Annotated in this window: 53 protein-coding genes and 1 other annotated feature (1 of these 54 cut by a window edge); of the genes, 9 read left to right on the forward strand and 44 right to left on the reverse strand. The window is 34.2% G+C overall.

Annotated features, from left to right (window positions below; all coding sequences use genetic code 11):
- Positions 1-133: 133 nt before the first annotated feature.
- The 4 genes from E0D87_RS01850 to E0D87_RS01865 are packed head-to-tail and all read right to left on the reverse strand — an operon-like array spanning position 134 to position 4245.
- Entirely contained in the window at positions 134-832 is a 699-nt protein-coding gene (locus E0D87_RS01850) for a pseudouridine synthase (RefSeq protein ID WP_130819141.1), read from the reverse strand.
- The gene (locus E0D87_RS01855) at positions 829-1155 is read right to left on the reverse strand and encodes a PadR family transcriptional regulator (protein ID WP_004835760.1); all 327 of its coding nucleotides are present in this window, start codon (positions 1153-1155) and stop codon (positions 829-831) included. Before E0D87_RS01855 ends, E0D87_RS01850 begins: the two co-directional genes overlap by 4 nt.
- Positions 1156-1195: 40 nt before the next feature.
- Positions 1196-3742, reverse strand: coding sequence for an ATP-dependent DNA helicase (locus tag E0D87_RS01860; protein WP_130819142.1), 2547 nt, complete (start codon positions 3740-3742; stop codon positions 1196-1198).
- Positions 3739-4245, reverse strand: coding sequence for an N-acetyltransferase (locus E0D87_RS01865; RefSeq protein WP_130819143.1), 507 nt, complete (start codon positions 4243-4245; stop codon positions 3739-3741). The genes E0D87_RS01860 and E0D87_RS01865 overlap by 4 nt, the downstream gene beginning before the upstream one ends.
- A gap of 129 nt (positions 4246-4374) precedes the next feature.
- Between E0D87_RS01865 and E0D87_RS01870 the strand changes: the two genes are divergently transcribed.
- On the forward strand, positions 4375-5556 hold the full coding sequence (locus E0D87_RS01870; RefSeq protein ID WP_130819144.1) for an NAD(P)/FAD-dependent oxidoreductase: 1182 nt from the start codon (positions 4375-4377) through the stop codon (positions 5554-5556).
- 107 nt (positions 5557-5663) lie between these two features.
- On the opposite strand, the gene E0D87_RS01875 is transcribed toward E0D87_RS01870, so the two are convergent.
- The 6 genes from E0D87_RS01875 to E0D87_RS01895 form a co-directional block, all read right to left on the reverse strand.
- Positions 5664-6692, reverse strand: coding sequence for a hypothetical protein (locus E0D87_RS01875; protein ID WP_130819145.1), 1029 nt, complete (start codon positions 6690-6692; stop codon positions 5664-5666).
- Positions 6692-7372 (reverse strand): DUF5633 domain-containing protein, encoded by a 681-nt coding sequence (locus E0D87_RS01880; RefSeq protein ID WP_130819146.1) that lies wholly within the window; start codon positions 7370-7372, stop codon positions 6692-6694. Before E0D87_RS01880 ends, E0D87_RS01875 begins: the two co-directional genes overlap by 1 nt.
- Positions 7373-7541: 169 nt before the next feature.
- A complete protein-coding gene (locus E0D87_RS09075; RefSeq protein WP_165442720.1) occupies positions 7542-7715 on the reverse strand; it encodes a hypothetical protein in 174 nt (57 codons plus the stop codon).
- A 44-nt stretch (positions 7716-7759) separates the two neighbouring features.
- Positions 7760-9385 (reverse strand): chaperonin GroEL, encoded by a 1626-nt coding sequence (groL, locus tag E0D87_RS01885; RefSeq protein WP_130819147.1) that lies wholly within the window; start codon positions 9383-9385, stop codon positions 7760-7762.
- Positions 9386-9405: 20 nt separating this feature from the next.
- Positions 9406-9687 (reverse strand): co-chaperone GroES, encoded by a 282-nt coding sequence (locus E0D87_RS01890; protein WP_130819148.1) that lies wholly within the window; start codon positions 9685-9687, stop codon positions 9406-9408.
- A gap of 90 nt (positions 9688-9777) precedes the next feature.
- A complete protein-coding gene (locus tag E0D87_RS01895; RefSeq protein ID WP_130819149.1) occupies positions 9778-11013 on the reverse strand; it encodes a pyridoxal phosphate-dependent aminotransferase in 1236 nt (411 codons plus the stop codon).
- Between the two features lie 87 nt (positions 11014-11100).
- Here E0D87_RS01895 and msrB point away from each other — a divergent pair, with 87 nt between their 5' ends.
- The gene (gene msrB / locus E0D87_RS01900) at positions 11101-11538 is read left to right on the forward strand and encodes a peptide-methionine (R)-S-oxide reductase MsrB (protein ID WP_130820170.1); all 438 of its coding nucleotides are present in this window, start codon (positions 11101-11103) and stop codon (positions 11536-11538) included.
- A gap of 194 nt (positions 11539-11732) precedes the next feature.
- On the opposite strand, the gene E0D87_RS01905 is transcribed toward msrB, so the two are convergent.
- The 10 genes from E0D87_RS01905 to uvrB form a co-directional block, all read right to left on the reverse strand.
- The gene (locus E0D87_RS01905) at positions 11733-12026 is read right to left on the reverse strand and encodes a hypothetical protein (RefSeq protein ID WP_004835707.1); all 294 of its coding nucleotides are present in this window, start codon (positions 12024-12026) and stop codon (positions 11733-11735) included.
- Between the two features lie 20 nt (positions 12027-12046).
- Entirely contained in the window at positions 12047-12292 is a 246-nt protein-coding gene (locus E0D87_RS01910; protein ID WP_130819150.1) for a hypothetical protein, read from the reverse strand.
- Complete coding sequence (locus E0D87_RS01915) at positions 12285-13325, reverse strand: sensor histidine kinase (protein ID WP_130819151.1); 1041 nt, start codon at positions 13323-13325, stop codon at positions 12285-12287. The genes E0D87_RS01910 and E0D87_RS01915 overlap by 8 nt, the downstream gene beginning before the upstream one ends.
- Positions 13310-13963 (reverse strand): response regulator transcription factor, encoded by a 654-nt coding sequence (locus tag E0D87_RS01920; protein WP_100190731.1) that lies wholly within the window; start codon positions 13961-13963, stop codon positions 13310-13312. Before E0D87_RS01920 ends, E0D87_RS01915 begins: the two co-directional genes overlap by 16 nt.
- Positions 13964-14192: 229 nt before the next feature.
- Positions 14193-15065, reverse strand: coding sequence for a class C sortase (locus E0D87_RS01925; RefSeq protein WP_130819152.1), 873 nt, complete (start codon positions 15063-15065; stop codon positions 14193-14195).
- Positions 15034-15909 (reverse strand): class C sortase, encoded by an 876-nt coding sequence (locus E0D87_RS01930; RefSeq protein WP_130819153.1) that lies wholly within the window; start codon positions 15907-15909, stop codon positions 15034-15036. The genes E0D87_RS01925 and E0D87_RS01930 overlap by 32 nt, the downstream gene beginning before the upstream one ends.
- Positions 15899-16846, reverse strand: a complete 948-nt coding sequence (locus tag E0D87_RS01935; protein WP_130819154.1) for a class C sortase — start codon at positions 16844-16846, stop codon at positions 15899-15901. The genes E0D87_RS01930 and E0D87_RS01935 overlap by 11 nt, the downstream gene beginning before the upstream one ends.
- Before the next feature lie 59 nt (positions 16847-16905).
- On the reverse strand, positions 16906-18837 hold the full coding sequence (locus E0D87_RS01940; RefSeq protein ID WP_130819155.1) for an MSCRAMM family protein: 1932 nt from the start codon (positions 18835-18837) through the stop codon (positions 16906-16908).
- 320 nt (positions 18838-19157) lie between these two features.
- Positions 19158-21977, reverse strand: coding sequence for an excinuclease ABC subunit UvrA (uvrA, locus tag E0D87_RS01945; protein ID WP_130819156.1), 2820 nt, complete (start codon positions 21975-21977; stop codon positions 19158-19160).
- The gene (gene uvrB / locus E0D87_RS01950; protein ID WP_130819157.1) at positions 21974-23944 is read right to left on the reverse strand and encodes an excinuclease ABC subunit UvrB; all 1971 of its coding nucleotides are present in this window, start codon (positions 23942-23944) and stop codon (positions 21974-21976) included. The genes uvrA and uvrB overlap by 4 nt, the downstream gene beginning before the upstream one ends.
- Positions 23945-24128: 184 nt before the next feature.
- Between uvrB and E0D87_RS01955 the strand changes: the two genes are divergently transcribed.
- From E0D87_RS01955 to E0D87_RS01970, 4 genes are all read left to right on the forward strand, one after another.
- Positions 24129-24431 carry an ArsR/SmtB family transcription factor gene (locus E0D87_RS01955; RefSeq protein ID WP_130819158.1) on the forward strand — a complete coding sequence of 101 codons (303 nt, stop codon included), beginning with the start codon at positions 24129-24131 and terminating at the stop codon, positions 24429-24431.
- Positions 24432-24440: 9 nt separating this feature from the next.
- Positions 24441-24665, forward strand: a complete 225-nt coding sequence (locus E0D87_RS01960; RefSeq protein WP_130819159.1) for a cation transporter — start codon at positions 24441-24443, stop codon at positions 24663-24665.
- A gap of 6 nt (positions 24666-24671) precedes the next feature.
- The gene (locus E0D87_RS01965; RefSeq protein WP_130819160.1) at positions 24672-26516 is read left to right on the forward strand and encodes a heavy metal translocating P-type ATPase; all 1845 of its coding nucleotides are present in this window, start codon (positions 24672-24674) and stop codon (positions 26514-26516) included.
- Positions 26517-26651: 135 nt separating this feature from the next.
- Positions 26652-27872: a diphosphate--fructose-6-phosphate 1-phosphotransferase gene (locus E0D87_RS01970; protein WP_130819161.1), complete on the forward strand. Its 1221-nt coding sequence runs from the start codon at positions 26652-26654 to the stop codon at positions 27870-27872.
- A gap of 49 nt (positions 27873-27921) precedes the next feature.
- Here the strand turns inward: E0D87_RS01970 and brnQ are convergent, their stop codons facing one another.
- From brnQ to E0D87_RS01995, 5 genes are all read right to left on the reverse strand, one after another.
- On the reverse strand, positions 27922-29265 hold the full coding sequence (brnQ, locus tag E0D87_RS01975) for a branched-chain amino acid transport system II carrier protein (RefSeq protein ID WP_130819162.1): 1344 nt from the start codon (positions 29263-29265) through the stop codon (positions 27922-27924).
- Between the two features lie 65 nt (positions 29266-29330).
- Positions 29331-29557: a binding site (T-box leader), on the reverse strand.
- A 136-nt stretch (positions 29558-29693) separates the two neighbouring features.
- Positions 29694-31118: a 6-phospho-beta-glucosidase gene (locus E0D87_RS01980; RefSeq protein ID WP_130819163.1), complete on the reverse strand. Its 1425-nt coding sequence runs from the start codon at positions 31116-31118 to the stop codon at positions 29694-29696.
- Positions 31119-31254: 136 nt separating this feature from the next.
- Positions 31255-31692: an SH3 domain-containing protein gene (locus E0D87_RS01985; protein WP_130819164.1), complete on the reverse strand. Its 438-nt coding sequence runs from the start codon at positions 31690-31692 to the stop codon at positions 31255-31257.
- Positions 31692-32351, reverse strand: a complete 660-nt coding sequence (locus E0D87_RS01990) for a CpsD/CapB family tyrosine-protein kinase (RefSeq protein WP_130819165.1) — start codon at positions 32349-32351, stop codon at positions 31692-31694. Before E0D87_RS01990 ends, E0D87_RS01985 begins: the two co-directional genes overlap by 1 nt.
- Positions 32344-33243, reverse strand: a complete 900-nt coding sequence (locus E0D87_RS01995) for a YveK family protein (RefSeq protein ID WP_130819166.1) — start codon at positions 33241-33243, stop codon at positions 32344-32346. The genes E0D87_RS01990 and E0D87_RS01995 overlap by 8 nt, the downstream gene beginning before the upstream one ends.
- 224 nt (positions 33244-33467) lie before the next feature.
- Here E0D87_RS01995 and gltS point away from each other — a divergent pair, with 224 nt between their 5' ends.
- Complete coding sequence (gene gltS / locus E0D87_RS02000; RefSeq protein WP_130819167.1) at positions 33468-34646, forward strand: sodium/glutamate symporter; 1179 nt, start codon at positions 33468-33470, stop codon at positions 34644-34646.
- 148 nt (positions 34647-34794) lie between these two features.
- Here the strand turns inward: gltS and E0D87_RS02005 are convergent, their stop codons facing one another.
- The 7 genes from E0D87_RS02005 to E0D87_RS02035 all read right to left on the reverse strand — a co-directional run bounded on the left by E0D87_RS02005 (position 34795) and on the right by E0D87_RS02035 (position 41675).
- Positions 34795-36183 (reverse strand): Na+/H+ antiporter NhaC family protein, encoded by a 1389-nt coding sequence (locus tag E0D87_RS02005; protein WP_130819168.1) that lies wholly within the window; start codon positions 36181-36183, stop codon positions 34795-34797.
- Between the two features lie 109 nt (positions 36184-36292).
- On the reverse strand, positions 36293-36847 hold the full coding sequence (locus tag E0D87_RS02010; RefSeq protein ID WP_130819169.1) for a DNA-3-methyladenine glycosylase I: 555 nt from the start codon (positions 36845-36847) through the stop codon (positions 36293-36295).
- Complete coding sequence (locus tag E0D87_RS02015; RefSeq protein ID WP_130819170.1) at positions 36847-37728, reverse strand: undecaprenyl-diphosphate phosphatase; 882 nt, start codon at positions 37726-37728, stop codon at positions 36847-36849. Before E0D87_RS02015 ends, E0D87_RS02010 begins: the two co-directional genes overlap by 1 nt.
- Positions 37725-38534, reverse strand: a complete 810-nt coding sequence (locus E0D87_RS02020) for a tRNA 2-thiocytidine biosynthesis TtcA family protein (protein WP_130819171.1) — start codon at positions 38532-38534, stop codon at positions 37725-37727. Before E0D87_RS02020 ends, E0D87_RS02015 begins: the two co-directional genes overlap by 4 nt.
- A complete protein-coding gene (locus E0D87_RS02025; RefSeq protein WP_130819172.1) occupies positions 38534-39325 on the reverse strand; it encodes an MBL fold metallo-hydrolase in 792 nt (263 codons plus the stop codon). Before E0D87_RS02025 ends, E0D87_RS02020 begins: the two co-directional genes overlap by 1 nt.
- Positions 39318-40139, reverse strand: coding sequence for a Cof-type HAD-IIB family hydrolase (locus tag E0D87_RS02030; protein WP_130819173.1), 822 nt, complete (start codon positions 40137-40139; stop codon positions 39318-39320). The genes E0D87_RS02025 and E0D87_RS02030 overlap by 8 nt, the downstream gene beginning before the upstream one ends.
- A 156-nt stretch (positions 40140-40295) precedes the next feature.
- Complete coding sequence (locus E0D87_RS02035) at positions 40296-41675, reverse strand: aminopeptidase (protein WP_130819174.1); 1380 nt, start codon at positions 41673-41675, stop codon at positions 40296-40298.
- A 268-nt stretch (positions 41676-41943) separates the two neighbouring features.
- Between E0D87_RS02035 and yjeM the strand changes: the two genes are divergently transcribed.
- Positions 41944-43431, forward strand: a complete 1488-nt coding sequence (gene yjeM / locus E0D87_RS02040; RefSeq protein WP_130819175.1) for a glutamate/gamma-aminobutyrate family transporter YjeM — start codon at positions 41944-41946, stop codon at positions 43429-43431.
- 63 nt (positions 43432-43494) lie between these two features.
- On the opposite strand, the gene E0D87_RS02045 is transcribed toward yjeM, so the two are convergent.
- From E0D87_RS02045 to E0D87_RS02060, 4 genes are all read right to left on the reverse strand, one after another.
- Positions 43495-45144: a glycoside hydrolase family 13 protein gene (locus tag E0D87_RS02045; RefSeq protein ID WP_130819176.1), complete on the reverse strand. Its 1650-nt coding sequence runs from the start codon at positions 45142-45144 to the stop codon at positions 43495-43497.
- Between the two features lie 104 nt (positions 45145-45248).
- Positions 45249-45701 (reverse strand): hypothetical protein, encoded by a 453-nt coding sequence (locus E0D87_RS02050; RefSeq protein WP_130819177.1) that lies wholly within the window; start codon positions 45699-45701, stop codon positions 45249-45251.
- Positions 45702-46493 (reverse strand): DUF3100 domain-containing protein, encoded by a 792-nt coding sequence (locus E0D87_RS02055; protein ID WP_130819178.1) that lies wholly within the window; start codon positions 46491-46493, stop codon positions 45702-45704.
- Positions 46486-47679, reverse strand: a complete 1194-nt coding sequence (locus E0D87_RS02060; RefSeq protein ID WP_130819179.1) for a M20 metallopeptidase family protein — start codon at positions 47677-47679, stop codon at positions 46486-46488. Before E0D87_RS02060 ends, E0D87_RS02055 begins: the two co-directional genes overlap by 8 nt.
- A 138-nt stretch (positions 47680-47817) precedes the next feature.
- Here E0D87_RS02060 and E0D87_RS02065 point away from each other — a divergent pair, with 138 nt between their 5' ends.
- Positions 47818-49023 (forward strand): transcriptional regulator, encoded by a 1206-nt coding sequence (locus E0D87_RS02065; protein ID WP_130819180.1) that lies wholly within the window; start codon positions 47818-47820, stop codon positions 49021-49023.
- A gap of 52 nt (positions 49024-49075) precedes the next feature.
- On the opposite strand, the gene larA is transcribed toward E0D87_RS02065, so the two are convergent.
- The 8 genes from larA to xylA form a co-directional block, all read right to left on the reverse strand.
- Entirely contained in the window at positions 49076-50350 is a 1275-nt protein-coding gene (gene larA / locus E0D87_RS02070) for a nickel-dependent lactate racemase (protein WP_004835376.1), read from the reverse strand.
- A 98-nt stretch (positions 50351-50448) separates the two neighbouring features.
- Positions 50449-51006 carry a chromate transporter gene (locus E0D87_RS02075; protein WP_004835419.1) on the reverse strand — a complete coding sequence of 186 codons (558 nt, stop codon included), beginning with the start codon at positions 51004-51006 and terminating at the stop codon, positions 50449-50451.
- Positions 50996-51562: a chromate transporter gene (locus E0D87_RS02080; protein WP_004835373.1), complete on the reverse strand. Its 567-nt coding sequence runs from the start codon at positions 51560-51562 to the stop codon at positions 50996-50998. The genes E0D87_RS02075 and E0D87_RS02080 overlap by 11 nt, the downstream gene beginning before the upstream one ends.
- Before the next feature lie 78 nt (positions 51563-51640).
- Complete coding sequence (gene tkt, locus E0D87_RS02085) at positions 51641-53629, reverse strand: transketolase (RefSeq protein ID WP_130819181.1); 1989 nt, start codon at positions 53627-53629, stop codon at positions 51641-51643.
- A gap of 180 nt (positions 53630-53809) precedes the next feature.
- Positions 53810-54457, reverse strand: a complete 648-nt coding sequence (gene fsa, locus E0D87_RS02090; protein WP_004835390.1) for a fructose-6-phosphate aldolase — start codon at positions 54455-54457, stop codon at positions 53810-53812.
- A 16-nt stretch (positions 54458-54473) separates the two neighbouring features.
- Positions 54474-55490, reverse strand: a complete 1017-nt coding sequence (locus tag E0D87_RS02095) for an aldose epimerase family protein (protein WP_130819182.1) — start codon at positions 55488-55490, stop codon at positions 54474-54476.
- Between the two features lie 8 nt (positions 55491-55498).
- Positions 55499-56992 (reverse strand): xylulokinase, encoded by a 1494-nt coding sequence (xylB, locus tag E0D87_RS02100; protein WP_130819183.1) that lies wholly within the window; start codon positions 56990-56992, stop codon positions 55499-55501.
- Positions 56993-57052: 60 nt separating this feature from the next.
- Positions 57053-57671: the 3' portion of a xylose isomerase gene (gene xylA, locus E0D87_RS02105; RefSeq protein WP_130819184.1), read on the reverse strand. It continues 689 nt past the right edge of the window; 619 of the gene's 1308 nt are visible here — the last part of the coding sequence; the start codon falls outside the window, past its right edge; its stop codon occupies positions 57053-57055.

The raw sequence follows: 57671 nt of genomic DNA on the forward strand, positions 1-57671 counted from the left end.
AATTTCTTGCAATCATTTTCATAAAACTTTTTATATTATTATTTTTAAGCCGAATCTTATTTTCTTCTAAATTTAAAGGATCCTTTATAATAAAAAGATCCTTTTAAAATTAATAATTTATTTTTTAGAAAACTTATTCCACAAAGTAACTAACTTCATCATCACTAAGCTCTCTGTATTCTCCTAGGCCCAAATGACTATCAAGCTCTAAATCTCCAATGGCTACTCTTTTTAGCTCAACAACTTCGTTGCCGCAATTTGAAAATAGCCTTTTAACTAAGTGAAACTTCCCTTCAGTAACAATCACTTTTGCCTCATTTTTACCTATGATTTCAAGCTTCGCAGATCTTGCTGTGTAGTCATCTTCCTTGATATACACGCCTTCTTTGAAAAGATCTATCAGGCTTTCGTCTATACGATCACGTGTTTTTGCAATATAAGTTTTTTCTATATTGGAATTTGGACTTGTCACTCTATGGATAAATTTCCCATCAGTTGATAAAAGCAAAAGACCTGTCGTATCTTTATCTAGCCTACCTGCTATTGATAAGTCAAGGACTCTATAGAAATCATCTAACAAATCTATCACAGTTGGGTCTTTATCCTCTGTAGCCGACAAATATCCTTGTGGTTTATTCATCATAATATAAATATTTTCAAAATAATCTACAAACTGACCCATATAGTAAACTTCATCAACTTCTGGATCAACCTGATATGATGAGTCCTTTACTACTTCTCCATTTACAAGGATAGCTCCTTTTTTAGCATTTCTCTTGATATTTTTTCTAGTATCAAGACCGGAGTTTCCTATCATTTTATCTAATCTCATCTTCTACCTTTCTCTAATACATTGTTTATAGCTTCACTCATCTCACTAAAGGATTCGTAGAAACTATCTAGGTACTCTCTACCCTTTGGACTTATATAATAATACTTTCTTTTTGGTCCTATATTTGATTTTTTGTAGGCACCAAGTATCAAGCCTTTTTTTGACAATCTTTGTAGGATTGGATAAACTGTTCCCTCAGTCATAGTGTAAAAACCAGAGTTTTTGAGCTCTTCTACGATTTCATAGCCGTATGTTTCGTTATTTTTAATTATATGAAGGATAACTCCTTCTATTACTCCCTTTAACATTTGAGATTCTATCATATTATCACCTATCTATATTGTATAACATAGTAGAATGTTTTCAAGCTCTATCACAGTAAAATTTCATTGGACAAAACTTGCAAGCTTTTACATCTTTTGTTTTATTATCGAAATTTTCTTCTATTATATTTTTAGCAATCCTATCTATTTCTTCTATATCAAAATCTCTATCTTCTACTCTTATTTCCTTACCTTTTTCTATAAAATAAAGGAGGGTTTCTTTGACCTTCTCTCCATTTTCTTCCATCAAATTTTTATAAGTTATAAGTTGGTTGGAATATTTATCAAGGGTTCTTTCATCGAAAGATCCAGTTTTTAAATCGACTATGGTATTGTCAGATAAAACAAGGTCTAGACTTCCTTGGAGGATATAAAAGTTTCTATCCGTCTTGTAATTAACCTCACTGTCTTTTACTTGGTAGGCTTTGTTTAACAAGTTTGCAACAGGATTTATATAGATAGGATTTTTCTTAAGGAAATTGCCCATATCTTCTTTATTGAAATTATCAGAATAAATGTATTCGGCAAGGGCGTGGACCCTGCTACCAAAGATTAGGGATTCATTCTTATAGGTTTTGTAGGATAATTTTCTTATAAACTTATATTTTCTAGGGCAAGTTTTGTAGACATCTATATCTGTAGTAAAGGCTAGAATTTCTTTTTCACTTTTAGGATTTTCTCTTCTAAAGTCAATCGTGCTCAGCCTTGAGCTAGTATCGAGAGAATTTACAAACTTTTGGATCCTCTTATCCCTTGAGTTATTAAACAAAACTAAGAGGTTCTTAGCTCTAGTAAAGGCTGTATAATATTTTCTATAAAAATCTAGGTTGACCTCTTCGCTCGTTTTTCGCTTAGATATATCAATAAACTTCTCCCTATCCCCTCTTGGGTAGTCATTTAGACTAGAGACAAAAACAACCTCAAACTCAAGTCCCTTGGCTTGGTGTATTGTCATAAAATTGACCCCGTCTATATCATTATCATCCTCATCGTATTCTGATATAGCATTTTTGTCATAGAAAATATATAGGTAGGAAAAGATAAATTTCTCGTAAAAATTATCTTTGCCAGCAAAAATCTCATCAAAATCTACTCCCAAATTTATAAATTTGCCAGTATTTTTGTGGACTCTCTTTTCCTCATCTCCTGCCCTTTTCAGGATATTTTTGTAATATTTAAGTCCAATTGCCTTATAGATTATTTCAGATATCTTTTCCTTGTGAGCGATCTTTCCTATAAACTCTTCTATTTCTTTATTCTGTCTCAGATTTTCATCTTCCAAGATACTTGATAGATACTTCCTATAGGCATTTTTCTTTTTTTGGTAGTAGTCCATATATCTTTCGTCAAGATCTACATTTATTTGGCTAATATCTTTATATTTTAACAAGATATATAGAAAAAACCTAATCTCTTTTCTATAAAAATACTTATCGCTCTTTCTATTTATAACTTTTATCCCTGACTTTTCAAATCCCTTTTCTAGCTGGTTTGGAAATGGATTGTAAAAGGAAGGAAACAAAAAGGCAATTTGATTTAGATTAACTTCTTTAGATAGGTGTTTAACAATAGCAACTATATTTGAAATATTAGCGGACCTTGCCCTAACTATGGTATTTGTATTTTCCTTATCATCTACTGATACCAAGTCTTTCTTATCATTTAGCTTTGCCTCGTCAATGAAGTCCTTAGATTTTTTGACTATAAATTGGTTAGACCTGTAGTTGATGTCTAGCTTGTAGGTAGTTGATTTAATTTTTGAGTATTGATAAAATCTTTCACTAAAATCAAGGAGATTTCTAGGATCAGCTCCCCTAAAAGAATATAGAGCTTGGTCGTCATCACCAAATACGATAATATTTCCATCTTTAGTTAGCCTAAAGGCGATTTCTTCTTGGATAAGGTTGGTATCTTGGTATTCATCTATTACAACTAGGTCTATATTTTCTCTAATCTCATCTCCTATTACAGGATCAACCAATAAATCATGAAACCTCTTTAAGATAAGCTGAAAATTTATAAGACCCAAATCGTTTAGGATTTTCTCATAAGTCGTGTAAATATCGTAGGAAAGTCGTTTTTTATCATCAGATGATTTCCTTAAATCTTCTAGGTCGACTAGGTTATTTGTTATAGTTTGGAATATATCGAGGATAGTTGCTACTTGATTTTTTCTTATATAATTATCAAAACCATCTATTTTTCTAAAGACATCTAGGTTTTCTTTTATGACGTACTCTTCCATAAAAGAATCTATAACAGTTAGGTTAAAGAAATTGTCGTCTAGTTTCCTGTATTTTTTGATAAAATCAATGGCTAGGGAATGAAAGTTTCCTATCATCATATCCTTTAGGTCGACTTTGATATCATCATTTTTTAGCTTAGTTATAATCCTCGTATTAAGCTCTTTGGCAGCTTTTTTGGTAAAAGTTGTGATTAGAACCTTATTCGCATCAAAGCGTTTTTTCTTTATCCCTTCTGCGACAAAGTTTACTATGGTATGAGTCTTGCCGGTGCCTGGACCTGCGAGGACTACTGCCGGTAGTTTCGCATCTTTTATAATCTCTTCTTGACCTAAATTTCTCATAATATCAACTCATAGCAGATTCTATCTTTAGGAATTCCGTCTTCATCTATTCGAATTATGCCAATTTCCTTAAAATTATATTTCTTTAGGAGTCCTCTCATCCTAAAATTGTCCTTGTGAGTATCAATCCTAAGGCTATCTTTGAGGTTTTTCTTGGAAAAATCTATTATAGCTTCTATAAACTTACTCCCTGCCTTTTCTACTACTCCTCCACCATCTACCATTAGAGTGTGGATTACAAAATACTTATCTCCTTCAAACTTATCCTCCCACACCTTGTAGGTAGGTTCTTCATTTTTAGATAAGTAAGCATAGGCAAAGGCTCTTTCGTCTAAATCTAGGACATAAGCACATTCCTCATCTATCTGTCTATTTATTAAATAAAGGTCTGGATTTGTCTTTTGCCATTGGTCCACTCCATCGTTTTTAAGTGAAGTCCTTGAAAACTCAATTAATTTTTCTATATCATATATATCTTTTTTGCTAGCTTTTCTAAAAATCATGTTTATCCGTCCTTTTACTTTTCTTCTATTACTATACCATTTACCATAAAACCTTAGCCTACATTGTAAGATATTTTAACAACCTGTATAATAAGACTATAAGATAAAACAGGAAGGTAAGAGAAGAATATGTACGATTATTTAATTATAGGAAACGGAATTGCTGGTCTATCAGCAACAGAAGAAATTAGAAATAGAGATGAAAGTGCAACTATCCTTATAGTATCTGATGAAAAACCATCAACCTACTGGAGAACTAGACTTTCAGATCTTATAAGCAAAGACTTCGAAGAAGATGAAATCTATGTCAAGAAGCAACCTTGGTATAGTGAAAAGAAAATCGAAGAAAAACTTGAGACAAAAGTAGAAAAGCTCATCCCAGAAAAAAACATCGCTATCCTAGAAAATGGTGAAGAAATCGAATATGGCAAGGCATTGATTGCTACAGGAGCAAGAGCCTTTGTTCCACCAATCACAAATATTGACTCAAAGGGCGTATTTGCCATTAGAACTGTAGATGACCTTAGAAACTTCAAAGAATATGTTTCTGACAAGAAAGAAGTTGTAGTTATAGGTGGTGGAATCCTAGGTCTTGAAGCTGCATTTTCAGCTAAGAAACTCGGTCTTGATATAATTGTTATAGAAAGTTTTGACTATCTATTAGCTCGCCAACTTGACCGTGACCTATCAGGAAAACTAGAAGAAAAACTTAACGAAATGGGCATCAAAACTATAACTGGCAAAAATACTCAAGAAATCCTAACAAAAGATGGTGCAGTTTCAGGTATCAAACTTGAAGACGGAACTGAAATATCCGCTGATGCTATTATGGTTCAAGCAGGAGTAAGATCAAACATCAAGATGGCTCAAGAATCTGGTATTGAAACAGATAGGGGCGTAATGGTAGATGAGCACCTAAGAACAGCTAATGAAAATATCTTCGCAGCTGGCGACTGTGCCCAAATTGGAAACTTCACTATAGGACTTTGGACATCAAGCCAAGAGATGGGTAAAATCGCAGGTCACAACATGACAGGTGATGAAGAATCATACATTCAACCAAAACCATTTTCTACACTTCTTCTAGGAGATATCAAGCTATTTTCTGCAGGAATGAACTCTGGCGAGGGTGTTACAGAAGAAAGCGAAGAAAAAGACGGCAAAACCTACAAACTCTTCAAAAAAGATGACTCATATGTAGGTGGAATCCTTTGGGGAGATATCAAATACCAAACAGATGTTAAAAACATCGTCTTTAATGGAAAAGATGTCGCTGAAACAAAACTAGGCAAAGAAATTTTTGGAAAATAAAAAATTATATAAAAACAAAACGGACAGGAAAAAATTCCTGTCCTTTTTCTTTTTCACTTAAATATCTCTAAAAAAAGAAAGACTCGATTTAATCGAGTCTTTTATATTTATCTCCAGTCATAAATAGCAGGGGAGATTTCATATTCTTCTGTTATAGTTTCATAACCAACTAGAGTTTTGATTTCTTTATAATCGTTAAGAGTACCATAATTTCCTATTATATTGTATTCATCCATATAGGCTATAGCCTCTTCATAAGAATCGAATTCTTTGTAAACAGGATTTTCTTCGCCTGTTTCTTGGTATTCTTTTAAAGGAAATCCATAAGCGAAAGCTCTTTGTTGGTATTCTGTCTTATAGATTGGTTTAGATTTATCTTCAACTTCTCTAGTTCCAATTTCAGCATCTTTTACCTTAACGTATGTTTCGATAATTTGATCTGTTGGTTCTACCTTGTTGATTACTTTCTTATCAATTAGTTTATTTCCTTCATAAGTTAGTTCGTATTCAACAAAACCGTTTGATCCAGCTTGTGCGATTCTTGTTTCAAGGTTTGGATCGTTTACAGCTCTTTTAGTTTCAAATGGGATTTCTTCTTTTAGAGTTGTTTTAGTGATTTCTGGTTTTTCCTCTTCTTTATCAGAAGGTTTATTCTCATCAGTTGGTTTATCTTCTTCTTTTGGTGGAGTTTGTTCACTTTCGGAAGGTTTATCTTCTGGGGTTTCTTGATCCTTATCATCTTCTTTTGGATTGGTTTTACCGTCAGATGGTTTATCAGTTTCGTCGTCTTTATCAGAAGGTTTTTCTTCTTTTAGTTTATATGATTTAAGCTTTGCAAGGATAATTTCAGATTTTTCTCTATCTGCTTTAGCTTTTTCTAAAATTTCTTTTTCTTCTTCTGTTGGAGTTTTTGGGTCTGAGTTTTCTATTCTTTTATAAGCATCTTCTATAGCTTTATCTAAAGCTTTGTTTGATGTTTCTAAATAACTTATAGCCCAATTTATTCTTCCAAGTTCGTCTTTAGTTTCTACATATCTTACTTCTGTATCAGCGTAAGCTTTAGTATCGGTGTTTGCTCCTGTTATAAGACCTAGACCAAGGGCAAGTATTAATGCTTTTTTAACGTTTCTTTTCATTATTTATTCTCCTTTTTGCTGTAAGAAAGTGCTCCAACTGATGCGATTAATGTTGCTATAGCTCCAGTAAGTGGAGTGATACCTGTTTTAACGTTTGTGTTAGAGTTTTTCTTAGGAACGGCTTTTTCTTTGTTTGTTCCTTTATTTTCTGCTTTTTTGTTGCCTTCTTTATCGTCTTTATTTTCTTTTGTATCTTTTACTTCTTTTTTATCTATTGTTTTGTTTTCTTCTGGTTTCAATTGGATGTAATATTTTCCGTCAGCACCTTTTGAGATGTCATAACCTTTATTGATTTTAGAGTCTTTTATGATTTTTTCAGCCTCTTTTATGGCATCTTCTTTTTTGTCAAATCCTTTATCTGGATTGAATTTTTTTTCTGGTGATTTCTTATCATCTCTCTTATCAGATGGTTTTTTGTTATCATCTTTCTTATCGTCATCTTTTGGTTTATCTTCACCTTGAGATGGTTTATCATTTTCGTTATCTTTATCAGATGGTTTTTCTTCTGTATTTCTTCTGATCTTATTAACTTCTTCTGTGTCCTTGTCTAAAACTTCTTGCATCTCATAAGCGTTTATTAGATCTTGTTCTAATTCTGTAGCTGCAAATGCTTGTGGTGCTATAATTCCTGTTGTTAAAGCAAGGGCAAGACTTGCACCTAGTAATTTATTTTTCTTCATAGTCAATCTCCTTTTCTTCTAATATTGTTATTTTTATATCATAAATATTATATATATATATATATATTGTCAATTATTTTCTTAATAGTTTCTTAGTTTTTCTAGGAGATGTTAGTTCTCAAAAGAAAAAGAGCTCTCTGGCTCTTTAATTATCTATATAATTTTTTACCTAAAATAATCCATCAAATAAGGACATTTGGTTTTTTTCTTGGATTCCTTCTATTATTCCTAGTGATTTTAGGATATTTAGGGCGTTTTTATTTACTGAAGTTCTTTGTTTTAAATCTTCTATAGATATGAATTCTCCTTTTTCTATACCTATTTTTACTAATAAAGAACACAAAAAAGAGGATAGCCACCTATCCTCTTTTTTTTCTATTTTATATTTTAATACATTCCTGGCATACCGCCTGGCATTTGTGGCATAGCTTCTTCTTCTTTTGGTAGGTCTGCTACTGCAGCTTCTGTTGTTAGGATCATTCCTGCAACTGAAACAGCGTTTTGAAGGGCAGATCTTGTTACCTTGGTTGGTTCTACGATTCCTTTTTCAAACATGTTTACATATTCATCATTGTAAGCATCGTATCCTTCGTCCTTAGCAGATTGTTTTACTTTTTCTACTATTACAGATCCATCCATACCAGCGTTTTCTACGATTTGTCTTAGTGGAGCTTCTAGGGCTTTTTTGATGATTAGAGCACCTGTTTTTTCGTCTCCCTTTAAGCTTTCTTCTAACTTAGCCACTTTTTCGATTGCACCGATTAGTACAACTCCACCACCTGCAACTATTCCTTCTTCTACAGCGGCTCTTGTTGCTGATAGGGCATCTTCGATTCTGTATTTTTTCTCTTGCATTTCAGTCTCTGTTGCAGCTCCAACATTGATTACTGCAACTCCACCTGCAAGTTTAGCTACTCTTTCTTGAAGTTTTTCTTTTTCATATTCGCTATCTTCAGCGTCTAGTTGTTGACGGATTACACTTACTCTTTCTTCTAGAGCATTTTTGTCGCCTTTTCCTTCAACAATTGTTGTATTGTCCTTGTCAACCTTAACTTTCTTAGCTGAACCTAACATATCCATTGTTGTATCTTTTAGGTCCATTCCTAAGTCTTCGCTAATAACCTTGGCTCCTGTTAGGATTGCTATATCTTCAAGCATAGCTTTTCTTCTGTCACCATAACCTGGTGCTTTTACAGCTACAACATTGAAGGTTCCTCTTAGTTTATTTAGGATTAGAGTTGTTAGAGCTTCACCATCAACATCATCTGCGATTATTAATAGTGGCTTAGATGATTGAACCACTTCTTCTAATAGTGGTAGGATTTCTTGGATGTTTGAAATCTTCTTATCTGTTAGAAGAATGTATGGATCATCAAGGTCTGCTACCATTTTTTCATTGTCTGTTGCCATGTATGGTGATAGGTATCCCTTATCAAATTGCATACCTTCAACAACATCTAGGTAGGTTGAAGTTGTTTTTGATTCTTCAACTGTGATTACTCCATCATTTCCAACCTTTTCCATTGCATCAGCTATGAATTTACCAATTTCTGGGTCAGCTGATGAGATTGTTCCAACGTTTTCTATAGCTTGTTTATCTTCAACATCTCTTGAGTTTTCTTTGATATAGTCAACTACTTCATCAGTTGCCTTTTTTAGCCCCTTTTGTAGAACTACTGGGTTTGCTCCAGCTGCAAGGTTTTTAAGTCCTTCTTTGATGATTGCATGAGCTAGAACTGTAGCTGTTGTTGTTCCATCTCCTGCTACATCATTGGTTTTTGTTGCAACTTCTTTTACAAGTTGAGCTCCCATATTTTCAAATCTATCTTCAAGTTCTATATCTTGGGCAATAGTTACACCATCGTTTGTAATAGTTGGTGCTCCGTATGCCTTATCTAGGACAACATTACGTCCCTTTGGTCCAAGGGTTACCTTTACTGCATTTGCAAGTTTGTCAATACCAGCCTCAAGTCCAGCCCTTGCATCAGATGAAAATTTAATATCTTTAGCCATTATAGTCTCCTTTATCTAACTTATTCTACAACTGCTAGTATGTCGTTATATTTAACGACAATATATTCACTATTATCAAGTTTTACATCTGTTCCTGCGTATTGGGAATAGATTACCTTATCTCCAACACTTAGAGAACCTTTTTTCTTCTCGTCATTTTCTATATCGCTAGAAATAGCCACAACTTCTGCATATTGTGGTTTTTCTTGGGCACTTTCTGGAAGTACTATTCCAGAAGCTGTTGTTTTTTCTGCCTCAGCTTTTTTTATAACTACTCTATCACCTATTGGTTTAAGCATCATAATAATCTCCTTTTTAATTCTTTAGCACTCTTATCTCTCAAGTGCTAACTCACATTATTAATATACTAAAGACTAAACTTTTTGCAAGTTTTATTTTTCTTCATTTATATAATAAGCAATTTTTTCTACTAATCTTCTAATCTTATCCTTAGCCACACCGCATATGGCAACTCTTATGCCTTTATCTGATGGAATAGTAAATATATTTTCTCCTTCAAGCTTTCTTGTAATATCAAAGGCGTTTGGTGTAGGAACGAAAGTGAAAAATCCACCAAAGTATGGAATCATAGTTAGATTTTTCTCCTTAGAAACTTCTACAAACTCCTCTGCCCTATCCTCTAACATAGTTCTAAGATCTACAAGTTCATCCAAATACTCGCTCTTATTTTCTTCCTTCTCCAAATCTATCAAGATATTTTGGGCAGCGTGAGTTCCATTTGACCAGTTGCACCTAGCAGAATGAGATAAAGAAATTTCAAATTCTTCTATTATCTCCTCACTTATTGAAATTGCAACCGCCGCTCCAGACCTTAATCCATAGGCTGTGTGAGACTTACTCATTGAAAAGCACACTATAACCAAAAGATTTTCTGGAAGATTTGAAAATTTCTTGAAAAATCTCCTCTGCCTATCCCCATCTCCAGCAAACTCTAGGTAAGCAACATCTACAATTAGGGTTATTTTCTTACTTTTATCGGCTGCTTTTTCTTTTAAAAATTCTATAACTTGATCCCATTCCTCATCAGATAAGGAATAACCTGTAGGATTGTTTCCTGGTGAGTTAATCAAAGGAGCAATCCTGTCCTTATCTTTTAAAGAAGTTTCTACTTCTTTTCTAAAGGCATCTATATTAAAAGAAAAATCATCAGTAAAAAACTCATAAGTCCTAAAATCTCTACCAAACTCTTGGCAGATTTTCCTGTAAGGAGCCCAATAGTAGTCGTGACAAATAAGAGGATCGCCTACGCCTAGGTAAGAGAAAATAGCAGATCTTATTGCTCCAGTTCCGCCTGGTGTTGCTATTGCACTGATATATCCATCTGGTTTGTAGTTAGCAAAAAGTGTTTCTATAACAAGCTTTCTATACTCCTCTTCACCCTCAATCGGTGCATATGATGCTATATCCTTCTTATCCATCTCATCAAGTCTCTTATAAACTGAATCTAAAGCGATTATATCACCATTATCATCTGCTAAGGTTCCAAGACAGGCATTTATAACATCATCACTACCATATTTTTCTCTAGCAATCTTTACTCTTTTATTTATCTCAAAGGCCAAATCTTTTCCCTCAGACCATGTGGCCTCTTTTATAGTCATTCCCATAATATCCTCCTTAATCTTAATACATTATACTAGCTAAGGGGCAACTTTTATAAAGTTTTGGGTAATTAATAAGCAGGAGGCAATTTGATGAAAAATTACGACAAAGATAAGTTAAAAGATAAGTTAAGCGATATTTCCTATAGAGTAACCCAAGAAAATGCAACAGAAATGCCATTTACAAGTCCTTATGATGATTTCTATGAAGACGGAATATATGTAGATATAGTTAGCGGGGAAGTTCTTTTTTCTTCTCTTGATAAATATGATGCTGGTTGTGGATGGCCATCATTTACGAAAACTATAGACGATAAAAACATAAGAGAAAAAACAGACCTAAGCCACGGCATGATTAGAACTGAAGTTAGAAGCAAAACCGCCGACAGCCACCTAGGTCATGTATTCCCAGACGGCCCAAAAGATAAGGGAGGACTTAGATATTGTATAAATGGGGCAAGTCTTAGATTTATCCCTAAAAATAAAATGGAAGAAGAAGGTTATGGCAAATATTTAGAAATATTTGAGTAAGATTTTAATTTATACTACAAAGTTAGACTTCCTTTTTATTAATAGATTGTGAGCATATATTTCACAAGTGAATTTATAATACAAAAATCAGCTAGAAATTAACTTTTCTAGCTGATTGCCATATAACAACATTAATAAATTGTTTTTTACTACGCTATTATTCTCATATGTTAAGTTTCTAGCAAATACCATCACTATTTCTTTCTATTAAAAATTACTATAAATGGCGCAAAAATAAAAGCTATAAGCATCTTACTTTGAGGCATAAGCAATCTATCTGATGCTTTATTAACTATGTGTTCGCTTAGTTTTATTCCTGATATAGGATATAATAAGTAGCAAATAATCAAATATATTGTTATTATCAAGTAATATCCTTCAAATGGGCTGACTCTAAAATATTCACTCATCAATAAATAATATCCAATAAGAGGAAGTAATCCTGTTATTAGATAGAGTAATATTTCTGTTAAGCTGTGTTTTTTCATAATGTCCTCCTTAGTTTTTCTTATTCTACCAAATCATAGTCAATTTTTAGTAAATTAAGTTTTCTAGTTGCTAATATAGTTAGAAATATAAAATACAACATGATTAATAGTCTGCTATAAGATAGAATCCCTGCTATAATAAATTTATCTATGATTATTAGTACAAAAGCTTCATACCAATTGTAGAAATTCATCTTATGAGAATGCATATTAAAAATTCCATGAATTATAAATATAATAGTTAAAATATAAAATACTTTAATCATCGGAATCCTCCATTGGAATAATCATTTTTACTGTTGCACCTTGATTTTTATTTATAAGTTCTAATTCGCCTGAGATTTTTTCAAGATAAGTCTTTACATAATATAAACCTATCCCATATCCTTTACCTGATGTTCTTGCGACATTGCTTGTCACAAATAAATCTGTACTTTCACTAAGAATATCTTCGTCAAAACCAAATCCATCATCTATGACGGCAATTTCTAACCTATCATTAGCTTTTATTTCTACTTTTATCTTAGCTTTCCTATGTTCATAAGCGTTATTTAATAGGTGAATTAGACACTCATTTATATTTGAAGTATTTGCGTATATCACCTTTTTATTGTTTTCAATTTGTTTTGCAATTTCTATTTCTTCTTCTAACATATCAGAATAAATAATAATGTTTTTCTCTAGCAATTTTACCATATCGCCTAGCTTTATTTTTTTTATCTTATTTTCTTCTAATTGGCTTTTTGCAATTTTCATAATTTTATCTATATATGTAGATATTTTTTCACTTTCTTCAAAAATCCTATCCATTCTAATAAGATTTTTATCAGAAATCTTTTCATTTGATTTTTTAATCAAAGATACATTAGTATTTATCACCGTTAGAGGTGTCTTCATATCATGACTTATATAGGAAATTCCTTTTACTAGGTCTTTATCTTTCCTTATTATTTCCTGAGTCTTATTGTTCAAGGAATCTGATATTTTCTTAAATTCATATGTTTTATATTCTCCATCGTAGGAATTCTCATTTATAGATCTTATTAATTTATCTACTTCATTAAAAATATACGAATCTATATTTTTATAAAATATATATCCGAAATATACTAGGTAGATAAGTGATAATCCAACCATTATATCTGTTTGTGGTTTTAAACTAGTAAGTATAATTTTTGCACTTCTCTCAAATTCTTGTAGTAGTTTCAATCCTATAAAGCTTATAAAAAACGCCAAAGAAAATTTTACTATACTATCCATTAGTTCAGATATTATAAGCTCTTTTAATCTTCTTTCCATCTGTAGCCAACCTTCCACTTGTTTTCAATTGGATCATCTGCATTTATCTCTAATAGTTTCTGCCTTATATTGTAAATATGTGAAACAACGACCCTTTCGCTAGTATCAAGAGATGAAAATATATTAAACAATATTTTTTCTTTAGTTAAAAATATCCCTTTATTATCATACAAAAACTTCAAAATACGAGCTTCTGTCGAGGTCATTTGTACATTTTCACATTCTTTAGTTATGAGAAATCTATCAAAATCAAATTTTGTTTTTTTATAATAAATCTCTTGATTTAACCTCCCGATTCTTGCCTTTATTCTAGCTAAAAGTATATCCATATCAAAAGGTTTTGTAATATAATCATCTGCTCCTAAGCCAAATCCTCTCATTATATCTTCTTTAGTATTTTTTGCTGTTAGTATTATTATTGGAGTCTTGATGTCATCTCTAATAGTTTTTAAAAAATCAAAACCACTATAATCGCCTAGCATAAGATCTAATAGTATTAAATCGTAAGAGTTTAAGAGAGCATAATCATCAATCTCTTCCAAACTTAATATATAATCTACTTCGTAGCTATTACTTTCTAGTACATCTTTTAAGGTTGACACCAAGCTTATATTATCCTCTATAATTAAAATTTTCATCAAATCACCGCCCACAATTATTATCTTTATTATATTATAAAACATAATAGTAAAGTTTCAGTAAATAATTTTAAACATAATAAATAATGATACAACAATAGATTAGAATATAAATTTACTTATTTTTACATTGACTACATAAATTTACTTTATTAGGCAAAAAAAATAGATGAACTCAGCGTTCATCTATTTTTCTAAACTTTCATATTTAAATTCTAGAGTTTTATTTTTACATATTCTCCCTGCTATATTTTATCCTTTTAATTAATCTAATTAAAACAAGGATAAAACACAAGGCTCCTAGGATTGATCCTATTAGGTAGATATTTTTAGCGGTTTTGGCCCCTTTTGCTTCTTCTATTTTTTCTGTAGGTTCATTATCTTTTGCAGTTTCATTTCCTTCAGTGTCATATCTAACGCAGTTTACAAGAAGTCTATCAGGTCTTGGCGGATAGAAAGGATGGCAGGTAAGAAGGGTTAGGATATCCTCATTTTCTCTTTTTTCTAGTCTATCCCGATCATAAGGACCAATTACTTCCTTGTCACTTACCTTGTAGTGGAGGGTTTTGCCTGCTCTTTTGACATAAACATCGTCTCCTTCGACTAGCTCATCTATAAACAAGAACATATCATCGCCCCACCAGTCCCTGTGACCTGCAATAACTGATCTTGTACCCTTTCCACCTACAGGGATACTTGTTCCTTCTACTTGGGCAACACCTATTGAAATATGATATAGACTTGCATCCAAGTATATTGGTAGGTTTTTGCCAAGTTTTGGAATGACAAGATAGGCAAATACTTCGTCAGAGTTTTTGAAATAGTTGTAGGTATTTTTGTTTTCATCTGTCGTGAAGGGATCTAGGATGCTTGTGTCAGAATTTCTAACAAGATCGTTATATTTAGCCGCTGCTTCATCTTCTTTAGCAATCTCATTTTGATCTCTTTGACTTTCCTTCTTCTCAAATTCTTCCAATCTTTTGTCATAAGAAAGATCATTTAGGCTTCTTTTTCCAAGAGGAATTGTTATAAAAAGTAGTCCCGCAAGGATTAGTATATAACCTAGAAGGCTAATCTTCGTTAATTTCGTATGTTTTTTCAATGTCTTCCACCTCTTTTCTAAGCTTAATTGATCGTTTCTTTTCTCTAGTTGAAATTACTATTAGGAAAGCTAATATTGGCATTAGGATAAGTAAAAGCTGCATAAAATCAGGCTTAAACCTAGGCGTATTCGCAATACCATCGTCTATAGCTGATTGGTAAGGAATCCTATAACCTCTAACCAAAAGTCTGTGGGAGTTAATCATATATGGTGTACAGGTTAGAAGTGTCGCATAATCCTTGCCTTCTTCAACTAAGACTGGCTCAAAGTCAGTTGGTTCTACAACCATTATCCTATCAATCCTATATGCCAAGGTTCCTTGGATATTGTGAAAGTAGAATATATCTCCCTCGACCAATTGGTCTAAGTACCTAAACATGACCTTATCAGGAAGTCCTCTGTGGGCAGTAATAACTGTGTGAGTTGAATTTCCTCCGACAGGTAGGGAAGTTCCCTCCAAGTGGCCCGCACCCTTTTGGAGGACACCTTCGCTAGTTCCTGCATAAACAGGAAGGTCTTGGTTTATCTTTGGTATTTCAATATGCCCAATCATCTCGTTTACTTCAAGCATATGAGCGTAGTAGGCACGAGCCTCTTTGGTTTTCTCACTATATGGATCGGCAAGTTTGGATGGATCCAGGGTTTCGTTATAAGCACGAGCAAGCTCCATCCTTTTGTTAATCTCTGCTTCGTCAATTTCCTTACTTTGCTTGACAAACTCTATAATCTCATCATCCGCCTTGATCTCGTAAAACTTTTGAGAAATCATAGGATAAGAAAATATCAATAGTCCGACAAGAAATATTATCCCAAATTTTAACTTATCTTTAAGGCTAGTCTTCATCACTTACCGCCTTGTTAGATGTATCTTCTATTTCATCTTGTCTTTTCTTGATATCTTCAATTTTCTTAAAGTATTTCTTGTTATCTCTTCTAAGTTTGATTAGATAGATTATCAATAGGATTATTAGAAGTAAAGCTATAAAGAATAGGATTCTAAAGATCCAATTTGCCTTAGTTGTTCTAATCAATTCTTCATCAACTGCAGGTACATAAGGAACTCTGTGTCCCCTAACTATAAGCCTGTGGGTATTAATCATTATTGGAGTACAGGTTAAAAGCGTAACATAATCATGACCTGGATCTATTAATAAATCATTAAAATTAGTTGGATCAATTACCTTTATCTGGTCGACTTGGTAGGCAATAGTCTCGCTAATGTTATGAATGTAGAACTTATCTCCAATTTCTAGTTGATTCAGGTGAGTGAAAAGTGTTGCCTCAGGCAGACCAGAATGAGCAGTTAGAACTGCATGTGTTGAGTTTCCACCAATAGGAAGGGAGGTTCCCTCCAAGTGGCCCACTCCTTTTTGTAAAACTTCCTCTGCAGTACCAGCATAAATCGGAAGGTCTTGGTTGATCTTTGGTATCTCAACGTGACCAATCATCTCGTGGACTTCAAGCATCCTCGCATATTCTGCCCTACCTTGTTTTTTCTTCTCTTCTGAATAAGGATCCTCAGATACGACATTATTCAAGGATTCGTTGTAGGCACGGGCAAGACCGATCCTTCTTTCAATCTCTTCAGTTGCAAGCTCATCAACTCCATCAGAGAAAACAGCCACCTGATTGTTTGAATCTATCCTATAATAGAGTCTGCTGACCAAAGGGTAAAGAGCAACCATAAAACCTGAAAGAAAGACTAACCTAAACAGCCACTTAGCTTTTTTTGAAGGTTGCTTTTTTATTTTCTTTTTCTTATTTTTACTAAAAAGTGCCATCTATTATTCCTCTACAAGCGAAAATAGATACGATAAAAATATCGCATCTATTTTGTTACTTAAGCTCTGTTTACTTTCTTGTCTTGACTTCTAACCATTTTATATCCACCAAGTATTAATAAAAGTCCTGCTGCAAAAAAGACTAAAATTCTAATATCTCCTGTTTTTACCAGAGGTCCTTTTGGTCCACGAGTGCTAGTAGATCCACCTGGTGTTGTTGGAGTTACTGGAACATCCCCCTTGCTATTTGTAACAACTGTTGGACTTTGTGCATAGGATGAACCGGTGATTTCAATCTCTATTGGTGAACTATTTACTACATAGCCACTTGGAGCTGTAGTTTCTTTTAGGTAATAAGTTCCAAGCTCTAGGTCTTTTACTTCAAAGGCACCATTTTTGTCAGATTCTACTATATATTTCTTGCCGTTTCTTTCGACATCTTCATATTTATCACCGACTTTTTTAGTAACTTTAAACTTAGCTCCCTTTAGTTTCTTGCTTGTATCACTGCTATCTACCTTTAGGAACTTAAAGCCACCTTTTTCAACCTTTTCGTCTGGCTTGATATTTTCAACTGTGATATAGCCTTGAATTTTTTTATCGTTTCCTTCTTTATCCTTAGTAGTTTGATAGATTATGTGGTTTTCATCTACATTAAACTCAAATTTATCATTAGATTTTTGATAGCCTTCTGGAGCCTCAGTTTCTAGGAAGTAATATCCTTCGCCCTCAGGCATGCCACTGATAAAGATATTTCCTTCTTCGTCGCTGACAAGCTCAGTGATTTTTTCACCTGTATTTTCGGCATTTTCGCTATCTTCGTCTTTTGTTTCGTCTGATTCTTCTGTTTCTTCTTTGTTTTCGTTAGATGACTCAGATTCTTCTTTAGTTTCGTTAGATTCTTCAGATTCTTTGGCTTTATCTTCTTCGCTATCTTCTAAGTAGGTGTAACCATAGTTAAATTTGTCAGTATCTTTTTTAAAGCTTAGCTTTTTGCCGTCTTTATTATAGACTTCAAACTTCGCACCTGCTAGAGCTTGACCTTTTTGGTCTACTTTTTTAACAAATGGAATTCTGTCATTTTCGACTACTATTTCACTAACCTCGCCTACTTTGAAATCTTCACTTGTTTTATTTTTGTTGTTGTCATTATTATACTCACCAACTGGCTCTACTTCCTTGAAATAATAAGTTTCACCTTCAGGTAAGCCACTAACTTCGATCTTACCATCTGTATTGGTTTTAAGAACTGGAACTTGATCTTCAGTGATTTTTTCTTCACTTGCCTTGTATTTGTAAACTCCAAGCTCTCCCTCAACAGAAACAAGTTGGTCTTCTTTTTCTTCTTCCTTAGCTTTTCTATAAAGTCTAAATCCAACCTTGTCAAGTCTAAGCTCTTTATTCTTTGAGTCGGTTTTAACTAGGCTTATATTAGTAGTAGGAACTTCCATTTCGTTTTTTGTATTTATAGAAAGGATTCCATCCTTGATATTGTCATTAGGAAGTTTTACAACATTGGTAACTAATTTTTTAGATTTGCCACTAGCAATTTTCTCTTTCATCATATCAAGAGATTCATTGCTCTCTTTGATAAGGTAATAAGATTCTTCGCCTTCCTTATTCTCTACTGGGATTTCTATAAGCTCTTTTTCTGAATTTTCGTCTAATTTAGATTCTTCACTTAAAACACCCTTAGAATTAAGTTCCTCATCAATTTTACTATCTTCCATTCCATCAAAATGTTTGGCAGTTTCTAACAAATCATCTTTTTTAAGTTGGTCTTTAGAAAGCTTCCACACTTTTACAGTTCTCTTGCTAGATTCCCCAGTTTTCTCCAAAACATCAATTAAAAGTCTAATTGTATATTTTTCTGTCTTTGCCTCATCGTTTTCACCTGCTGCTGCAGATAAAAATGGCATAGCCATGATTTGGAAAATCATTAGAATTGGCAGCAAGAAAGCTACTATTCTCGATCTGTGCTCCTTTTTCATAATTCCTCCTCAGAAATCCTCCTCAAAAAACGTGATATTTCCCTAATAAGCTTGGTCTTTCAAGGTTTAAAATTATAAATTATTATGTAAGACTATGCAAGTCTTCGACGGCTTTTTTTATAATATATTGCGCCTTACAATATGTCTAATAAAAGCCTACCTTATTAATTTTATTATAACATAGTTTGCTAAATAATACCATCAATTATTAACAATTATACTTGAATTTTCTTAATCTTTATGAAATCATTTTATTTTCCTAGTAAATGTTTCATAGATTAAATTTCTTCACAAAAAAAGAGTTAAGATTTCTCTTAACCCTATTTTTTTAGTATTTTCTTTAGGTATTGACCTGTATATGATTTTTTGATTTTGGATATTTCTTCTGGAGTACCTGTTGCTACAAGTTCTCCTCCTCCATCTCCACCTTCTGGCCCAAGGTCAATCAAGTTATCTGAAACCTTGATTACATCTAGGTTATGTTCTATAACTACAACTGTATTATCCTGATCTACTAGCCTGTTTAATACTTCTATTAGCTTGTGGACATCTGCCATGTGAAGACCTGTCGTTGGCTCATCTAAGATATACAAAGTTTTTCCTGTTGATACCTTGGCAAGCTCTGTTGCAAGTTTTACCCTTTGGGCTTCTCCTCCGGATAGTTCTGTGGATGGTTGACCGATTTTGATATAGCCAAGCCCTACATCATAGAGGGTTTGTAGTTTTCTAACTATAGTTGGATGGTTTTGGAAAAATTCTATTCCCTCTTCTACAGTCATATTCAAAACATCGGATATATCTTTGCCCTTGTATTTTACTTCTAGGGTTTCTCTGTTGTATCTCTTGCCGTGGCAGACTTCGCAAGGAACATAGACATCCGGTAGAAACATCATATCCACCTTGATTGTTCCATCTCCCTTACACGCTTCACATCTTCCTCCCTTGACGTTAAAGGAGAATCTTCCCTTGTCATAACCTTTCATCTTGGCTTCGTTAGTCATGGCGAAGACATCTCTTATTCCGTCAAAGACCTTGGTATAGGTCGCTGGGTTTGATCTTGGAGTTCTACCTATTGGAGATTGGTCTATGGCTATTACCTTATCTATTTTATCAAGCCCCTTGATCTCCTTGTGTTTGCCTGGTCTTATTTTGGTTTTGTTTATTTTTTTTGTAGCTGTTTTATATAAAATCTCATTTACTAGGGAAGATTTACCAGAGCCTGATACTCCTGTTACTGTTGTTAGAGTTCCTAGAGGGATTTTGACATTTACATTCTTGAGGTTGTTGGCAGCCGCTCCCTTTATTTCTATAAATTCCTTTCCCTTTCTTCTTTCTGTTGGGATTGGGATTTCTCTTCTGCCAGCTAGATAATCTCCAGTTATTGATTTTTTCTCAGCCATGATATCTTTTAGGCTTCCTTCAGCAACTATCTCTCCACCATGGACTCCTGCCTTTGGACCGATATCTACTATATAGTCAGCCTCTTTCATGGTATCTTCATCGTGTTCTACAATGATTAAGGTATTTCCAATGTCGGTTAAGTTTCTTAGGGCAGCTATTAGTTTGTCATTGTCTCTTTGGTGAAGTCCTATGGATGGCTCATCTAGGACATAGCAAACCCCAACAAGACCCGATCCTATTTGTGTAGCAAGTCTTATCCTTTGACTTTCTCCACCAGATAAGGTTCCAGCGGCTCTGTTTAAAGTTAGATAAGTTAGTCCTACATCGTTTAGGAAGGATAATCTCGCCTTTATCTCTTTTACAATTAGTTCTGCGATTTTCATCTTCATTTCAGAAAGCTCTAACTTATCGAAAAACTCTACAGATTTTTCTACTGAAAGACGAGTTAGCTCTGATATGTTCTTATCTCCTACTTTGATGGCAAGGACTTCTGGTTTTAGCCTATCGCCATGGCAGGTATCGCACTCTTCCTCAGACATATACTCCCTAAACTTTTTCTTTTGAGCATCTGAACCTGTTCTTTGGTAGCGATCGTAAATATTTTTGATAGCTCCCTCAAAAGGTCCCCTATATTTTTTCCTACCTGAGTAGTGACTATCAAAAACTATAGTCAAATCGTACTTGGTTCCATATAAAATATCATCAATCATTTTCTTTGGTGCATCTTTTAGTGGCTTATCATATGGGAAATCATAATGATCGGCTATAGCTCTAATTATCTCATAATAATATGTGCCCTTGCCAGATCCAGAGTAGGGTTCTACCGCACCCTTTTCAATTGATAGATCATAGTCCGGTAAAACTAAATCCTTATCTACCTGCAAATGAAATCCTAGTCCGTTACAATCAGGACACATTCCTATTGGAGCGTTAAATGAGAACATATTTGGTGTAATTTCTGGTAGGCTAACGTGACCTTCAGGACAAGCTAGTTTTGATGATAACAATATCGGTTCTTCGCCTATTACATCTACTAAAAGCAAACCATCAGCAAGGTTTAGGGCAGTTTCTATGGAATCAGCAAGCCTTGCCTCGATGCCTTCTTTTATAATAATCCTATCGACAATTACTGATATATCGTGTTTCTTAGTTTTCTTTAGGTCGATTTCTTCTTCCAAATCGTAACGCTCGCCATCAATCATCACCCTAACAAATCCATCTTTTTGGATATTTTCTAAGGCTTTCTTGTGAGCACCCTTTTTTCCTCTTATAACTGGAGCAAGGATTTGAATCTTAGTTCTTTCTTCCATCTCCATAATCTTATCTACCATTTGATCTACTGTTTGAGCCTCGATTGGTTTGCCACAAACTGGACAATAGGCATCGCCAATTCTCGCATACAGCAGTCTATAATAGTCATAGATTTCTGTAACTGTCGCTACAGTTGATCTTGGGTTTCTGTTGGTTGTCTTTTGGTCTATTGATATTGAAGGAGAAAGTCCCTCGATAGAGTCAACATCCGGTTTGTCTAGGTTTCCTAAAAATTGTCTAGCATAAGATGAAAGACTCTCTACATATCTTCTCTGACCTTCTGCATAGATTGTGTCAAATGCAAGGGTTGATTTACCAGAGCCAGAAAGTCCTGTAAATACAATCATCTTATCTCTAGGCAAGGTTAGGTTGACATTTTTTAGGTTGTTGGTCCTTGCCCCTTTTATTACAATGTCGTGTTCTGTCAACTAATCACTCCTGTAAAATTCTCTTTCATATTCTTGATTTGATCACGAAGGTTGGCTGCTCTTTCAAAGTCAAGCTCTTCTGCTGCCTTATACATTTCAGCCTCCATATTAATCAAGATTGCTTCTATATCATCTTTGCTAAATTCTTCGATTTCCTCTTCTTCTTGCTTTTTGGTGATTTGGATAATCTCACCGATATTTTTCCTTATCGTTGTAGGAGTTATGCCGTTCTTTTCGTTAAAGTCTTCTTGGATTTTCCTACGACGTTCTGTTTCATCTATGGCTTTTTTCATAGATTTTGTAATATGATCACCATACATTATTACCCTACCCTCAGAGTTTCTCGCAGCTCTACCGATAGTTTGGATAAGGGAGGTTTCAGATCTTAGGAATCCTTCCTTATCTGCATCTAGAATAGTAATTAGGGATACTTCTGGTATATCTAGTCCCTCACGAAGGAGGTTGATTCCAACTAGAACATCAAATTCTCCCAAACGAAGTTCTCTAATAATCTCACTTCTTTCGATAGTTTTGATATCTGAGTGCAGGTATTTGACCTTGATTCCATTTTCTTGAAGGAAAGTCGTAAGATCTTCTGCCATTTTCTTGGTTAGAGTTGTAACAAGAACTCTTTCCTTCTTGGCAATTGTCTTGTGGACTTCTTCTATGAGATCATCTATTTGATTTTCTGTAGGTCTAACTTCTATTAATGGATCTAATAGGCCTGTTGGTCTAATAATTTGATCGACCATTTTGCCATTAGTTTTTTCCATCTCATATGGCCCTGGGGTTGCAGATACATAAACTGCTTGGTTTATTAGTTTTTCAAACTCATGAAACTTTAATGGTCTATTGTCAAGAGCTGATGGGAGCCTAAATCCATAGTCAACTAGGTTTTGCTTACGAGACCTATCTCCCTCATACATGCCACCAACTTGAGGAATAGAAACGTGAGATTCGTCTACCATTAAAACAAAATCTTCTGGGAAATAATCTATCAAGGTATAAGGTCTAGACCCTGCTGGTCTTTGACTTAAATGTCTAGAGTAGTTCTCTATACCTGAACAAAAGCCAATTTCCCTAAGCATCTCTATATCATACTTAGTTCTTTGCTCAAGCCTTTGAGCCTCTAAGAGTTTATTTTCCTTATTTAACTCAGCTAATCTTTCTTCAAGTTCCTCTTCTATAGAGACAATAGCTTTCTCAGTTTTCTCGCTAGATGTAGCGTAGTGGCTGGCAGGATATATATAAGCGTGGCTAATCCTTGCTGTCACCTTTCCGGTTAGAGAATCAAACTCAGATATCTGATCTATTTCATCTCCAAAAAACTCAAATCTAATAGCCTTTTGGTCAAAACCTGCAGGGAAAACATCTAGGATATCTCCCCTACGTCTAAAAGTTCCCCTAGTAAATTCAACATCATTTCTTACATATTGAACATCTATTAGCTTTCTCATAACATCTTCTGGACTAATCTCTTGGCCAGGTCTAAGAGAAACTACAAGCTTTTGGTACTCGATAGGATCTCCCAAGCCATATATACAAGAAACACTTGCCACGATAATTACATCTCTTCTTTCAAAAAGAGCCATAGTAGCAGAATGTCTCATCTTATCTATCTCATCGTTTATAGAAGAATCCTTTGCTATGTAAGTATCAGTTGCTGCCACATAAGCTTCTGGTTGGTAATAATCATAATATGATACGAAATATTCAACCGCATTATTTGGGAAAAATTCCTTAAACTCTGTAAAAAGCTGATATGCCAAAGTCTTGTTGTGAGCAAGAACAAGGGTTGGTCTTTGCACATTTTGGATAATATTTGCCATGGTAAAGGTCTTTCCAGAACCTGTTACTCCACGGAGGATTTGGTGGTGGTCTCCATCTTCAATTCCTTTCGATAATTTTTCTATAGCATAAGGCTGGTCGCCTCTTGGTTTATATTCTGAATTTAATTCAAACTTCATAAAAACTTCTTTCTATATATAAAACTAGTTATTCTTGCTATATAAATATACTAATTTTGCCCTGAATTTCAATTCTTAGTATTTTACTAGAAATTATAAGTAATAATTTATTTTTAGGTATTGACAACGCTATCAAACATGTTATAATAATCATATGAACAGTTACTCATATGAAAGGGGACGCATGAGTTATTCTTTAAATAACATTGATGAGACAACTCTGATTGACCTAGCAGATTTGTTTAAGGTCTTTTCAGATTCAACCCGTATGAAAATCATGTATAAGCTCTTTGATGGTGAAGTAAGTGTTGGACAAATCGCAACAAGCCTTGATATGAGCCAATCAGCTATTTCTCACCAACTCAAATATCTAAAGGAGTCTAACCTTGTCAAAAGCAGGAGAAATGGTAAGAGCATGCTCTATTATTTGGCAGACGATCATGTTAAAATAATTATAAAAACGGGACTAGAACATATAGAAGAATAAGGAGATATTATGAAAAAGAAATTTAAGATAGAAGGATTACTTTGTGCTAATTGTGGAAACAAAATCGAAGAAGAAATCAAAAATTTAGCTGGCGTAAATGATGCTAATGTGTCATTTTTGACAGAAAAAGTTAAGCTCGACCTAGCTGACGATGCAAATGTCGATGAAATCTTAGATATGTGTAACAAAATAGCTGACAAAATCGAGCCAGGTTCAAAAATCATTGCAAAGTAGGATATTATGTTTAAAAGTATGACTAAAGAGCACAAACAGACTCTGTTAAACCTCATAGTCTTGGCCCTGATGGCTCTTGTTTTAGAAGTATCATCTAGGTTTTTCTACCTAGGCAGTTTAAGAAAATGGGGATTTTTATTAATATATATATTATCTGCCAAAGAAGTTTTGATAAATGCCTTTAAGAATCTCAAAAGAGGATCTGCCATGGATGAGAACTTCCTCATGGCAGTTGCAACTATTACGGCGTTTTTAATAGGTGAGTACCTAGAAGCTGTGGCGGTTATGCTGTTTTATTCATTCGGTGAACTTTTCGAAGATATTGCAACTCATAAGTCAAGAGAAAATATCAAATCCCTCCTAGACCTAGTACCTGATACTGCAAACAAGGTCTTAGAGGACGGATCTGTTACAGAAATTGACCTAGATGACATAGAAATTGGCGATATTCTCCTAGTCCGTGACGGTGAAAAAATTGGAGTAGATGGAAAAGTAATCGAAGGAAATGCCAGCCTAGATACTTCATCAATTACAGGAGAATCCATGCCTGTCGAAGTAGATGTTGATGACGAAGTTATTTCTTCATCTATAGTCAAAGATGGCATAATAAAAATCGAGGCGCTCAAAGAATTTGACGATTCCGTTGCTGCAAAAATTATGGAACTAATCGAAGATTCTGCATCAAGCAAATCAGATAGCGAAAAATTTGTAACAAGATTTGCTAGGGTATATACGCCAATTGTAGTTGGACTTGCCCTAATCTTAGCTATAGTTCCTCCCCTATTTTTTGGAGGAATGTGGCAAGATTACTTGCTCCGTGCAGCGACATTTTTAGTTTTATCTTGTCCTTGTGCCTTGGTATTATCAGTTCCATTATCCTTTATGTCAGGATTGGGGCTTTCTAGTAAAAACGGAATTTTAATCAAAGGAAGTCAATATTTCGAGATCCTTGATAAGGCAGAGGTCCTTCTAACCGATAAGACAGGAACCCTAACAACAGGCGAGTTTAAAATAAAGAATATCGAAATCGAAGAAGGATTTGACAAAGAAGAAGTCTTAGACTACCTTTACAATATCGAGCTAATGTCTACCCACCCAATCGCAAAAGGTATAGTAAAAGACCTAGACAGAACAGAAGATAGAGAAATCTTTGAAGAAGTTAAAAATGAAAAAGGATTGGGAGTTCGTGCTAGGACTAAAACAGGCAAAGAAGTAAAGGTAGGATCAGCCAAATACCTTGGCATTGATGAAAATAACGAAAGAGCTATATATCTAGCTATAGATGGCAAGCTATCAGCCAGTGTATTCGTAGAAGATGAAATTAAAAGTAAGTCTAAAGAAACTATAGAAAGTCTAAAAAATGACTTCAAAGAAATAGCAATAGTATCTGGTGATAGCAATGCCGCAGTAGAAGCTACTGCAAATAAGCTTGAGCTTGACAAATCATATCCAGAAGTCATGCCTGATGAAAAACTTCAAATCATGAAAACTTACCAAGAAAAAGGTAAGAAATGCGTATTTGTAGGTGATGGTATAAATGATGCCCCAGTTTTAAAAAATGCTGATGTCGGTATATCAATGGGAGAAAGTGCAAGTGACCTTGCCATAGAATCATCAGACATCCTCATAACCAACGGCGAATTTAGTCAAATAGAAAGACTTATGAAAATATCTAAACTAACAAACTCTACAGTAAGACAAAACGTGATTTTCATAATGGCGGTTAAAATTATAATCCTAATCTTAGGTTTGTTTGGTCACGCTAATATGTGGCTAGCTGTAATAGGAGATGTTGGAGTTACAATAATTGCAGTCTTGTGGGCAATGAGAATCCTTCAAAAGAAAATATAAATTTTTACCTAAAATCTCAGGATTTTAGGTTTTTTTGTATAATTTTTTACTTATAGGTAATTTTTGATATAATACTACATAAAGCAAGATATAATATAAAAACTTTGCAAAATTCTAGCAAGTAAGGAGAAATAAATGAACTGTATAGTTGCTCAATCTGGTGGTCCAACAAGCGTAATAAATTCATCCCTTGCAGGTGTAATCCAAGCAGGAATAGACAATAATTTCGACAAAATCTACCTTAGCCTAAACGGCATCGAGGGAATCCTAAACAATAATATCAAGGAAGTTGACCAAAAGAAATTCAAGAAAACAAAAGCTATGGATAAGCTAATGGCTCGCCCTTCATCTATCCTAGGATCTTGTAGGTATAAGCTACCAAGTGATATAGAAGATGAAATTTACGAAAAAATCTTTACCTTCCTTAAAGAAAAAGAAATTGGCGTTTTTGTCTATATCGGAGGAAATGACTCCATGGATACAGTAAAGAAACTAAACGAGTACATAAACAAACACAATATCGAAGGAATAAATATTGTTGGTTGTCCTAAGACAATAGATAACGACCTAAATGGTATGGATCACTCTCCAGGCTTTGGATCAGCTGCCAAATACATAGCAAACACCCTAAGAAATATCAGAAATGACGTAGATATCTATGACCTAGAATCAATCACCATAGTTGAAATCATGGGAAGACACGCTGGATGGCTTGCCGCTTCATCTCTAATTTCAAACTATGAAGCTCACAAAGAAATAGTAAACCTAGTATATGTTCCAGAAGAGAAAGAATCTCTTGATGAGATTACAAATGATATCAAAAAACAAATGCAAACAGAAAAAAATCTCGTAATCGCTATGGCAGAAGGCTTTAGAGATACAGATTCTTTCCTTGATAAACAAATGTTTGCCAACTCAGATGATGGCTTCAACCACCCAATCGTAAGCGGAGTCGCTCAAAGATTAGCAGACTATCTTAGAGAAAAACTCGGAGTAAAAACAAGGGCAGTTGAGCTAAACATCGTTCAAAGAACTTCTCCAGTAATATCCAAAACAGATGCCAAAGAAGCCTTTAACTTAGGCTACAGAGCCTTAGATTTAGGAGTGAAATCTACAAACCTAATCCCTGTCCTAAGAAGAAAAGAAGGATATGCCTACCAAACATTCTACACAGAAGTAGAACCAGATCTGATAGCAAACAAAGAAATGAAAATCCCAGCAAGTTGGCTAGCCGATAAAAAAACCCTAGAAGAAAATATAACAACCTACGCCCTACCCCTAATCCAAGGCGAGATAGAACAAAACTACGAAAACGGCATGCCAGTATATATCAACCTTACAGACTTTACAAAATAAATTAAAAAGTGACTTGATTTAGGTTTTCCCAAATTAAGTCACTTTTCTTTTAATATTTTTGTCTGATTTTATCTACTTCTATGAAACTTTCCATTACCTTTACTACCAAACTTGTAAGTACCAATACAAAGATAGTTGGCAGTAGCCAAGCTAGTCCCTCTTCGTATAGGGCTAGTGATTTTACAAAGTTTGTTACAAAGCCAAATTTTATATGGAATGTTTTATCCAAGACTTCAACTAGTGGAAGTCCTACGGAAACTACTGCTGATGATACATAAGAAACTTTCGAATAGTTTAAGTATTTGTGGCTTATACCCATTACTATTAGGACAAGGGCAACTGGATATATGATTTGTAAAAGTGGCACTGAAAATGCTAAAAGCTTGTTTAGACCAAAGTTTGCCATTACAAATGAGAATAAAGTCCATATATAAACCCAAGCTCTGTATGATAGTTTGTTGTTAAATAACTTCTCAAAATATTCTCCACCACTTGTTATTAGTCCAACACATGTTGTAAGGCAAGCGAGGGTAAAAATAAATGCTAATAATACCAAGCCAAAGTCACCTAAGACTAATTTTATAGATCCGCTCAACACTTGGGCGCCGTTTTCTGCCCCTGCGAATTTCTGAGACCCTATCATACCAATACTTGCTAGCATGGCATATACTAGAAATAAAACAGATCCAGCCAAAAGTCCAGCCTTTATTTCGTATCTAGTTACTTCATTTTCATCTTCTACACCAAATCTTTTTATAGCTTGAGCTATTACAAAGCCAAAGTTTAGGGCAGCTACAGCATCCATTGTTTCATATCCTGCCAAAAATCCTTTAGTGACTGGGGCTTTTAGATAATCTCCACTAGGAGCTGCTATATTTTTATCCATCATAACAATTCTTACAAACATGAAAAGTATCATAAGTAAAAGTGTAGGTGTAAGGAATTTCCCCACTCTTTCTACCAACTTATTTGGTTTAAGACAGATTAGAAGTGCTATTGTAAAAAATACCAAAGTATAAACAAATCTTACTATATTTAAGTTTAATGTTTCTGGCACATATGGAGCTATAGCCATCTCAAATGGTACAGATCCAGCACGTGGTATGCCAAGTCCTGGTCCAATTGATAGGTATATAGCTGTTGTAAATACTACAGAAAACACAGGTCCAACTCTTTTTGCTAGGTTAGACAAACCATTAGTTTTTCCGACTACTATTGCCCCCAAGACTGGAAATAAAACAGCAGTAACGCAAAAAGCTATAAGAGAAATAAAAGTAGCAGAACCAGCTTTGTTCCCCAAAAGAGGTGGGAAAATTAGATTTCCTGCTCCAAAGAACAAACCAAACAACATTATGCTTAGTTGTAGAAACTGACTTCTAGTTAATTTTTTCATAATTACCTCCCATAAAATTTCTAACAATATTTATCCATTAAAAAAGTCCTTTGTCTATCAAATAGACAAAGGACGAAATTATCCGCGTTACCACCTTTATTCTTATATAAAATAAGCGCTCAAGCATCTAACAATGCCGGGTTTTGATAACGCCAACCATGGCGACACATCTTACTTAGTTCAGATATGCAAAAGAAAAATGATTTTCGAACTTATTTCTAAGGATGGATCTCACCAAACTCCAACTCTCTGTGCTTGTAGATAAGCCTACTCTTTTTTTCGTAATTTTTCTAAATAATTATTGTTAGCTTTATTATAAGTGCATTACTTTACTTTGTCAAATTTATTTTATATAAAAATACATTTATTTTAATATAATAAGTCTATTTTAGACCGTAGAGTAAAATAGACTTATATTTATAAATTCTTTAAGACAAATCTTCTCCATTTGTAGCTATTACTTTTTTATACCAAGCAAAGGACTTTTTCTTAGATCTTTTAAGGCTTCCCTTTCCATAATCATCACGGTCGACATAGATAAAGCCGTATCTTTTGCTCATCTCTCCAGTACTTGCAGAAACAAGGTCTATTGGTCCCCATGTAGTATAACCAATCACATCTACCCCATCTATTTCTATAGCATCCTTCATATTTTTTATATGCTCTCTTAGAAAGTCTATCCTATAATCATCTTCTACATATCCATTTTCGTCTGGATTATCTTTAGCTCCTAAGCCATTTTCTACAACAAAAATAGGTTTTTGATACCTGTCGTAAACTTCATTTAAGGTTGTCCTAAAGCCTAGAGGATCTACCTGCCAGCCCCATTCAGTTTTGTCCAAGTAAGGATTATCAATGGTTACCTGGAGGTTGTCTTTGGATAAGGAAACATTTCTATCACTTGTTACTGTCTTTGTTGTGTAATAGGATATAGATACAAAGTCTACTGGATTCTCCCTAAGAATCTTTTCATCTTCTTTAGTAATTTCAGGAAGAATTCCCTTTCTTTCAAGCTCCTTAATCTTATAGCTTGGATAATATCCCCTAACTTGAACATCTGTAAAGAAGTAATTATCTCTAGCCACTCTTTGAGCTTCAAAAATATCTTCAGGCCTTGCACTTGCAGGGTAGATCACTCCAGAGTTTAGCATACAGCCTATCTTTATAGATGGATCTATTTCATGAGCTATTTTTGTCGCATAGGCGCTGGCTAAAAACTCATTATGAACAGCCTTATACATAGCTTCTTCTTTATTTTCTCCTTCAGAGAAAACAAGACCTGCTCCCATAAAAGGAGCTGCAAGAACCATATTTATTTCATTAATGGTAAGGTAATATTTAACCTTGCCCTTAAATCTTTCAAAAACTACCCTAACAAAGTTTTTATAAAAATCAACTACCTTCCTATTTCTCCAGCCTCCATATTTATGGACAAGATGCATAGGAAAGTCAAAGTGAGTCAGGGTGATTACAGGTTCTATATCATATTTTAAACATTCATCTATCAATTTTTCATAAAACCTAAGACCTTTTTCATTGGCAATATCTTCATCTCCCTTAGGAAATATTCTAGTCCAAGCTATGGAAAATCTATAAGCCTTAAATCCCATCTCAGCAAAAAGCTCTATATCATCTTTATAGTGGTTATACATATCGATAGATTCTTGAGCAGGATAGAAATTTTTCTCATCAAAGTTATGAACTTCTTTTTCTCCAGTAATAATATCTAGCCTATCTTCTCCTACTGGACATAAGTCTACATTAGCAAGACCTCTTCCGTCAGCATTATATGCTCCCTCACATTGGTTGGCAGCAGTAGCTCCTCCCCATAGAAAATCATTTTTTAAAGTCATTTTTCCTCCTTATTTTCATCTGGTTAATACAAAATATATTAAACCAAAATACTAATATTAAGATATGAAACTCACCTAGTTAATTTAATATTTATAAATATAAAACCAACCCAAAGGGTTGGCTATGTGTTTTATATTATTCAACTTCCTTCAAAAGGTCATTTCTTATATATCCAGATACACCGTTTACAGTTACTCTTGACCAGCCATCTGATTCTACTAAAAATAGGATTTCATCTCCTGGGTGAGCCTCTCCTACTATATCAGAGTCCTCTGTTGGATATAGTCTAATGTTTACTACATCTTCTACTTTGTAGTTGACCCCATCCATTTCAGGATCTTCGCTAGATTCTTCATCTGTTTTTTCTTCTTCTGAGATCATTTCTTCGTCTTTATTTTCTTCTTCTTTGCTAGCGTCTTCTTTTGTTTCTTCTTTTTTTTCTGTATTTTCTTCTTCGCTAACTTGTGTTTCACTCTCTCCTTCTGGGTGACGTTTTGAAACATAGCTATCATTTGAGCATGATGCTAAAACAATTGTTAGTCCAAGTATTAGTAAAATTTTATTCTTTTTCATTAAATCTCTCCAAACATTTCCTCTACTTCTCTTTCACTATAGACATAGTTTGTAATTACAACTCCTATTATATTTGCATGAACATTTTGAAGCTCTTTAATAGAATTGTCAAACACTTCGTTGTCTTTGTTAGCATAGGCTGTAAATAATACAGTCTTATCACAAAGGGCTGCAAACATATTTGCCTCAGGTATGCCTGTGTTGGCAGTTGTATTTACAAAAACATAATCGTATTTTTCCTTGACTTGAGAGAAGAAATTTCTGATTGCATTTGGTTCTAGGAATTGATCTGCATAATCAGAGACTTTTCCTGTAAACATAAGGTCAAGGTTTTTGATGTTATCGTCAGGTATTATCAAATCTTCGTTTGTATATTCGCCAAGGACTCCATCAATGAAGCCTCTTTCTTTATTTTTCCCTAGAAAATCAGCTAGTTCCTGTTCTCTTAGGTTTGCATCTATTAGAAGAATTTTATTTTCTTCTTCTGCTAGGTGTTTTGCCATCACATATATGTTTAATAATTGGTCGGTGTGATTACTAGTAGATGTGAAGGCAATTAGTTTGTCAGTTGCTAGTAGATTTCTAACTATAGTATCTTCTAAGTCGTAAAAAGCTTGAAGAGCTATTTCTTTTTTCTCATCATCTTTTCTTCTAAACATCTAATTCTCCTCTGGTATATGGTGGAAGTTTGCCAAGGATTGGATATGATTCTTTTTCCTCGGCTTCTTCATTTTGATTTGATTCTTCATAGCCTACACTAGAAAGAACCTCGCTACTATCTATAACAGTAGTCTCACCATAATCATCATCTTCTTCATCATCAACTATGTCAATTTTACTTGTCTGATATTCTTCTATTTCATCTTCTGGGCTTACTTCTTTAAAATCTTCTTCATCGTAAGAATTGTCTAGGACTTCCTTGTCGTATTCGTTCTCATCCTTTTTAAATGTTATCCTATCATCCTTAGCTACTTCTTCTGGCATTGTATAATTTGCTGCTAAGACTTTGTTGTTATATGAGTTAATCCTAATCATATTGATAAGGCTTACTAAGATGAAAACAGCAGCCCCAACTATAGCCGCGTATATATATCCATTGTTTACTCTACCTGCTGCTTGGTAGGAATATTCCATAACTTGGGCATCCTTGCCATAGATATTATTTATAACTCTAACAGATAAATCTGCATACTCATCTGCCAAGTCTTCTGCTCTTTGTTTGTTGGTATCTACAACAACGATGTCTATAATTGGGCTCTTTTCAATTGGATCTATGCTAAGCTTTGTATCCAATATTCCAAGTGACATATCTATACCCAAATTATCTATCACAGCTTTTTTAATCTTGTTAGAATTGATTGTTGCAGCATATACACTTGACTCATCAGTATCTTTTTCAACTTCTTCTAGGCTTGTTGTAATTATCTTAGACTTTGCCTTATACTCATTAAAATTCGAATAACTTAGGGCAAAGTAAAATAAAACAGCCGCCACTATTCCACAAATAAGACCCAGCGGAATAGCACTAAACAGCGATCTTTTTTCCTTCATATTTACCTCCAAAATTTTAGTGCTTTTATAAAATTTCTCATTATATAATCTGTAAATATACTTACTTATTTAAAATAAGCACTCTCCTTAGCCTATTATATAACATTTTTCATCTTATAAGCAAGGAAACATTTGATTTTTAATAATTCTTTAGTCATTCTATCTTGCCAAAAGCAAAAGATAAGTATATATTAATTCAATATAAAAGAAAGGAACCATTACATATGCAAATAGAATTAGACATCTTAGAGTCCCTAGGACTTGCGATAATAGCTTACCTAATCGGAGTTTTTATCAAAGGCAAATTCGACTTTTTTAGGAAGTTTTTTATCCCATCGCCAGTTATAGGTGGACTTTTTATAAGTATTCTCGTTTTTATTGCAAAAAGAAGTTTTTCATACGATTTTAGCTTTGATAATATTCTCCAAGACTTCTTCATGAATATTTTCTTTGCAGCAATAGGATTAAGTTGCTCCTTTAAATCTCTCAAAAAAGCTGGATTTCTTGGACTTAAACTAGCTATTGCAATCATTATTCTACTTCCCCTACAAAATGTAGTTGCAGTTGGCCTATCAATCCTTTTAGGTATCAATCCTCTCCACGGAGTAGCCATGGGATCAACCTCAATGACAGGCGGAATTGGATCTGCCATATCTTTTGGAAAAATAATGGAAGGAATGGGAGCAAGTAATAATACTTCAATAGGAGTAGCAGCTGCGACCTTTGGACTTTTGGTAGGATCTCTCGTAGGAGGACCTATTGCAAAGAGACTAATAAATAAATACAATTTAAAAAGCGTTGGATCTCTCGATATCAAAAAAGAAGATATAAATATAAAAAATATCGATCAAAATTCTTTGATGAGAGCAATTGTTATTATCGGTCTATCCGCATTTTTAGGAACATTTATAAACAAAATTCTAAAACTCACTCCCCTAAGCTTTCCTTATTATGTTGGCTGCCAATTTGGGGGTCTTATAGTTAGAAATATCTACGATTCTTTGAAAAAAGATATAGATATGAAGAATATAAATATAGTAGGAAATATCTCCCTAAATTTATTTTTATCCCTTGCTTTAATTAACCTAAATATAGCTGCGATTGCATCTCTAGCAGGTCAAATGTTTGTAATCCTCGTAGCTCAGGCGATATTTATTGCAATCTATACAAGTCTTGTGACCTTTAGATTGTGTGGCAAAGATTATGACAGTGCTGTAATGGCAGCAGGTCATTGCGGAGTAGGGCTTGGTCAAACTCCAAATGCCATGGCAAATATGGAAGCGATTATAGAAGAAAAAGGCCCTGCAGATATGGCAATGTTCGTCTTTCCCATAGTCCTTGCTATAGCAGTAAACCTCACAAATCCGATAGTTATAACATTTTTTATAAATATCTTTGGATAACTCTATCTAGTTAGGTATTTTTATAAATAAAAAAACAAAAGAAAACCAACCCTATATGTCATAGCTTGATGACAGGGTTGTTTTTTTATAAGTTAAAAAAATTATTATCTTTTCTAGGGGGGATCTAATAAAATATATTTAGGTCTAACTAAGCTTTTCGGTTATCTTCTAAATTACTAATATATGCTTTAACTTTTGATTCTGGCATATCATAGGTAAAGTTCCACTTATCTTTTGGACTTGTAAAAGGAATAAATATAGAAATAATAGCTATTGCTCCTAGGATAAATTGGTACCAAAAATATGGCATCAACTGGAATGGGGCAACCGCTCCATTACTAAAGCCTGCTGCAATAAGTACTTGAGCTGCATATGGCGCCAAACCTTGAAATACGCAAGAAAAACTATCTAACAATGATGCACTTCTTCTAGGATCTATCTTATATTCCTTGCACATTTTCTTGGCAATTGGTCCAGATATAATTATTGCAACTGTGTTGTTAGCAACAGCAATATCTACCATGGATACAAGAGCCGCTATTCCAAGTTCGCCGGATTTTTCTCCCTTTGCAAATTTATTAATTTTTGAAATTATCCAGTTTATCCCACCTTCTTTGGTGACCATATTTGATAAGCCACCTATTAAAAGTGATAATAAGAATATTTCAAACATTCCAGTAAAGCCTTCCCATATTGTTTGGGATAGGACTAATAGATCAAATCCGTTTTTTATTAGTAATAAAAGAGAAGAAAGGGCAATCCCACCTGTTAAAACTAAGAATACATTTCCACCCATTAAGGCAAATACTAGAACAAATAGATACGGAATTACATCTAAGATTGCATAACTTTTCTGAGACTGGCTAGCCTGTATTTCTGGTGATCCAAAGATAATAAGTAGAATAAATGTTATTATTCCAGCTGGTAGGGCTAGTTTGATATTCATCCTAAACTTATCTTTCATATCGCAGTTTTGGGTCCTAGTTGCTGCTATTGTAGTATCAGAAATAATGGATAGATTGTCTCCAAACATTGCTCCGCCGACCAAGGCTCCAAGTACCATTGCTAGGTTTATTCCGCTTGATTCAGTTAATCCTACCGCTATTGGTCCTAAGGCTGTGATAGTTCCTACAGATGACCCTGTGGCTATTGATATAAAACTTGCTATCAAAAATATTCCTGCAGTTAAAAACCTAGACGGAATAAAGGCTAAACCCAAGCCTACCACAGAATCTACTCCTCCAGAAGCTTGCGCGAGGGTGGAAAAAGCTCCTGCTAATAAGTAAATCAAGCACATTATAATAATGTTAGAATCCCCACATCCTTCTATCAAGTTATCAAATTTTTCGTCTATACTTCCCTCAAATAATAAAAACGCACTTATTATCCCAATAAAAGCTGCAATCGGTGCCGGCAATTGATAAAATGCCATTTCTACTCCCCTTAAGTGAAGTACTATCCCCGATACTAAGTAGACACTAACAAAAACTAAAAAGGGTATTAGTGCCTTTCCTGAAATTTTCTCAACTTTTTTCATCTTCACCTCTTTTTATGATTACTTTTCGCCATTATAAAATTTTTTAATAATTAGCAATATCCTAAATTTTCTTAAAAAAAGCTAAGCCTAAGCTTAGCTTTTGTCTACTTTATTTTACCTCTTCATGCCTAAAGCAAGTTTCTAGGTGGCAATTTACTAGACCGACTGCTTCCATAAAGGAGTGGATAATAGTAGGTCCTACAAAGGAGAAACCCCTTTTCTTCATATCTTTAGCAAGTTTCTTAGAAAGGTCACTTTCACAAATCACTTGTCCATCTCTTCTTTTATAGTCAATCGGTTCTTTTACATAAGTTTCTAAATATTTATCAAAAGAGGAAAAGTCTTCTCTTGTTTTTATAAAGGCTCTAGCATTTTTAACTAAAGCTTTTATTTTCAGTTTATTTCTTATTATATTCTCATTAGATAAAAGTTCTTCAATCTTTTCTTCGTCATATTGGGCAATTTTCTCATAAGAAAATCCATCAAAAGCCTCTCTCATAGCTTCTCTTTTCTTTAAAATTGTTTCAAAGCTAAGACCAGCCTGCATGAATTCTAAAACTAACATTTCAAAAAGATAGGAATCATCATGATTTCTAAGACCGTATTCCTCATCGTGGTAGGCTTTTAGGATTTCTGATTTTACCCATTCACATCTTTTTTTCATTAGATAAGGGCAAAGTATATAAATACTACAATAGCAAGGATTATTCTATAGATACCAAAAGGAATGAAGTCGTTGTTCCTGATATATTCCATGAATTTCTTGATAACTATATAAGCTACTAGGAAACTTAGAACCATACCAAGAAGGATTAGTCCCCATTGATATCCACTAAATCCTGAGAAGTTCTTTACTACTTTTAGGAGGGTTGCTCCAAGCATAGTTGGAATTGCTAGGAAGAATGAAAACTCTGCCGCAGCTGAACGTGACAATCCTAAGATCATTGCTCCCATAATTGTAGCCGCTGACCTACTTGTTCCCGGAATCATTGCCAAAGTTTGGAAAAATCCAATAGCAAGTACAGTTTTGTAAGGAACCATGGCAATATTATCATGCCTAAATCCTTTGTTGTTTCTATTTCTTTTCTCGACAAATATTATAATTAGGCCCCATATTAGGAGCATAGCTGCTACAACCATTGGATTAAAGAGATATTCATCTATTAGATCATCAAATAATAGACCCAATGCCATAGCTGGCAGGATTCCTACTATTACTCTTTTCCAAAGCTCCATTGTTTTTTTGTCTGGATGAGTTAACCTGTAATATGCTCTCGATTGCTTGTTTAAATTATCATAATTTTTAGGAAAGTATCTTTCAGTTTTTTCTAAATCCCAAGGGTTGAGTCTTTTAAAATAGATAACTACAACTGAAAGAATTGCCCCTAGTTGGATTATTACATTAAAGGCATTGGAAAAGCCTTCTGGTTCTAGTTTTACAAATTGATTTACTAAAATCAAGTGGCCAGTAGATGATACTGGCAAGAATTCTGTTACCCCTTCAACTATAGAAAGGATAAGAACTTTTAAAAAATCTACTATCATTCAAATTCCTCCATGAAAGAATGTTTTTCTCCTCCAATTTGATAACCTAAAACCATATCGCAATTTACATTCTCTGCTGATCTTAGGATTGACTTTTCTACATCTGGATTGTCTTTTTTCAAATCACTTATTAACTCTTTTACTTTTTTTCTGGTGTAGGATTCGTTAGATTTTGTAACTGTACATGCACAGTTTAGGGCAACAAGATCTACATAGTCTCTCCACCTTTTTATGTCATCTTCGTGAGCATAGTATAAAGGTCTAATAAGCTGCATATCATCAAAGTTTTGAGCAACTAGCTTAGGTTTCATTGTTTTAAAATTGCCAGCATATAAGACATTCATCATTGTTGTTTCAATTACATCATTCATATGATGGCCTAGTGCAACCTTGTTACAACCAAGCTCTTTTGCCTTGGCATAAAGAAATCCCCTTCTCATCCTTGCACACATATAACATGGATAATCTCCCTTGGTGATTGTCTCAGCTACTTCAAATACTTGTGAATCATAAATATTCGCAGGAATTTTGAGGTAGGCTAAATTTTTTTCAAGCTGATCTCTATTTTCCTTATCATAGCCAGGATCCATACAGATATATTCTACATCAAATTTGACCTTGGAATGTTTATGTAGCTCTTCTATCAGTTTTGCCAAAAGTAGGGAATCTTTCCCACCGGATATGGCAACGGCTACCTTATCTCCTTCATTTATTAGAGAAAATTCTTTGACTGCCTTTATAAAAGGAGACCAAATTTCTTTTCTATATTTTTTTATTATCGATCTTTCTATTTCTACAATATCCATTATAACTCCACTATTTTAGAAGGCTCGTATCTCTCGCAAACCTCCAGTTTTATATCTTTGTTTGTATCAAGACCCATCTTAGTCAAATAATTGTCTACGGTTAGTCTTGAAAGTTCGGGTGTATTATTTGTATCTGACAAATGAGATAAAAATACGTATTCTTCCTTGCCCACTAAGGCATCTGCCAATGCCTCAGCTGATTGATCATTGGATAAATGTCCCATATTTCCCATAACCCTTAGTTTGAGATTGTAAGGATAAGGACCAATCTTTAGTGCTTCAAGATCGTGGTTGGCCTCCATATAGTAAATATCAGAGCCCTTTATCTCGTAGGCCATTTTCTCATCTACAAGACCTGTATCAGATAAGATGGTTACTTTTTTATTTCCTAGATAGAACACATAGCCGCAAGGTTCATTGGCATCGTGATGGATAGCTATTGGCAAGATATCCATGGATTTAAAGTTGAGAAACTCATTCGTCTTAAATATTTTGATATTTTCTTCTTTTAATCTTTTCGCTTTTTGGGAAAATCCCCTCCATGTTCCAGCATTGGCATATATCGGAATATTAAATCTCTTTGATAAAACTCCTGCTCCTTGAACATGGTCGTTATGCTCGTGAGTTAAAAATATAGCATCTAAATCAGATGCCTTCTCCCCAACTTTTGACATTAGACCTTCTATTTTCTTTCCTGAAAATCCAGCATCTATGAGAATTTTAACCCCCTTATGTTCTATAAAGGAACAGTTGCCAGAAGATCCTGATGATAGGGTTACAAACTTACTCATATAGAGAAAAATACTCCCTAAGAAATTTAGCTATAGATGGCTCGTTATTGTCACCAATAACATAATCTGCCGCATCTTTAGCCTCTTTTTTCCCAGAACCCATGGCAACACCCACACCAGCAAGCTCTAGGCTTTTTACATCATTCATTCCATCGCCAAAATACATGACCTCTTCGCTATCCATATCAAGGATATCTAAAAGTTTTTTTAGACTTTCAGATTTACCAGCATTTTTATTTAATATCTCCAAGATATGAACTTCATTTCTCATTAGCTTGTAATCTTTTTCAAGCTCTCTTTTATGTTTTTTATATATTCTATCTAAAACTTCTGGTTCTGCCGCGAGTGCTATCCTTGAAATTCCATCTTCTATATCGCTAAATTTTTCAAACTTTAACCAAGCAAGACCTACTTGCTCTTGATCTACCAAAAAACCTCTATTAGGTTTCTCTTCATTAAGATAAAGATAGTTTTTGGTATGGATTGAAACTTGAACATCTTCTCCATCTAATAGAGAAGTTATCCTGTTATAATCTTTCTCTGTTATTGGATTTGAAACTATAGCCTTGCCATCGGCGTTTCTTCTAATGAAAGCTCCAGTCCCGCAGATACTATAATCATCAAAATCCATTAGACCTAAAGCTTGTCTCATCTTCCACATGGCATTAAAGGTTCTACCTGAATTTAGAACTACCTTTATGCCTTTATCTCTTAATTTTTTTATAACTTCTATATTTTCACTAATTATTTTTTTATCATCATTTATTAAAGTCCCATCGACATCAAATATAATTAACTTAATATTCTTCTTCATAATGCTCCTTTAGTTTAAAAAAAGTGTAAGTTTCCCTACACTTATAGACTATATTATAATACTAGAAAAGGTGCGATATTCAATCTCCTGTAGGAGGATTAGACAAAGAAAAAAGAGACCTACAATGTGTAAGTCCCTTTATATATTCCAATACTTTTAAATAAATTTATCTAAGAATGCTTTGTAAGCCTTGTAGGTCATATAAGCATCTGCTTTAGATAGTAATTCAACAGGTGCGTGCATTGAAAGCATAGCAACTCCCATATCTACAACTTCTGCTCCATATTCAGCTAAGATGTAGGCAATAGTTCCACCACCACCTTGGTCAACTTTACCTAGCTCAGCAGTTTGCCAAATAACTTCATTTTCAGCAAACAAATCTCTAATTTTAGCTAAGAATTCTGGGTTTGCATCGTTAGATCCAGCCTTACCTCTAGCTCCAGTATACTTGCTCATTGCTACACCATATCCAACATAACCAGAGTTTAGTTTTTCATAAGCGTAGTCGTGATCTGGATCGAAAGCAGCTGTAACATCTGCTGATAGAACGTGAGATCTAGCCATGGCATGTCTTACCATAATATCTGAGTAGTTTTCTCTCTTTGAAAGAATTTCTGCAACCATATTTTCAAAGAACTTGGCAGTCATAGAAGTATTTCCTACAGAACCAATTTCTTCTTTATCTACAAATAAACCGACTGCAGTTATCTTTGGATTGTCTACTTCAAGGATTGCCTTTAGGTTTGCGTATGAACAAACTCTATCATCTTGACCGTGTGATGCAATCATAGCTCTATCAAAACCAACGTCTCTTGCTTTAGCAGCAGGAACTATTTGAAACTCTGCAACTCTGAAGTCATCTTCGTCTAGGTTGTAGTTATCTTTTAGGTATTTAAGAACTGATTTTTTGATTGGATCCTCATCATCCTTAAATTCATATGATGAATGTCCCATAACTATGTTAAGTGTTTCTGCTGTAACGCCTTCTGACATTTTCTTCTCATTTTGAGTTGCACCCAAGTGTGGAAGGATGTCGTTAATGTAAAATACTGGATCATCTTCCTTTTCACCAATAGAAACACTCACTTCTTTTCCATCTTTATCTATGAAAAATCCGTGAAGGGCAAGTTGAATAGTTGGCCATTGGAACTTCTTGATTCCGCCGTAGTAATGAGTTTTGGCATAAGCCATCTCTGCTTGTTCATAGATTGGATTTGCCTTCAAGTCTAATCTTGGTGCGTCCAAGTGGCTACCTACGATGTTCATTCCTTCTTCTAGGTCATCTCCTAGGACCATAAGAACAACTGATTTATTTTTGTTGTTAAAGTAAATTTTATCATTTTTCTTTACACCCTTATCCAAAGCTTCTTCCAAAGATAGAAAACCGTTTTCTTTGGCAGCTCGGATAATTTCAGTTGTCGCTTCTCTTTCGGTCTTAGCATTATTCAAAAATTGTTTATATTCTTCTGAATAATTATTAATTTTATCAAATTCTTCTGAATTGATATTTTGCCATACTGATCTTTTTTCATTCATTTTTAATCACCTCAATTATATATTAACACAAAATAATAAATAAATCTAGTTAAAATCGTTTTTCGATTATAGAATAAGACTATTGATTTATTAACAGTTTTTCTTGATAATACGGTATCGTAGTACATGATTGTTATTTTATTTTCAAAATATTTTTCTTATTTTTTCTGTTGACAAATCTTGAATTACTTGATACATTATATATGCATAGACTGTAAACATAATATTCATTATACGGTCATTATACATAATTATCTAGGAGGGATTTATGTCTGAAAAGAAAAAGAAAATGAGTATGAAAGCGTTAATTCTCATGATATTTACATCCGTTTTCGGATTTACAAATATCACAAGGTCATACTACCTAATGGGTTATGCTTCTATTCCATGGTTTTTATTATCTGCGGTAACGTTTTTCTTACCATTTGCTTTTATGATTGCTGAGTTCGGTTCAGCATTTAGAAGTGCAGAGGGCGGTATTTATAGCTGGATGGAAAGATCATCTGGCGTGAAGTACGCATTTGTTGTTACTTTCATGTGGTTTGCATCATATGTTATCTGGCAAGTAAATGTTGGTACTGGTATTTGGGTAGTTTTGTCAAATGCGATATTCGGTGCTGATAAAACTCAAACTTGGTCAATATTAGGTCTTGATTCTGTAAAAACCTTGGGTATTTTAGGTATCCTTTGGATTATATTTGTTACTTATGTTTCTACAAAGGGTGTTGATAAGATTCAAAAGATTACATCAGTTGGTGGTACAGCAGTTGCATCTATCAATGTATTCTTGTTTGTCGGAGGAATTTTAATTCTTATCCTAAACAAGGGTCAAATCCTAGAACCCCTTAACGCAACAGCTTTAGTTAAGTCACCTAACCCATCATATCTTGGTGGACTTCAAGTTCTATCATTTGTAGTTTATGCTATATTTGCTTATGGTGGAATTGAGGTAATCGGCGGACTTGTAGATGAAACTGAAAATGCAGAGAAAAACTTCCCTAGAGGAATTAAAATAGCAGCTATAGTTATAGCTATTGGTTACTCTTTAGGAATTTTGATCTTTGGTACATTTACAAATTGGACCTTTGCTTATACAGAGTTTCCTACAGAAACTATAACTCTTGGTAATGTTTCATACGTTGGTATGAACCAAATGGGTTATCAACTAGGTCTTGCCTTTGGTATGGCAGATGCAGCAGCTAAAACTGTAGGTGGAATTGTAGCTAGATTTATGGGAATATCAATGTTTTTAGCATTGACAGGAGCATTCTTCACTCTAACCTATTCTCCACTTAAACAACTTATAGGTGGAACTCCTGAAAAACTATGGCCAAAGAGCTTAGTCGAACAAAAAAACGGCATGTATGTAAATGCTATGAAAGTTCAAGCTATAATAGTTATTGCAATCATGGCAATAGTTTCATTCGGTGGTGATAGTGCTCAACAATTCTTTGAAATTTTAGTAGCAATGACTAACGTTTCAATGACCCTACCATACTTTTTCATATCTTATTCTTTCCTAAGCTTTAAGAAAGATGAAACTATAGAAAAACCATTCGTTAAATTTAAAACTCTAGGCTCTGCCAAACTTGGAGTATTCGTAGTATGTACCCTAGTAGGTTTTGCAAATATCTTTACAGTAATAGAACCTGCTATATCTAGAGGCGACTACCTAACATCAATCATGTCAGTAGCAGGACCACTTATATTTACAGGACTTGCTCTTCTCATGTATAACAGAGCTAAAAACAAATAATATTAGTAATAGAAAAACAAGGTAACATTCAATACTTACCTTGTTTTTCCTTGCTAAACTTTATTATTTAATTAGAGCAAAGCAAAAGTCATCTAGCAATAGATACCTATCTTCAATCTTAATATCTTCGCTTGCAAATATTATTCCTCCATTACAGATTTCTTCTTTTATATTTTCTTTAGAGAAGTTAAAGTAAAGGCTAATTTTCTCATCTCCTAGCTTTCTTTCGTAGGCTATTATATTCTTATTTTCGCTAGTAATAGGCTCAAATTCACCATAGGTTAGGATATCTGAATATTTGGAGTTTTGCCTAAAGTCTATCATTTTTTTATAAAAGTTTAGGACTGAGTTTTTATCCTTTTCTTGGTCTGCGGCATTTACTTTTGGATTTTCGTAAGCCATGCCAAGCCAAGGTTTTACATTAGAAAATCCACCGTATCTTTCATTTGTCCAAGCAAATGGCACCCTTCCATTATCTCTTGACCTTAGATTTGTAAAGTCTAGGGCTTCTTTTTCGCTAAATCCTTCTTCTATAGCTCTTTTGTAGGAATCTATTGATTGAATATCGTGAAAATCATCTGCTGATTCTCTAACAAAGTTTTTCATTCCTAGCTCTTGACCTTGGTAGATATAAGGAGTTCCTCTTAGGAAAAAGTAAATTGCAGCAAGCATTTTGATTGCCTTAATATTTTCGTCATTTTCCCTAAGGATCTTAGTTGTTGCCCTTGGTTGGTCGTGGTTTTCTATAAAGTTTGCTGACCAACCGTATTTTTGGATAGATTCTTGGCTATCAAATACCACTTTTCTAAAATCTTCTACTTCCCAGTCGACTCTCTTGTGCCAAGTTTCATCAATTACATCAAAGTTTGCGGGAATAAAGTCAAATACCATCGAGAACACGCCATTTTCTCCTATATATTTTTCATACTTATCATAGGAAAGTCCCGCAGTTTCTCCAACTGTCATAGAATCATGGATACTAAAGGTTTTATCTGAAAGTTTTTTAATTAATTCTTCTACTCCATCTTGGTTACGGCCAAATTTAATCACAGAAACTCTACCGTCTGCCCCATCAGCTTCGCCACTTTTATAGGATGGATCTTTTTTAATATGGTTAATTGCATCCATCCTAAAGGCTGTAATTCCTTTATCTATCCAAAAATTTACTATCTTATATATTTCTTGTCTTAGCTTTGGATTTTCCCAATTTAAATCTGGTTGTTCCTTAGCAAAGGAATGGAAATAATAGCAATCTTCACCATCTATTTTAGTCCAGGTTGATCCTCCAAAGATAGACCTCCAATTGTTAGGCTCACTTTCTCCCTCTCTAAAAATATAATAATCTCTATATGGACTATTTTTATCAGAAAGAGCTTTCTTAAACCAGTCATGTTCATTTGATGTGTGATTTAAAACAAGGTCCATCATGATTTTGATATTTCTTTTCTTAGCCTCAGCTACCAAATAGTCAAAGTCTGCCATTGTTCCAAACTCTTCGTTTACATCGTAATAATCTGATATATCATAACCATTATCCGCCATAGGCGATTTGTAGATTGGGCAAAGCCAAATCATAGTAATTCCTAATTCTTTAAGATAATCTAGCTTTTCAATAATTCCTCTAATATCTCCTATCCCATCATTATCAGAATCTTTAAACGACCTTGGATAAATTTGATAAACAATCTCCTCTTGCCACCACTTCTTTTCCATAAACTCTCCTTATCTATTCTTTCTTTGCTCCATTATACTATTTTTTATGAAAGTAGATGAAAAAAATCCGAAATTCCCAAGGAATTCCGGATTATCATAAGTTTTTAGAATATGCTCATAAAGAAATCGCCTAGTAAAGATGAAATGAGGAAGGTTCCTATGATAACAAAGATAGAAACTATTATTCCTCTCGCTCCAACCTTCTTGAAGGCTCCCCAATCTTTTCCGATTATAATTCCAGCATAAGCTAGAATTGGGGTTATTATTGCGTTTATACTTATATTGTCAACACTTTTAACTACAAAATCTGATACAGGTGAAATTGGACTTGCTATAAATATAGCTATTATAGAAATCCACAACACTGCTGATATCTTCTTTGCTGGAACAACATAAGATAAGAAATATCCTACTAGGGTTATTAAAGTAAGTATTAACATTCCAGCAAGGGAGCCGCCCAAGCTTTCTTCACCCAAAATATTACATATGGTACAAGATATTATTGTAAACAACAGCGATACTACAAGAGCTGGCATATCTGATTTAAATTTTTGCATTTATTTATCCTTTCTAAAAATTGATAGTTTTTTGTATAAGAACTCTGTTAGAGGTAGTCCTAAGAAAGCTCCCAGTGGTAGAGCTATTACACTAGATATTAAGTTTGAAAGACCAGCAAAGGCTGTCATTTGTGCTTCAAGCTCTGGATAATTTGCAATTAGTGCAGATAGTCCAGCAGTCATCATTGACGCAGATCCTGCTCCTGTTCCCATAGCAGCTCCAAGAGGTGATACTATATTTAAACTAATAGCAACAGATGAGATTATACTTAAGATAATAGGACCTAATATTGTTCCTATAATATAAACTGCCATTACTCCTCTAAACTCTGGAGATTCAGCTCCATAATTATCTTGGATAAGACCTACGTTTGATTCCCTACTTAGGGCGTGACACATACCGATAGATTCTCTTTTTAGTCCAAGAAGAAGAGCTATAGGTAAAGCAATTATTATAGTTCCAAGGTTACCAAAGTTTTGTAAGACTAGGGCAAGTCCTGCTTTTTTGATAGCATCAATTTGCCCACCACTTGTAACTCCTAGTTTTGCAATCAAGATTGCAAGCATTATCCCCATCATAGCGTTAGCCTGTGGAGCGTCTTTTTCTGTAAGAATATTTTTCTTTGTCATATATATGGCAAAAGATATAAGCATAGCCCATATTAATGGTGAAAATACAATAGTAATTCCCTTGATATCAACAGACTTAGCCCCTATCAAAATCGCAATCACCGCAACTACGAGGACAACTAAGTGCATTTTTATTTCGTGTTTTTTGTTAGTCTTATCCATCTAGTCCTCCTTTAGAAAACTCGAAAGCTGTCGCAACAAATATTGCTACTCCCTTGTAAAATAGTGACTCATCTAGGTCAAATTTAGAATTATGATTTACATATACCTTGCCGTCTTCTCTTTGGAAAAGATTTGACAAGAACATAAATGACCCTGGCACTTCTTGTAGGAAAAATGCCATATCTTCTGCTCCCATAACTGGTTTATCCATTTCGTAAATATCATCTTCAAACATTTCACCAACTAGGCTTTTTACAAAAGAATTAAACTTTGGATCGTTATTTAATACTGGATAGAATCTTTCATAATTAACCTCAGCACTCGCACCATAGGTATTTGCTATTCCAGATGAAATTTCTTCTACTCTTTTTTCAATAGTATCTCTTGCATCTTCGCTCAAGGCTCTAGCTGTACCCATCATGTCCACAGTGTCTGGAATTATATTTTGAGTAAATCCACCGTCAATCTTACAAACAGAAACAACGCCACTATCTACAGGATTTATTTCTCTAGAAATTATCTTTTGTAAGCCTAACAAGACTTCTGCCGATACAATTATAGGATCAACTGTAGCTTCTGGACTTGCGCCGTGTCCACCATGTCCTTTTATCCTTATAGAAAACTTGTCCATAGAAGCCATCATTTCATTATCTTTGAAGGCAATTTTGCCATGAGGCACATCTGCCAATAGTCCTCCGTGCATGCCTATAATATAGTCAACCTTAGGATTTTCTAAAACTCCCTCATCAATCATAGGTTTTGCCCCGCCAGGGATTTCTTCCCCAGGTTGGAAGATAAATTTAACACTTCCGTTTAATTTGTCTTTGTTCTCGTTAATGATTTTTAGAGCTGTCAAAGCTACTGCCATGTGGCTGTCGTGACCGCAAGCGTGCATTTGTCCTTCTATTTCAGATGCAAAGTCTAGACCAGTTTCTTCTGTAATTGGCAAAGCATCCATATCTGCTCTTATGGCAAGGCATTTGCCAGGATTTTTCCCTTCGATTAAGGCTGATATTCCATTTCCATTTACATATTCTTTGTAATCGATTCCAAATTCGCTAAGCTTATCTTTTATGTATTTTGATGTTCTAGGAAGATCAAGTTCAAGTTCAGGTATCCTATGAAGGTCTCTTCTCATTTTAATACATACATCTTCATTGGCTTTTGCTAGTTGTTTGTAGTCCATAATTTTCCTTTCTATTATTAAAGTTTTCATATGTATATAAATATTACATTTATATGTCTTTATTATGACTTAAATTGATTATATAATAAGAAAACGTATTCGTCAACTAAAATTTAATTATGTGATATAATATTTAGTATGAAAATCTTACTGATAGGGACTATTGAGTCCATTAATAAAATAGAATCAATTATTAAAAACTACAAACTAGAATTTATGAGAGTTATAATAGACGATACAGACTCTCTCGCTGATGTCCTTGGTCCACTGCCAAATGACATTGATGGTATCTTTGCAAGTGGCGTTGGTGTATTCAACAAACTAATCCATTCTTATGATATAGATGTTCCAATATCCTATGCCAGAAGAGGAGCGACGAGCTTTAGCAAATGTCTAATAAAAAACTATGAAAATATTAAGACTTACAAAAATCCATCTTTTGACTGTTTAGATAAAAAACTATTAGATTCTTTAATTTACGATTATGATATAAATATAGACGATTATAAGATAATTAAATATAATTCCACCTATGGGGAGAATGCTTATCTACTAAACCACATCGACCTATATAAAAAAGGCAAAATTGACTGTGTCTTTACCGCTTACGGTTACAGCTACAATGTCTTAAAAGATATGGGAATCCCAGTATTCAGGCTCGAGGCGACCAAAGCTGATATAGAAGAAGACTTCGAGAAATTAATTACTAGGATCAATATCAAATATACTGAAGATAAATCTTTTCTAATTCACAATTTCCATATGGATTTCAAAGATCCATATCTAAGGAGTTTGATAGATGATTATGCTTCTATCTTTGAAGGACTAGTATTGGACCAAGATGGTGAAGTCTTAGTCATATCTAATAGAGGAATTAGTATTAGTGAGTTAGAAGAAAGTATCGAAATTTTTAACAAGAAAAACATCAAGCTAAAACTTACGCTCGCAAGCGGCAATACAATAAGAGAAGGAATAGATAACTCCATGTATGCGAGAAATTTTTTGGATTCTAGAAAGTCTGTCGTTATGTATGACGGAAAAAACATCAAATTTTTAGCTACAAACAAAACATTTTCTTCTTATGATATAGATAATGACCATTTGTTTGAAATATCTAGGTCTTGCGGTGTTTCCCTAGAATATATTCAAAAAATCACCCTCTATACTAAAAATAAAAAGACAGACACTATAACAAGTAGCCAATTATCTTCTATTCTTAAAATAACTAGAAGAACTGCCAATAGGATTATGAATAAACTCATCGAAAATAAATATGCCACAGAACTTTATATAAAAGACGGCAACAAGGGAAGACCTACCAAGGCCATAGAAATTTTATTTTAATTATAAAAGCTCCAAAATCCACATAATGATTTTGAAGCTTTTTTTTATTATTTTATTTAACTATTACTGCGATACCATCTGGAATCACTGTTACTGTACTATCTTCTCCCATTAATTCATTTGCTTTTTCCATTGCCTCATCTAGTGTTTTTACTGGAATTAGGTGGAAATCTTCTAGGATTTTTGGATCATAGTCTGATACATATATTACAGCTTTTGCTTTTAATAAGATTCTACATAGGATTTGTGATTCCCATTGGTCAGGTATCGTGTCAATCTTGTCTGTATCTAGGAATTTTTGGTAGAGCTTTTCTACATCTGGCTCTTCTAGGAAGGCATTGTGGAAGGCATCTCCACCAGTTCCATCGCCTGATTTAGATGAAACAACTATAACTCCTCCATCTTTTAGGCTTGCTTCTGCAGCTGTCATTGATTTAACTGTTTGATAGATATTTTGATCGAGTGGATATCCACCGTTTGATGTAAGAACTATATCTGCAAGTTTCTTGTCAACTCCAGCCTTATCTTTTAGCCAATCTGTTCCTGCCTCATGAGCTCTTTCAAGATCTCCTGCTACTGCATGGATTACTTTCTTTTCAGAATTTATTACAACATTTACTACATATACAAGTCCTAATGCTCTTGCTGCTGCAATCATATCTCTATGGATTGGATTGTTTTCCAAGTTTCCAGTTCTAGCATACTTGCTATCTATAAATTCTGAGTTGTGGTTATACATGATAGTTTTTCTTGAACAGCAACCTGGAAATACTGACTTTCTACCACCAGAAAAACCTGCAAAGAAGTGTGGTTCAATGAATCCTTCTGCTACTAAAAGGTCAGCTTCTGCAGCAATTTTGTTTACAACTATATCTCCACCTGAAGGAAGCTTTTCATCAAGAGTAACTAGCATTTCTTCATCATCGCAGTCGTGAATATAGATTTTTTCGTTGTTATATATTTCTTCCCCTAGTTTGAAAACAAGCTCTTCCTTGCTTGAGTTTCTATGGCATCCTGTAGCTACAAGAAGGGTTATGTCTGCATCTGGATTTGCCTCTCTGATTTCTTCTAGCATTAGAGGAAGTATGTATTTGCTTGGTACAGGTCTTGTGTGGTCACTTATTAGAATGACAACCTTATCCTTACCTACGGCAAGTTCTTTTAATTTCTTTGAACCAATTGGATTTTCCATTGCTTTTTTAACAATAGTTAGTTGGTCATCTTCTGGCTTGTACTCTTCTAGGTGAGATGTTAGAATTCCTTGGATCCTAGAATCTTCAATCTCAGTTTCTTGAAAAGTTTTGTCATAAGGTAATTTGATTTGCATAAAAACTCCTTTTTATTAGCCTTCCTTCATGAAAAGCTTTTCTTTTATTATATAAAAAAAGAGCTTGGACTTCAACCTTTTTTATCCAAGCTCTTATCTTAGCCAATCAAAATTTGTAATATCAAATATATAAAACCCGACAATAACATTATCTTAATTGGATCGACCGTTTTTCTAAGCATTATAACAAATGAAAATATGAATAAAGCTAGCATATAATAATTGGCATAAGCCAAACTTATATCATTTACATCAAATACTGCAGTCCTTAAAATATCAACTCCAGCTATAAGTATCATAGCGATAATAGCAGGTCTTAAAAAATACAAGACATTGGATATAGAATCCAAATCCTTATATTTTTTGTAAATAAAGGATAAAATTCCAACTATAATAGCAGATGGCGTCACACAGCCCAAGGTCGCTACTAGTCCTCCAACTACTCCTGCCATCCTTGTTCCAACAAAGGTTGCAGAATTGATGGCAATGGGTCCTGGAGTCATTTGACTAATAGTAATCAAATCATTAAACTCATTTAAACTAAGCCAAGCGTTGGCACCAACAACTTCTTGTTCAATAAGAGGAAGAGCTGCATAGCCTCCTCCAAAGGAAAATAGTCCTATCTTAAAAAAAGTAATGTACAAACTAAGAAGCATGGCTATCTCCTCTCTTGCTCCAAGAATAAATAAGTCCCACAATAATTAAGGTCAAAATTATATAGACAATATTTACCTTAAAGAAAAATCCTGCCACAAAACTAAGACCCATAATTAAAAGTAGATATTTAGAACTTCCCTTGTAAAGATCTCTTGTCATATCAACTACGACCTTAAATATCAGTGCTGCAACTCCTGCCTGCATTCCTTTTAAGAAAAATGCTATATACTTGTTAGCTATAAAGGCCTTATAAAAAATGGAAATAGTTGAAATAATCACAAGAGGAGGAATAATTGTTGCAAGAATTGCCACAAGCATGCCTAAAAATCCACAAGTTTCAAACCCGACTACAACAGCTGCATTTACAGCTACAGCTCCGGGAGCTGATTGGGCAAGGGCAGTCATATCTAGCATTTGATCCTTGTCAATCCACCCTAATTTGTCAACAAAAGTATCCTTCATCAGAGAAATAATCACATATCCTCCACCGAAAGTGAAAGCTGACAGATATAAAGTTGACTTAAAAAGCTGCCATAGTTTCTCTCTTTTTCCCATATCTCCCTCCTTTTTCTAACTAATATTGTATAACTAAAGAAAAAATAGGCAAACCAAGGTCTGCCTATATATTAATTTCTATTTAAAAAACTTATCATTAATTTGTTTTTTAATTTTTTCTACTGTAAATCCAAGTTCTTCTTGAACTTCATCTCCCTTGCCAGAGATTCCGAATCTATCTATACCGATATTTAGACCACAAGTTCCTGTCCATTCTGTCCAACCAAAGGTTGTTCCCATTTCTATGGATACTTTCTTAACCTTTTTATTTATAACTTGGTTTTTATATTCTTCATCTTGGGCTCTAAATAATTCCATTGATGGCATAGATACAACTTTGATAGCTTTACCATCTTCTTCAAGGGCCTTTGCAGTATCAAGAGCTAGGGAAACTTCAGATCCTGTTGCTATTAGAACAAGGTCTGGATTTTCGCTATCCTTAACAACATATGCTCCCTTAGAAATATCTGTTATGCCTTCAGTTTCTTTTAGGTTTGGAACATTTTGTCTAGTTAGAGCAATCACAACTGGTTTATCCTTGCTTTCTAGAGCAACCTTCCAAGCGAGTCTTGTCTCGTTTGCATCAGCTGGTCTTAGGACAACTGTGTTTGGTATAGCTCTAAGCATGGCAAGTTGTTCGATTGGTTCGTGAGTTGGACCATCTTCACCAACAGCTATAGAATCGTGAGTCATAACATAAGTTAGTGGAAGGCCTGATAGAGCTGATAGTCTAACCGCTGCCTTTAGGTAGTCAGAAAATACGAAGAAGGTTGATACATGATGGAAGCTACCGCCATGAGCCATAATACCATTTCCTATAGCAGCCATAGCAAACTCACGCACACCATACCAAATATTTCTACCACATGGACTTTCGTCTCTAAATGCCTTAGTATCTTTTATATTTGTCTTGTTAGATGAAAATAGGTCTGCAGATCCGCCCCAGAAGTTTCTAGTAATTTTTGCAAGGTCTTGAATTATTTCTCCACCAGAAGCTCTTGTTGCGATATCTTTCATAGATGAATCGTATTTTTTAACTTCCTCGATGAAATTTTCTGGCAATTCTCTATTGATACCTGCCATCAATTCCTTATAATCTTCTGGATATTTTTCTTGGTAAGATTTTAATGTTTCATCCCACTTATCATTCGCTTCTTTACCAGCTTTAGCTACGCCTTCTTTAAATGTTTCATACACTTCTTCTGGTATTTCGAAGTCTTCGTAGTCCCAACCGTAAACTTTCTTTGCAACTGTGAAATCATCTTTTCCAATTGGAGCTCCGTGAACCTTGTTAGTTCCTTGGTTAGCTGATCCATAACCTATAACAGTTTTTACTTCGATTAGAGTTGGTCCATTTTCGTTTTCTTTGGCACTTGTAATAGCTTCATAAATCTTGTCTAAATCATTGCCATCGTCTACTTTTATGTAGTTCCAGTTTTGTGCCTTAACTCTAGCTTCTACATTTTCTGAAAATGAAGTAGAAAGATCACCATCTAGACATATATCGTTTGAATCATATAAAACTATTAGTTTGTTAAGATTTAAATGTCCAGCAAGACTCATAGACTCGTAAGAAACACCTTCCATCAAGTCTCCATCACCACATAGGGCATAAGTATAGTGGTCTATAACTTTCATATCATCCTTGTTGTATAAAGCTGCCATGCGTTTTTCAGCTACAGCCATACCAACTGCTTGGGCGATTCCTTGACCGAGAGGACCTGTAGTTACCTCTACTCCTTCTGTGTGGCCATATTCTGGGTGACCTGGAGTAAGTGATCCGCTTTGTCTAAAGTTCTTTAGCTCTTCTATTGGTAAATTGTAACCTGATAGGTGGATTAGGGAATATAGCATTGAAGAACCATGACCTGCTGATAGGATAAATCTATCTCTATCGAAGTATGATGCATTTTTAGGATTTGCCTTTAGGATTTTGTTGTATAGAACATAAGCCATTGGTGCTGCACCCATTGGTAGACCTGGGTGTCCACTATTAGCTTTTTCAATTTGAGCGATAGATAGGGCTCTTATGGCATTGACTGCCAACTTGTCATTATTAGTAAACATTTAAACTCCTTCTTAATTATTCTCTATATTATATTTTACTATATTTTTCATTAATTTTTAGCCAAAAAGGGGAGCTAGCCCCAAATTAATCGCAAAACCTAAAAGTAATTTATATTTTTTATATAAAATGAAATTAAGGGAGGAGAGATTTTGCTTTTTTTAGAAACTAACTCCTAGTTTTTATCTATTTTGGAAGGCATCCCAGTCTTTTTTGAAGGATTCTATGCCTGCTGTTGTTAGTGGGTGAGTCCATAGTTTTTCAAAGATTGAGCCTGGGATTGTTGCTATGTGGCTTCCTGCAAGGGCTGCTTGTTCCAGGTGGTTTATGTGTCTTATGCTTGCTGCTATTATTTCTGAGTCATAGCCGTAGATGTCTATTATTCTTCTTAGGTTTTCTATTAGTTTTTTGCCTGATTCGCCCATATCGTCTATTCTTCCCATGAATGGTGAGATGTAGGTTGCTCCTGCTTTCATTGCCATTATTCCTTGGGATACTGAAAAGATTAGGGTACAGTTGGTTTTTATGCCTTCTTTACTTAGGGTGTTTATTGCTTTTAGTCCATCTTCTGTCATTGGGATTTTTACTACTATGTTTTCTTTCCAAGCGGCAAGTTTTTTTGCTTCTTCTACCATTTCGTGATAGGTGTAACTTGTTACTTCTGCTGATACGGGACCATCTACTATACTTGCTATTTCTTTTACTACTGTTTCAAAGTCTTTGCCTTCTTTTTTTATTATGGATGGGTTGGTTGTTACTCCATCACAAAGTCCTAGGTCATTTATTCTTTTTATTTCGTCTATGTTTGCTGTGTCTAAGAAAAATTTCATTTTTACTCCTTATCTGCTAGATTTTTCTTACCTTATATCTTGTTTCACACTTAAACTCTTCGTCTTTTCTTAGGATAATACTACCAAAGTATTTCTGGTTAATTGCATCTGGTAATTGTTGGGTTTCTATTGCGATTCCTTGGTTTTTAACTAAATCCATGGAAGAATTACTATCTATTTTATTTAAGCTATATAAAATCAAAGAATCTCTATCTGTAATCACATCTAAACTTAGCCTATCATTTCTTAAATTAAGGCTAATTTCATCTTCTTTATTTAAAATAAAAGCCGTGTCTAACCCACTATTTTTCTTAATCTCTGGATACTGCGAATCGAGTACTTCTCCTAGATTTTTATATTCTGAAAAATCTAATTCACTAGATCCTATGTCAATTTTTTCTCCAGTAGGAATCAAATCTTCGTCTGTTTCTAAAATAAAATCTGAATCCACTCTAAGATAGTGATTTGTTATAGGATTTTTGTTTGCATTTAGGTTAAAATAAACGTGATTTGTTGGATTAAATATTGTATCTGCATCACATCTCGCATAATAATTTATTATCCGATCGCCCTCATTTGTTACGGTATGAGTAACTTTAACTTTCATATTTCCAGGATAATAATTAGGTCCCGTTTTATCTTCTAAGCTAAATATTATTTTGATACTGTCTTCATTTTCTTCGATATCAAAATCCCAATTTCTTAAATCGAATCCCCTATCTCCACCGTGAAGGTGGTTCTCGCCGTCATTTTTATCTAGCTTGTAGCTCTTACCGTCAATATTAAAGCTTGCATTTGAAATTCTCCCGCCAACTCTTCCGACAGTTGCACCAAAGAAATATGATCTGTTAGCTAAAAGTTCATCTACGGAGTTATATCCTAAGATAATATTTCCAATATCTTCGATATAAAATTCATTTATCCTAGCACCCAAAGACCAAAATGAAACATACCTTGAAGAATCTAGGGAAATCTTAATTTCGTATATGTCCTCGTTTTTGTAATTTCCGATTATTTTTTTAGTATAATTCATAATCTCACCTATATATCAGAAAGTTTCTTAGAAATTTCCTTTGTATTTGGATAAACCATCCTATATACTTCATAGTATTTCTCATATATTTTTACATTTTCCGGGTTTGGTTTATATTCTTTTTTGTACTTTACAAAATCCTTGGCACAAGTTTTGAAATCATCATAATAACCAGCTCCAACTGCTGCAAGCATGGCTGCTCCTGTCGATGGACCATTTTCTATTTCTAAAGTTACTATATTTTTATTAAATATATCAGCTTGCATCTGAAGCCAAGTTTTATTCTTTGCTCCACCTCCTACAGACACCATTGTATCTACAGGGCTTGCTCCATCGCTATCGATTATTACTAGACTATCTTTTAGAGAATAAGTTATACCTTCAAGGACTGCTCTTACAAAATTATCCAGCTTATGAGAAATATCCATTCCTACAAAAGATCCTCTAATGGAGCTATCATTGTAAGGAGTTCTTTCTCCTTGGATATACGGAGTAAAGATTAGACCATCTGAGCCAGCGCTCACATTTTCTATGCCAGTTAGAAATTCATCATAAGATAAATCTTTGGCAAAAGTAGATTTTAGCCAATCAAGACTCTTGCCTGCAGCAAGGGTAACTCCCATAGAGTAAAAAGTATCTGGAATAGCAGCGTTAAATGTGTGAAGCTTGCCATCTTCTTTTCCTGTTATTTTTTCTTTGTTGGCAAATACTACACCAGATGTTCCAACGCTAACCATAGCTCTCGTATCATCAATAATCCCAGCGCCAACAGCACTAGCAGCATTATCGGCAGCACCGGCATATACTTTTACCCTACTTTTTATGCCAAGCTCATCTCTAACTTCATCTCTTATATCTCCAGTATATCCAATCGAATCAACTAACTCTGGCAGATAATCGTAATTTATGCCAAATTTGTCAGCAATTTCTCTGGACCATTCTTTTTTCTCTACATTTAATAGTAAAGTACCAGCAGCATCTGATAGGTCCATATGGTAATTTCCTGTTAGGTACAATCTTAGATAATCCTTTGGAAGTAGGATGTGTCTAGTTTTTTCCCAAATCTCTGGTTCATTTTCCATTACCCATAGGATTTTAGGTAGGGTAAATCCTTCTAGAGCAATATTTTTATTAATAGATAATATTTCTTCACCAAAGTCGTTCATTATTTTTTGACATTGATCGGTTGTACGAACATCATTCCACAAAATAGCATTTCTTAGAATTTCATCATTTTCATCTAATAATACCAAACTATGCATTTGTCCAGAGAAACTAATCGCATCGAGATTTTCAGAAAAACCATCTATTTTTTTAGATAAATCCTTGATTACGTCTTTGAAAGCCTTGATCCAATCCTTAGGATCTTGTTCACTAAACCCTTTTTTTGGTATATAAAGATCATATTCATATGCACTTGATTCAACCAGTCTGCCATCTGTTGTATAAACTGAACCCTTTAGAGAGCTTGTTCCAAGGTCTATTCCTAATAAGTACTTCATAGTATTCCTTTCTATAAGAAAAGCTGCTGCAAAAATTTAAACTTGCAGCAGCTTTATTAATTAAACTAAATAATCGTTTATTCTTGCTTTCAAATACTCTAAGTGAGAAGATTTATTTTCAATTTTATCATTCTTCAAAGCATATTCTGTCAAGGATTCTAGATCCATTTTTCCATCTACAATATCCTTGCCTAGGCCAGATTTATAGCTTTCATATTTCTTATCTAAGATTTCATCTATAAATCCATCTTCTTTCATTTTAGCTGCAGCCAATAGTCCTCTAGCGAATGTATCCATACCACTAATATGAGCTGTTAATAAATCTTCTTGATCGATTGAAGTTCTACGAACTTTTGCATCGAAGTTAATTCCGCCCTTGCCTAATCCATCGTTTTCTAAGATTTCATACATAGCAAGACTTGTATGGTATAAATCATATGGGAACTCATCTGTATCCCAACCTAGTTGTTCTTCGCTGTGGTTAGCATCTATAGAACCTAAGGCTCCTTCTGTTCTTGCAACTCTAAGTTCGTGTTCAAATGTATGACCTGCAAGAGTAGCGTGGTTTCCTTCTAGGTTTAGTTTAAATCTATCTTTAAGTCCATATTTGTTTATGAAAAATAGAGCTGTTGCTGCATCATAATCATATTGGTGTCTCATTGGTTCTCTTGGCTTAGGC

Origin of the sequence: Anaerococcus vaginimassiliensis (assembly GCF_900626155.1) — a bacterium.
Taxonomy (GTDB): Bacteria; Bacillota; Clostridia; order Tissierellales; family Peptoniphilaceae; genus Anaerococcus; species Anaerococcus vaginimassiliensis.

What these genes read in the sequence shown, in the direction of transcription:
- E0D87_RS01850 (WP_130819141.1), bottom strand. Translation starts at nt 832, where the DNA reads ATGAGATTAGATAAAATGATAGGAAACTCCGGTCTTGATACTAGAAAA.
- E0D87_RS01855 (WP_004835760.1), bottom strand. Translation starts at nt 1,155, where the DNA reads ATGATAGAATCTCAAATGTTAAAGGGAGTAATAGAAGGAGTTATCCTT.
- E0D87_RS01860 (WP_130819142.1), bottom strand. Translation starts at nt 3,742, where the DNA reads ATGAGAAATTTAGGTCAAGAAGAGATTATAAAAGATGCGAAACTACCG.
- E0D87_RS01865 (WP_130819143.1), bottom strand. Translation starts at nt 4,245, where the DNA reads ATGATTTTTAGAAAAGCTAGCAAAAAAGATATATATGATATAGAAAAA.
- E0D87_RS01870 (WP_130819144.1), top strand. Translation starts at nt 4,375, where the DNA reads ATGTACGATTATTTAATTATAGGAAACGGAATTGCTGGTCTATCAGCA.
- E0D87_RS01875 (WP_130819145.1), bottom strand. Translation starts at nt 6,692, where the DNA reads ATGAAAAGAAACGTTAAAAAAGCATTAATACTTGCCCTTGGTCTAGGT.
- E0D87_RS01880 (WP_130819146.1), bottom strand. Translation starts at nt 7,372, where the DNA reads ATGAAGAAAAATAAATTACTAGGTGCAAGTCTTGCCCTTGCTTTAACA.
- groL (WP_130819147.1), bottom strand. Translation starts at nt 9,385, where the DNA reads ATGGCTAAAGATATTAAATTTTCATCTGATGCAAGGGCTGGACTTGAG.
- E0D87_RS01890 (WP_130819148.1), bottom strand. Translation starts at nt 9,687, where the DNA reads ATGATGCTTAAACCAATAGGTGATAGAGTAGTTATAAAAAAAGCTGAG.
- E0D87_RS01895 (WP_130819149.1), bottom strand. Translation starts at nt 11,013, where the DNA reads ATGGGAATGACTATAAAAGAGGCCACATGGTCTGAGGGAAAAGATTTG.
- msrB (WP_130820170.1), top strand. Translation starts at nt 11,101, where the DNA reads ATGAAAAATTACGACAAAGATAAGTTAAAAGATAAGTTAAGCGATATT.
- E0D87_RS01905 (WP_004835707.1), bottom strand. Translation starts at nt 12,026, where the DNA reads ATGAAAAAACACAGCTTAACAGAAATATTACTCTATCTAATAACAGGA.
- E0D87_RS01910 (WP_130819150.1), bottom strand. Translation starts at nt 12,292, where the DNA reads ATGATTAAAGTATTTTATATTTTAACTATTATATTTATAATTCATGGA.
- E0D87_RS01915 (WP_130819151.1), bottom strand. Translation starts at nt 13,325, where the DNA reads ATGGAAAGAAGATTAAAAGAGCTTATAATATCTGAACTAATGGATAGT.
- E0D87_RS01920 (WP_100190731.1), bottom strand. Translation starts at nt 13,963, where the DNA reads ATGAAAATTTTAATTATAGAGGATAATATAAGCTTGGTGTCAACCTTA.
- E0D87_RS01930 (WP_130819153.1), bottom strand. Translation starts at nt 15,909, where the DNA reads ATGAAGACTAGCCTTAAAGATAAGTTAAAATTTGGGATAATATTTCTT.
- E0D87_RS01935 (WP_130819154.1), bottom strand. Translation starts at nt 16,846, where the DNA reads ATGGCACTTTTTAGTAAAAATAAGAAAAAGAAAATAAAAAAGCAACCT.
- E0D87_RS01940 (WP_130819155.1), bottom strand. Translation starts at nt 18,837, where the DNA reads ATGAAAAAGGAGCACAGATCGAGAATAGTAGCTTTCTTGCTGCCAATT.
- uvrB (WP_130819157.1), bottom strand. Translation starts at nt 23,944, where the DNA reads ATGAAGTTTGAATTAAATTCAGAATATAAACCAAGAGGCGACCAGCCT.
- E0D87_RS01955 (WP_130819158.1), top strand. Translation starts at nt 24,129, where the DNA reads ATGAGTTATTCTTTAAATAACATTGATGAGACAACTCTGATTGACCTA.
- E0D87_RS01960 (WP_130819159.1), top strand. Translation starts at nt 24,441, where the DNA reads ATGAAAAAGAAATTTAAGATAGAAGGATTACTTTGTGCTAATTGTGGA.
- E0D87_RS01965 (WP_130819160.1), top strand. Translation starts at nt 24,672, where the DNA reads ATGTTTAAAAGTATGACTAAAGAGCACAAACAGACTCTGTTAAACCTC.
- E0D87_RS01970 (WP_130819161.1), top strand. Translation starts at nt 26,652, where the DNA reads ATGAACTGTATAGTTGCTCAATCTGGTGGTCCAACAAGCGTAATAAAT.
- brnQ (WP_130819162.1), bottom strand. Translation starts at nt 29,265, where the DNA reads ATGAAAAAATTAACTAGAAGTCAGTTTCTACAACTAAGCATAATGTTG.
- E0D87_RS01980 (WP_130819163.1), bottom strand. Translation starts at nt 31,118, where the DNA reads ATGACTTTAAAAAATGATTTTCTATGGGGAGGAGCTACTGCTGCCAAC.
- E0D87_RS01985 (WP_130819164.1), bottom strand. Translation starts at nt 31,692, where the DNA reads ATGAAAAAGAATAAAATTTTACTAATACTTGGACTAACAATTGTTTTA.
- E0D87_RS01990 (WP_130819165.1), bottom strand. Translation starts at nt 32,351, where the DNA reads ATGTTTAGAAGAAAAGATGATGAGAAAAAAGAAATAGCTCTTCAAGCT.
- E0D87_RS01995 (WP_130819166.1), bottom strand. Translation starts at nt 33,243, where the DNA reads ATGAAGGAAAAAAGATCGCTGTTTAGTGCTATTCCGCTGGGTCTTATT.
- gltS (WP_130819167.1), top strand. Translation starts at nt 33,468, where the DNA reads ATGCAAATAGAATTAGACATCTTAGAGTCCCTAGGACTTGCGATAATA.
- E0D87_RS02005 (WP_130819168.1), bottom strand. Translation starts at nt 36,183, where the DNA reads ATGAAAAAAGTTGAGAAAATTTCAGGAAAGGCACTAATACCCTTTTTA.
- E0D87_RS02010 (WP_130819169.1), bottom strand. Translation starts at nt 36,847, where the DNA reads ATGAAAAAAAGATGTGAATGGGTAAAATCAGAAATCCTAAAAGCCTAC.
- E0D87_RS02015 (WP_130819170.1), bottom strand. Translation starts at nt 37,728, where the DNA reads ATGATAGTAGATTTTTTAAAAGTTCTTATCCTTTCTATAGTTGAAGGG.
- E0D87_RS02020 (WP_130819171.1), bottom strand. Translation starts at nt 38,534, where the DNA reads ATGGATATTGTAGAAATAGAAAGATCGATAATAAAAAAATATAGAAAA.
- E0D87_RS02025 (WP_130819172.1), bottom strand. Translation starts at nt 39,325, where the DNA reads ATGAGTAAGTTTGTAACCCTATCATCAGGATCTTCTGGCAACTGTTCC.
- E0D87_RS02030 (WP_130819173.1), bottom strand. Translation starts at nt 40,139, where the DNA reads ATGAAGAAGAATATTAAGTTAATTATATTTGATGTCGATGGGACTTTA.
- E0D87_RS02035 (WP_130819174.1), bottom strand. Translation starts at nt 41,675, where the DNA reads ATGAATGAAAAAAGATCAGTATGGCAAAATATCAATTCAGAAGAATTT.
- yjeM (WP_130819175.1), top strand. Translation starts at nt 41,944, where the DNA reads ATGTCTGAAAAGAAAAAGAAAATGAGTATGAAAGCGTTAATTCTCATG.
- E0D87_RS02045 (WP_130819176.1), bottom strand. Translation starts at nt 45,144, where the DNA reads ATGGAAAAGAAGTGGTGGCAAGAGGAGATTGTTTATCAAATTTATCCA.
- E0D87_RS02050 (WP_130819177.1), bottom strand. Translation starts at nt 45,701, where the DNA reads ATGCAAAAATTTAAATCAGATATGCCAGCTCTTGTAGTATCGCTGTTG.
- E0D87_RS02055 (WP_130819178.1), bottom strand. Translation starts at nt 46,493, where the DNA reads ATGGATAAGACTAACAAAAAACACGAAATAAAAATGCACTTAGTTGTC.
- E0D87_RS02060 (WP_130819179.1), bottom strand. Translation starts at nt 47,679, where the DNA reads ATGGACTACAAACAACTAGCAAAAGCCAATGAAGATGTATGTATTAAA.
- E0D87_RS02065 (WP_130819180.1), top strand. Translation starts at nt 47,818, where the DNA reads ATGAAAATCTTACTGATAGGGACTATTGAGTCCATTAATAAAATAGAA.
- larA (WP_004835376.1), bottom strand. Translation starts at nt 50,350, where the DNA reads ATGCAAATCAAATTACCTTATGACAAAACTTTTCAAGAAACTGAGATT.
- E0D87_RS02075 (WP_004835419.1), bottom strand. Translation starts at nt 51,006, where the DNA reads ATGCTTCTTAGTTTGTACATTACTTTTTTTAAGATAGGACTATTTTCC.
- E0D87_RS02080 (WP_004835373.1), bottom strand. Translation starts at nt 51,562, where the DNA reads ATGGGAAAAAGAGAGAAACTATGGCAGCTTTTTAAGTCAACTTTATAT.
- tkt (WP_130819181.1), bottom strand. Translation starts at nt 53,629, where the DNA reads ATGTTTACTAATAATGACAAGTTGGCAGTCAATGCCATAAGAGCCCTA.
- fsa (WP_004835390.1), bottom strand. Translation starts at nt 54,457, where the DNA reads ATGAAATTTTTCTTAGACACAGCAAACATAGACGAAATAAAAAGAATA.
- E0D87_RS02095 (WP_130819182.1), bottom strand. Translation starts at nt 55,490, where the DNA reads ATGAATTATACTAAAAAAATAATCGGAAATTACAAAAACGAGGACATA.
- xylB (WP_130819183.1), bottom strand. Translation starts at nt 56,992, where the DNA reads ATGAAGTACTTATTAGGAATAGACCTTGGAACAAGCTCTCTAAAGGGT.